The organism is Novosphingobium rhizovicinum (genome assembly GCF_040813635.1).
In the GTDB taxonomy this organism is placed as follows: domain Bacteria; phylum Pseudomonadota; class Alphaproteobacteria; order Sphingomonadales; family Sphingomonadaceae; genus Novosphingobium; species Novosphingobium rhizovicinum.
The window spans coordinates 1-55,228 of the sequence record NZ_JBFNXR010000033.1 but is presented as its reverse complement, the minus strand read 5'-3'; the positions used below and the strand labels follow the sequence as shown (position 1 = coordinate 55,228).

At 62.4% G+C, this 55,228-nt stretch carries 54 protein-coding genes, 2 tRNA genes and 1 pseudogene (1 of these 57 cut by a window edge); 21 read left to right on the top strand and 36 right to left on the bottom strand.

The genetic code is table 11. The annotated features are described in order from the left end of the window. From ABUH87_RS10020 to cofE, 12 genes are all read right to left on the bottom strand, one after another. Positions 1–358: the start of a TauD/TfdA dioxygenase family protein gene (locus ABUH87_RS10020; RefSeq protein WP_367773131.1), read on the bottom strand. Its footprint begins 491 nt before the window's first position; 358 of the gene's 849 nt are visible here — the first part of the coding sequence; it begins with the start codon at positions 356–358; its stop codon lies beyond the left edge, outside the window. Positions 359–509: 151 nt separating this feature from the next. Further along, positions 510–1,361: a TauD/TfdA dioxygenase family protein gene (locus ABUH87_RS10015; protein WP_367773129.1), complete on the bottom strand. Its 852-nt coding sequence runs from the start codon at positions 1,359–1,361 to the stop codon at positions 510–512. 113 nt (positions 1,362–1,474) lie between these two features. Next, positions 1,475–2,098, bottom strand: a complete 624-nt coding sequence (locus ABUH87_RS10010; protein WP_367773127.1) for a TetR/AcrR family transcriptional regulator — start codon at positions 2,096–2,098, stop codon at positions 1,475–1,477. Positions 2,099–2,370: 272 nt separating this feature from the next. Beyond that, positions 2,371–3,234: an alpha/beta fold hydrolase gene (locus ABUH87_RS10005; protein WP_367773125.1), complete on the bottom strand. Its 864-nt coding sequence runs from the start codon at positions 3,232–3,234 to the stop codon at positions 2,371–2,373. Between the two features lie 115 nt (positions 3,235–3,349). After that, the gene (locus ABUH87_RS10000; RefSeq protein ID WP_367773123.1) at positions 3,350–4,507 is read right to left on the bottom strand and encodes an alpha-hydroxy acid oxidase; all 1,158 of its coding nucleotides are present in this window, start codon (positions 4,505–4,507) and stop codon (positions 3,350–3,352) included. Positions 4,508–4,519: 12 nt separating this feature from the next. Beyond that, the gene (locus tag ABUH87_RS09995; RefSeq protein ID WP_367773121.1) at positions 4,520–5,827 is read right to left on the bottom strand and encodes an LLM class flavin-dependent oxidoreductase; all 1,308 of its coding nucleotides are present in this window, start codon (positions 5,825–5,827) and stop codon (positions 4,520–4,522) included. Between the two features lie 120 nt (positions 5,828–5,947). Next, complete coding sequence (locus ABUH87_RS09990; RefSeq protein ID WP_367773119.1) at positions 5,948–6,412, bottom strand: hypothetical protein; 465 nt, start codon at positions 6,410–6,412, stop codon at positions 5,948–5,950. A 95-nt stretch (positions 6,413–6,507) separates the two neighbouring features. Beyond that, positions 6,508–7,068 carry a helix-turn-helix domain-containing protein gene (locus ABUH87_RS09985; RefSeq protein WP_367773117.1) on the bottom strand — a complete coding sequence of 187 codons (561 nt, stop codon included), beginning with the start codon at positions 7,066–7,068 and terminating at the stop codon, positions 6,508–6,510. Positions 7,069–7,275: 207 nt separating this feature from the next. Beyond that, positions 7,276–7,995 (bottom strand): 4-carboxy-4-hydroxy-2-oxoadipate aldolase/oxaloacetate decarboxylase, encoded by a 720-nt coding sequence (locus ABUH87_RS09980; RefSeq protein WP_367773115.1) that lies wholly within the window; start codon positions 7,993–7,995, stop codon positions 7,276–7,278. 109 nt (positions 7,996–8,104) lie between these two features. Beyond that, positions 8,105–10,435, bottom strand: a complete 2,331-nt coding sequence (gene cofH, locus ABUH87_RS09975) for a 5-amino-6-(D-ribitylamino)uracil--L-tyrosine 4-hydroxyphenyl transferase CofH (protein WP_367773113.1) — start codon at positions 10,433–10,435, stop codon at positions 8,105–8,107. Next, positions 10,422–11,387, bottom strand: a complete 966-nt coding sequence (gene cofD, locus ABUH87_RS09970; RefSeq protein ID WP_367773110.1) for a 2-phospho-L-lactate transferase — start codon at positions 11,385–11,387, stop codon at positions 10,422–10,424. Before cofD ends, cofH begins: the two co-directional genes overlap by 14 nt. Then, entirely contained in the window at positions 11,384–12,157 is a 774-nt protein-coding gene (gene cofE / locus ABUH87_RS09965) for a coenzyme F420-0:L-glutamate ligase (RefSeq protein ID WP_367773108.1), read from the bottom strand. The genes cofD and cofE overlap by 4 nt, the downstream gene beginning before the upstream one ends. A 135-nt stretch (positions 12,158–12,292) precedes the next feature. Between cofE and npdG the strand changes: the two genes are divergently transcribed. The 4 genes from npdG to ABUH87_RS09945 are packed head-to-tail and all read left to right on the top strand — an operon-like array spanning position 12,293 to position 15,378. Next, on the top strand, positions 12,293–12,943 hold the full coding sequence (gene npdG / locus ABUH87_RS09960; protein WP_367773106.1) for an NADPH-dependent F420 reductase: 651 nt from the start codon (positions 12,293–12,295) through the stop codon (positions 12,941–12,943). Further along, positions 12,943–13,548: a 2-phospho-L-lactate guanylyltransferase gene (gene cofC, locus ABUH87_RS09955; RefSeq protein WP_367773103.1), complete on the top strand. Its 606-nt coding sequence runs from the start codon at positions 12,943–12,945 to the stop codon at positions 13,546–13,548. The genes npdG and cofC overlap by 1 nt, the downstream gene beginning before the upstream one ends. Positions 13,549–13,565: 17 nt before the next feature. Beyond that, on the top strand, positions 13,566–14,423 hold the full coding sequence (locus ABUH87_RS09950) for an SDR family NAD(P)-dependent oxidoreductase (protein WP_367773100.1): 858 nt from the start codon (positions 13,566–13,568) through the stop codon (positions 14,421–14,423). 34 nt (positions 14,424–14,457) lie between these two features. Beyond that, a complete protein-coding gene (locus ABUH87_RS09945; protein ID WP_367773098.1) occupies positions 14,458–15,378 on the top strand; it encodes an LLM class F420-dependent oxidoreductase in 921 nt (306 codons plus the stop codon). A 121-nt stretch (positions 15,379–15,499) separates the two neighbouring features. Here the strand turns inward: ABUH87_RS09945 and thiE are convergent, their stop codons facing one another. Continuing rightward, positions 15,500–16,141: a thiamine phosphate synthase gene (thiE, locus tag ABUH87_RS09940; protein WP_367773096.1), complete on the bottom strand. Its 642-nt coding sequence runs from the start codon at positions 16,139–16,141 to the stop codon at positions 15,500–15,502. A 77-nt stretch (positions 16,142–16,218) separates the two neighbouring features. On the opposite strand from thiE, the gene ABUH87_RS09935 reads away from it, so the two are divergent. Beyond that, positions 16,219–16,623: a hypothetical protein gene (locus tag ABUH87_RS09935; protein WP_367773092.1), complete on the top strand. Its 405-nt coding sequence runs from the start codon at positions 16,219–16,221 to the stop codon at positions 16,621–16,623. Between the two features lie 67 nt (positions 16,624–16,690). Here the strand turns inward: ABUH87_RS09935 and tsf are convergent, their stop codons facing one another. Both tsf and rpsB read right to left on the bottom strand, forming a co-directional pair. Beyond that, positions 16,691–17,614, bottom strand: coding sequence for a translation elongation factor Ts (gene tsf, locus ABUH87_RS09930; protein ID WP_367773088.1), 924 nt, complete (start codon positions 17,612–17,614; stop codon positions 16,691–16,693). A gap of 95 nt (positions 17,615–17,709) precedes the next feature. After that, positions 17,710–18,468 carry a 30S ribosomal protein S2 gene (gene rpsB, locus ABUH87_RS09925; RefSeq protein WP_367773085.1) on the bottom strand — a complete coding sequence of 253 codons (759 nt, stop codon included), beginning with the start codon at positions 18,466–18,468 and terminating at the stop codon, positions 17,710–17,712. A gap of 374 nt (positions 18,469–18,842) precedes the next feature. Here rpsB and ABUH87_RS09920 point away from each other — a divergent pair, with 374 nt between their 5' ends. Further along, the gene (locus ABUH87_RS09920) at positions 18,843–19,121 is read left to right on the top strand and encodes a hypothetical protein (protein ID WP_367773083.1); all 279 of its coding nucleotides are present in this window, start codon (positions 18,843–18,845) and stop codon (positions 19,119–19,121) included. A gap of 160 nt (positions 19,122–19,281) precedes the next feature. Then, complete coding sequence (locus ABUH87_RS09915; RefSeq protein WP_367773081.1) at positions 19,282–19,548, top strand: hypothetical protein; 267 nt, start codon at positions 19,282–19,284, stop codon at positions 19,546–19,548. Here the strand turns inward: ABUH87_RS09915 and pssA are convergent. The 3 genes from pssA to ABUH87_RS09900 form a co-directional block, all read right to left on the bottom strand. Then, the gene (gene pssA / locus ABUH87_RS09910; protein WP_367773079.1) at positions 19,472–20,299 is read right to left on the bottom strand and encodes a CDP-diacylglycerol--serine O-phosphatidyltransferase; all 828 of its coding nucleotides are present in this window, start codon (positions 20,297–20,299) and stop codon (positions 19,472–19,474) included. The two genes, ABUH87_RS09915 and pssA, sit on opposite strands and share 77 nt — an antisense overlap. Next, complete coding sequence (locus ABUH87_RS09905; RefSeq protein WP_367773076.1) at positions 20,296–21,045, bottom strand: phosphatidylserine decarboxylase; 750 nt, start codon at positions 21,043–21,045, stop codon at positions 20,296–20,298. The genes pssA and ABUH87_RS09905 overlap by 4 nt, the downstream gene beginning before the upstream one ends. A gap of 80 nt (positions 21,046–21,125) precedes the next feature. Next, positions 21,126–21,211: transfer RNA gene (locus ABUH87_RS09900), tRNA-Tyr, on the bottom strand. A gap of 152 nt (positions 21,212–21,363) precedes the next feature. Between ABUH87_RS09900 and ABUH87_RS09895 the strand changes: the two genes are divergently transcribed. From ABUH87_RS09895 to ABUH87_RS09885, 3 genes are all read left to right on the top strand, one after another. Further along, positions 21,364–22,164: a TrmH family RNA methyltransferase gene (locus ABUH87_RS09895; RefSeq protein ID WP_367773287.1), complete on the top strand. Its 801-nt coding sequence runs from the start codon at positions 21,364–21,366 to the stop codon at positions 22,162–22,164. A 380-nt stretch (positions 22,165–22,544) separates the two neighbouring features. After that, positions 22,545–24,347: a hypothetical protein gene (locus ABUH87_RS09890; protein WP_367773074.1), complete on the top strand. Its 1,803-nt coding sequence runs from the start codon at positions 22,545–22,547 to the stop codon at positions 24,345–24,347. Between the two features lie 112 nt (positions 24,348–24,459). After that, the gene (locus ABUH87_RS09885) at positions 24,460–25,056 is read left to right on the top strand and encodes a PAS domain-containing protein (RefSeq protein WP_367773072.1); all 597 of its coding nucleotides are present in this window, start codon (positions 24,460–24,462) and stop codon (positions 25,054–25,056) included. An 86-nt stretch (positions 25,057–25,142) separates the two neighbouring features. Here ABUH87_RS09885 and secA read toward each other — a convergent pair whose 3' ends face one another. The 3 genes and pseudogenes from secA to ABUH87_RS09870 form a co-directional block, all read right to left on the bottom strand. Beyond that, positions 25,143–27,881, bottom strand: a complete 2,739-nt coding sequence (gene secA / locus ABUH87_RS09880; RefSeq protein WP_367773061.1) for a preprotein translocase subunit SecA — start codon at positions 27,879–27,881, stop codon at positions 25,143–25,145. Between the two features lie 475 nt (positions 27,882–28,356). Continuing rightward, positions 28,357–28,554 carry a hypothetical protein gene (locus ABUH87_RS09875; protein WP_367773059.1) on the bottom strand — a complete coding sequence of 66 codons (198 nt, stop codon included), beginning with the start codon at positions 28,552–28,554 and terminating at the stop codon, positions 28,357–28,359. A 72-nt stretch (positions 28,555–28,626) separates the two neighbouring features. Further along, positions 28,627–28,741, bottom strand: a pseudogene (locus ABUH87_RS09870) (IS481 family transposase); the annotation flags it as partial. 169 nt (positions 28,742–28,910) lie between these two features. On the opposite strand from ABUH87_RS09870, the gene ABUH87_RS09865 reads away from it, so the two are divergent. Then, positions 28,911–29,678: a DUF2243 domain-containing protein gene (locus tag ABUH87_RS09865; protein ID WP_367773057.1), complete on the top strand. Its 768-nt coding sequence runs from the start codon at positions 28,911–28,913 to the stop codon at positions 29,676–29,678. 33 nt (positions 29,679–29,711) lie between these two features. Here ABUH87_RS09865 and ABUH87_RS09860 read toward each other — a convergent pair whose 3' ends face one another. The 3 genes from ABUH87_RS09860 to ABUH87_RS09850 all read right to left on the bottom strand — a co-directional run bounded on the left by ABUH87_RS09860 (position 29,712) and on the right by ABUH87_RS09850 (position 33,143). Further along, a complete protein-coding gene (locus tag ABUH87_RS09860; RefSeq protein WP_367773054.1) occupies positions 29,712–31,007 on the bottom strand; it encodes an ATP-binding protein in 1,296 nt (431 codons plus the stop codon). Between the two features lie 199 nt (positions 31,008–31,206). Beyond that, positions 31,207–31,404, bottom strand: coding sequence for a hypothetical protein (locus ABUH87_RS09855; RefSeq protein ID WP_367773051.1), 198 nt, complete (start codon positions 31,402–31,404; stop codon positions 31,207–31,209). A gap of 158 nt (positions 31,405–31,562) precedes the next feature. Continuing rightward, the gene (locus ABUH87_RS09850; protein WP_367773048.1) at positions 31,563–33,143 is read right to left on the bottom strand and encodes an amino acid permease; all 1,581 of its coding nucleotides are present in this window, start codon (positions 33,141–33,143) and stop codon (positions 31,563–31,565) included. Positions 33,144–33,269: 126 nt separating this feature from the next. On the opposite strand from ABUH87_RS09850, the gene panB reads away from it, so the two are divergent. Next, positions 33,270–34,142, top strand: a complete 873-nt coding sequence (panB, locus tag ABUH87_RS09845; protein ID WP_367773046.1) for a 3-methyl-2-oxobutanoate hydroxymethyltransferase — start codon at positions 33,270–33,272, stop codon at positions 34,140–34,142. Between the two features lie 3 nt (positions 34,143–34,145). Here panB and ABUH87_RS09840 read toward each other — a convergent pair whose 3' ends face one another. Genes ABUH87_RS09840 through ABUH87_RS09825 form a run of 4 tightly spaced genes read right to left on the bottom strand, consistent with a single transcriptional unit; the run spans position 34,146 to position 40,834 of the window. Further along, positions 34,146–35,903 (bottom strand): tetratricopeptide repeat protein, encoded by a 1,758-nt coding sequence (locus tag ABUH87_RS09840; protein WP_367773044.1) that lies wholly within the window; start codon positions 35,901–35,903, stop codon positions 34,146–34,148. 40 nt (positions 35,904–35,943) lie between these two features. Beyond that, positions 35,944–37,323, bottom strand: a complete 1,380-nt coding sequence (gene prsR, locus ABUH87_RS09835; protein WP_367773040.1) for a PEP-CTERM-box response regulator transcription factor — start codon at positions 37,321–37,323, stop codon at positions 35,944–35,946. After that, positions 37,320–39,449, bottom strand: coding sequence for an XrtA/PEP-CTERM system histidine kinase PrsK (prsK, locus tag ABUH87_RS09830; protein WP_367773037.1), 2,130 nt, complete (start codon positions 39,447–39,449; stop codon positions 37,320–37,322). Before prsK ends, prsR begins: the two co-directional genes overlap by 4 nt. After that, a complete protein-coding gene (locus tag ABUH87_RS09825) occupies positions 39,449–40,834 on the bottom strand; it encodes a TIGR03013 family XrtA/PEP-CTERM system glycosyltransferase (protein ID WP_367773035.1) in 1,386 nt (461 codons plus the stop codon). The genes prsK and ABUH87_RS09825 overlap by 1 nt, the downstream gene beginning before the upstream one ends. A 243-nt stretch (positions 40,835–41,077) precedes the next feature. Here ABUH87_RS09825 and ABUH87_RS09820 point away from each other — a divergent pair, with 243 nt between their 5' ends. Together ABUH87_RS09820 and pgl are read left to right on the top strand one after the other, a co-directional pair. Further along, positions 41,078–41,449: a hypothetical protein gene (locus tag ABUH87_RS09820; protein ID WP_367773033.1), complete on the top strand. Its 372-nt coding sequence runs from the start codon at positions 41,078–41,080 to the stop codon at positions 41,447–41,449. 241 nt (positions 41,450–41,690) lie between these two features. Beyond that, a complete protein-coding gene (gene pgl, locus ABUH87_RS09815) occupies positions 41,691–42,401 on the top strand; it encodes a 6-phosphogluconolactonase (protein ID WP_367773031.1) in 711 nt (236 codons plus the stop codon). Between the two features lie 567 nt (positions 42,402–42,968). Here pgl and ABUH87_RS09810 read toward each other — a convergent pair. From ABUH87_RS09810 to efp, 4 genes are all read right to left on the bottom strand, one after another. Continuing rightward, a tRNA-Leu gene (locus ABUH87_RS09810) sits at positions 42,969–43,052 on the bottom strand. Positions 43,053–43,127: 75 nt separating this feature from the next. After that, positions 43,128–43,946, bottom strand: coding sequence for an inositol monophosphatase family protein (locus ABUH87_RS09805; RefSeq protein ID WP_367773028.1), 819 nt, complete (start codon positions 43,944–43,946; stop codon positions 43,128–43,130). Positions 43,947–43,988: 42 nt separating this feature from the next. Next, on the bottom strand, positions 43,989–44,378 hold the full coding sequence (locus ABUH87_RS09800; RefSeq protein WP_367773026.1) for a hypothetical protein: 390 nt from the start codon (positions 44,376–44,378) through the stop codon (positions 43,989–43,991). A 4-nt stretch (positions 44,379–44,382) separates the two neighbouring features. Next, the gene (gene efp / locus ABUH87_RS09795) at positions 44,383–44,946 is read right to left on the bottom strand and encodes an elongation factor P (protein WP_367773023.1); all 564 of its coding nucleotides are present in this window, start codon (positions 44,944–44,946) and stop codon (positions 44,383–44,385) included. Between the two features lie 106 nt (positions 44,947–45,052). On the opposite strand from efp, the gene ABUH87_RS09790 reads away from it, so the two are divergent. After that, a complete protein-coding gene (locus ABUH87_RS09790) occupies positions 45,053–45,424 on the top strand; it encodes a hypothetical protein (RefSeq protein WP_367773019.1) in 372 nt (123 codons plus the stop codon). A 256-nt stretch (positions 45,425–45,680) separates the two neighbouring features. Next, complete coding sequence (locus tag ABUH87_RS09785) at positions 45,681–46,208, top strand: nuclear transport factor 2 family protein (RefSeq protein WP_367773017.1); 528 nt, start codon at positions 45,681–45,683, stop codon at positions 46,206–46,208. 117 nt (positions 46,209–46,325) lie between these two features. On the opposite strand, the gene ABUH87_RS09780 is transcribed toward ABUH87_RS09785, so the two are convergent. Further along, on the bottom strand, positions 46,326–47,129 hold the full coding sequence (locus ABUH87_RS09780; RefSeq protein WP_367773015.1) for an SDR family NAD(P)-dependent oxidoreductase: 804 nt from the start codon (positions 47,127–47,129) through the stop codon (positions 46,326–46,328). A gap of 96 nt (positions 47,130–47,225) precedes the next feature. On the opposite strand from ABUH87_RS09780, the gene ABUH87_RS09775 reads away from it, so the two are divergent. Both ABUH87_RS09775 and ABUH87_RS09770 read left to right on the top strand, forming a co-directional pair. Beyond that, a complete protein-coding gene (locus ABUH87_RS09775) occupies positions 47,226–48,407 on the top strand; it encodes a DUF1214 domain-containing protein (RefSeq protein ID WP_367773013.1) in 1,182 nt (393 codons plus the stop codon). Beyond that, positions 48,407–49,195 (top strand): SDR family NAD(P)-dependent oxidoreductase, encoded by a 789-nt coding sequence (locus tag ABUH87_RS09770; RefSeq protein WP_367773010.1) that lies wholly within the window; start codon positions 48,407–48,409, stop codon positions 49,193–49,195. Before ABUH87_RS09775 ends, ABUH87_RS09770 begins: the two co-directional genes overlap by 1 nt. 32 nt (positions 49,196–49,227) lie before the next feature. On the opposite strand, the gene ABUH87_RS09765 is transcribed toward ABUH87_RS09770, so the two are convergent. Both ABUH87_RS09765 and ABUH87_RS09760 read right to left on the bottom strand, forming a co-directional pair. Next, complete coding sequence (locus ABUH87_RS09765) at positions 49,228–50,148, bottom strand: acyl-CoA dehydrogenase family protein (RefSeq protein WP_367773008.1); 921 nt, start codon at positions 50,146–50,148, stop codon at positions 49,228–49,230. After that, entirely contained in the window at positions 50,148–51,293 is a 1,146-nt protein-coding gene (locus tag ABUH87_RS09760; RefSeq protein ID WP_367773005.1) for an acyl-CoA dehydrogenase family protein, read from the bottom strand. Before ABUH87_RS09760 ends, ABUH87_RS09765 begins: the two co-directional genes overlap by 1 nt. Positions 51,294–51,587: 294 nt before the next feature. On the opposite strand from ABUH87_RS09760, the gene ABUH87_RS09755 reads away from it, so the two are divergent. The 3 genes from ABUH87_RS09755 (at position 51,588) to ABUH87_RS09745 (ending at position 54,175) form a co-directional block, all read left to right on the top strand. Beyond that, entirely contained in the window at positions 51,588–51,902 is a 315-nt protein-coding gene (locus tag ABUH87_RS09755; protein ID WP_367773285.1) for a Rieske (2Fe-2S) protein, read from the top strand. Between the two features lie 61 nt (positions 51,903–51,963). After that, complete coding sequence (locus ABUH87_RS09750) at positions 51,964–53,157, top strand: acyl-CoA dehydrogenase family protein (protein ID WP_367773003.1); 1,194 nt, start codon at positions 51,964–51,966, stop codon at positions 53,155–53,157. 1 nt (position 53,158) lies between these two features. Further along, on the top strand, positions 53,159–54,175 hold the full coding sequence (locus ABUH87_RS09745; RefSeq protein WP_367773000.1) for an acyl-CoA dehydrogenase family protein: 1,017 nt from the start codon (positions 53,159–53,161) through the stop codon (positions 54,173–54,175). A gap of 42 nt (positions 54,176–54,217) precedes the next feature. Here ABUH87_RS09745 and ABUH87_RS09740 read toward each other — a convergent pair whose 3' ends face one another. After that, positions 54,218–54,991: an SDR family oxidoreductase gene (locus ABUH87_RS09740; RefSeq protein ID WP_367772998.1), complete on the bottom strand. Its 774-nt coding sequence runs from the start codon at positions 54,989–54,991 to the stop codon at positions 54,218–54,220. Positions 54,992–55,228: the final 237 nt, after the last annotated feature.

The following is a 55,228-nucleotide window of genomic DNA, read 5'->3' as shown; positions in this document are numbered from 1 at the left end:
ACGCGAGGATCGGCTTCTCCGACATGGTGCCGTCGATGTGCCAGAAGAACGCACCCTTCAGATAGCTCGCAATCGGGTTGATGCTCTCATCCATGGTGATGGGATAAACGGCATCCTTGCCGTCCTTACCGCCCTCGCCCTCCTCATGCGCGAAAGTCCCAAGCGTGTGGGTGAAGGCAATCTGCTCATCGTCCGACAAGTTGATCTGCGGGAAAACGACGACTCCCCGTGCTTCCATGATGGCACGAATTTCTTGCGACTTTTCGCCGCTCAGCAGCGTCTGCTTGTCAGTGCGGATGACCGCGCCGATCTTCTCGTTCGCGTCGCTGACTTCCCAGGTGTTTGCTACCGTCGCCATGTCTTATCCTTCCCATACCGGCTTAGCGCCGCGTCGTTGCTGAACGGTTGTACAGCACGGCAGGCCAGGGGGTCAAGAAAACGCCACCTAAACAAAGAGGCCCGCTTGACGGACAAGCGAGCCTCTTGTGCATTCAGGAGTACATGCCGGATCAGGCGTAAGCGAAAGCTTCTTCGCCCTCCAGCTTGGTGCGGTGCATCATACGGCCGCATGAGGGATCGTAGGGCTCCGCACGGTGCATCGTGCCGGTATTGTCCCACATCACGAGATCGCCGACTTCCCACTCATGGCTGTAGGTGAAGTCAGGGCCGGTCGCCCAATCACGCAAGCCATGGATGATCATCGCACTTTCGAGCGCCGACTTGCCGACGACCTGCGCCGCGGTGCAGCCGATCACCAGGCTCTTGCGACCGGACTGATGCTTCCACACCAGCGGCAGTTCCTGTTCGCCGATCTGCGCGTAGCCCTGCAGCTTGGCCAGGCTCGGCTCAGGCTCATAGTAGAACAGCGACGCCCAGGGGCCGTGCACGACGCGATAGCTCTCGTACTCGGCCTTCTTGTCCTCGGGCAGATCCTCAAACGCGCTGTACGTGTTCGCAAAACCCGTATTGCCCGTGCCTTTGGGCGACGGCTTGATGCAGGTCAGCAGCGAGGCAAGAATCGGCACGTCGTTGCGCGTGCCGTCGATGTGCCAGTAAAGCGAACCCTTGAGGTACTCGGCCGCAGCCGGGTTCTCCTTGGCGTCGAGCGTGATCTTCGTGATATCCTCGTCATCACCCGCACGCTCGGGCGCGAACGTGCCCAAGGTCTTCGTGAAGGCGACCTGCTCCTGGCTTGTGAAGCTGACCTTAGGGAACACCAGAACGCCACGCGCTTCCAGCAGCTCACGAATCTCCTTCGCCAGCTCACCCGAAAGCAGTTCTTCCTTCGTGTTGAGCACGCGCGAGCCGATCTTGGACTTGATCGCTTCTGACTTCAGCATGACCTTGGTTGCAACCGACATCGTTTTCTTCTCCCGAACACCGCCTGTGGGAACACTGTTCTTCATATAGGCGTCAAGGCATGGGCTCGTCCAGAGCGTCCCTACGATAACACTGATCGACCAGGCAGACCCGATCAGTCGCCGGGGTTGTCAGCCGGTCCTTCCGGCCTCGTTCCATTGCCGGTCAGCCGTTGAAGCCAGTCGAGGACAAAGGCCATCGCCTCATCATGACCGATCCTCACGCCCAGGTTCTCTTCCATGACGATGGCCCGGCCCACCCCCGCAAGGACCACGCTCAGGCCCGCCGGCGGGCAGCCGTCCGGCCCCAACAGGCGGTCCCCAAGCGCATGGCGAATAATCTCGACCTGCCGACGGCGCATGGCTTCGCTATGCTCCGCCATCTGTACTCTCAGAGCGTCCCGGTGGTTAGCCATCGCCATGAACTCCAAAGCCATGGCGGTGCGACTGGTATCGACGAAGAAGCGCCACAGCGCCTCTAGAGGATTCTCGGAAGCGAGTGCTTCCTCGATCATGCGGTCGCTTTCCTCCGCACCTCTTCGCGACACTTCGATCAGGAGGTCGTCGGTCGTCGGGAAGTAGTAGTGGACCAGCGACGGCTTGAGTCCCGCACGCGCCGCGATCCGGCGCGTACTGACGGCGGCATACCCTTCCTCACGAATGAGGCTTTCAGCCGCCTCCACGATGATGGCACGCGTCGCCGATGTCTCGGCTCCGATCCTGCGCACTGCGCCAGCCATGGCAATTCCCTTCGGGGCCAGCGTTGCTGAAACGTGTCTGGCAAGTCAACCAGCGAAGGACTCCGCATCCCCGGCCCGTCTGCTCGGCATAGACCGACAGATCGTCATTCGGAGTAAAATCGACATCGCCTATCTAGTGAGCTTGCCGGACTCTCCTGGCACAAGCAGGCCAGACTGCCGCCACAGATAACGCCGCGGCGCAGCGCGGACATCGCCGGAGGCTGGAGAACCCTCATCCGCGAGCGACCCCCAGCCTTTGCTTTCGTTACTGATTAGCCGATGAAGTCGAGAATCGACGGCACCAGTTTCGGCCAGGACCGGAAGAGCGTGTGTCCTTCCTGACCTGAATGGGTCTGAGCCGAACGATAGTTCCACTCGTTGTCTTCCCACGGCGGATCCAGCATCACCGACTGCGGCACGAGACGGTGTACCCACTCGCTGGTTGCGCGCGTGTGGGACAGATCGCTTTTTCCGCTGCGGAAGACCAGTACGGGCATCGTCAGGCGTGCAAAGTCGCGAGGAGTCATCCCGGGTACGGGCGAGATATCCGATGGCACATAGGCCGCTGCCCATTTCTGCATGACCTCGATAAACTTATCGGGGTTCTGCGCCTGGATGAACGCCTTCGCCTGTTCACTTTTCGACAGGTTTTCGGCCCACGAGGTCGCCTTGAGGACGGCTTCCATACCGCCGACACTCGCCAGAGTACCTGCTTCGCCGCAATAGTAGGTGGCAAGCTGCATAAGGCCGATGGGATCGCCCGAGATCCACCAAAGCACCAGATGCGAGCAGATCTCCGGGTCGCGCGCGGCAGCCAGCATCGACACGCGCGAGCCGCCAGACCCACCTGCAATCACCGTCGGCCCGAGATCCAGCTTGCGGATAAGCCCGGACAGCGCCTCGGCCTGCATCTCTGACTCGCTCGGCCCGCGCAGACATGCATCCGAGTACCCGCAGTTGGGCCGGTCGTAGATCAGCACGCGGCGCCCGGCCTTCACCAGTTCTTCCGCCATTTCCCGTAGACCGGGAACATCCATCGTGAAGCGACCGCCCGGGGTCAGCGCAACGGCAGGGTCGCCCTCCTTGCCGAGCAGTTCGTATGCAATGCCGATCCCATCAACGTCGATTCTCTTCATAAGCCTCTCCCGTGCGCGGTTGCACCGCATTCGTTCTTCATCGTCTGGACTTGTCTGTCTTATGGCAAGTCCCAATCCGGGGATGGTTCAGCTCTTCCACTTGCCCGGCGCGATGTTACGGGTCGCCGCGTAGGTAGCTTCGGTCCAGCTGGTCGAGACGGGTTACTCCCGTCATGGCCATCGCCACGTCTATTTCGTTCGCGAGCAGCGAAATCGCGTGCGCAGCCCCCACCTGCCCGGCCGCCGCGCAGCCATAAAGAGTGGCCCGCCCGATCAGCACCGCTTGCGCGCCCAGCGCGAGCGCCTTGAGAACATCGGCCCCTCGCCTCACGCCGCTGTCAAAAAGAACCGCAGCATTCTTGCCTACTGCATCCACGACCGAGGGCAGCATAGCAATCGCTGGCGGCGAGGAATCGAAATTGCGCCCTCCGTGGTTGGAAACGACGATGCCATCGACGCCGTGTTCCACCGCGATCTTCGCATCCTCGGCACTCAGGATGCCTTTCACCACCAGCTTGCCCGACCAGCGACGCCGCAGCTCCGCCACGTCATCCCAGCACACTGAGGCGGAGTTCGCCACCCGGCTAACGACCCCGGTCAGCTTGGCTCCAACTTCAGGGGGATAGTTCGCGAACTGAGGCAGACCGCCATTCAGATAGTAGCGAGCGATAACTGAGGCGAACCAGGCCGGTCGCTTGAGAAAATCGCCGACGAGGACTGCGTTGGGCCGGATGGGATTGGACATGCCTGCACGCTTGTTGAACTCGCGCAGGGGCCACATGGGAGTGTCCACCGTTATCACGAGGACCTCCGCCCCATTCTCACCGGCGGCGTCCACCACCCGCCAGGACAAGTCGCGCCGCTCCCACAGGTACATCTGCATCCAGTGCCCGCTGGTTGCGACCTTGGCGATATCCGCAAAGCTGGTGGTCGAACTTGTCGTCTGGGTGAACGGGATTCCCGCTCTGGCTGCCGCTGCAGCGATGGCTCGCTCGCCGCGATAGGAAAGGAGGTCCGACACACCAGTGGGCGCGATGACCAGCGGCAGCGGCTGCTTGCGGCCAAACAGTTCGATCGACGCGTCGCGTTGTGACACATCCCTGAGCACCCGAGGGACCAGGTTGAGCTGCTGGAGCGCGGCAACATTGCGTCCGATCAGCAGATCGTCCTCGGTGCCGCGCTCGATAAATTCAAAGATCGCGCGCGGCAGACGACGGCGTGCCAGTTCCCGCAGTTGCGCAATGTTGTGCGCCTTGTTCCCGACGGAACCCATCGGCTGCTGCGCTTAGTCGAGCCCCAGATTGGCGCGGAAGGTCGTTCCCTCGTACTCGGTGCGGTAGACGCCCTTCTTCTGCAGGATGGGTACCACCTGGTCCACGAAGTCCTCCACGGAGGAGGCCATCACCGTCGGTGTGATATTGTAGCCATAGCAGTCCGTCTCGCGCCAGATCTGCTCCATGCGGTCAGCAACCTGCTCCGGCGTGCCGACGATCTGCGGCTTGCCTACTGCAAGCCCCCACCGGATCGCCACTTCGCGCAGAGTCAGCGGCTTGTCGCCCTCAATATTCGCGAACGCCTTCATAAGCCCCTGTGAAGCTTGCGTCTCGATGTCAGCGAGCGGCTGATCCAGCTCCATTCCGGCAAAGTCCACACCCATGGTCCCCGACAGGCGCGCTAGGCAGCCATCGATGGGAAGCCTCTCCACAAGGTCATCGAGCTTACGCTTCGCCTCTTCCTCTGTTCCGCCAACGATGGGCTGAATACCGAAGCTGACACCCGGCGCCTTCTGCCCGGCAGCGCGCGCCGCATCCTCCAGGTTCGCCTTGAACCGTTTCATGCCGGGCACGTTCGGTTGAATTGAAAACACCACGTCGGCATGGCTGACTGCGAACTGCTGACCGCGGCCAGAACTCCCCGCCTGAAACAACACCGGGCGCCCCTGAGGCGACGGCGGGACCGGCGCTACGGTCTGGCAGGAGAAGAAGTCACCCTGATGGTCGATGAACTCAACCTTGTCCGGATCGGCGAAAACGCCCTTCTCCCTGTCCGCCAGGATCGCACCCGGCTTGATGGAATTCCACAGCTTGTAGCAGACCTCCATGTACTCGTCCGCGCGGTCATAGCGCCGGTCATGGTCGAGCTGCTCAAGCCCGAGCGCACGATGTTCACCCCGCAAGTGACCGGTCACGATGTTCCAACCGGCTCGCCCTCCGGAAAGATAGTCGATCGTCCCGAGTTGCCGCACGATCGTCCAGGGCTGGTACGAGCTCGTCGACATGGTGGTCGCAAGGCCAAGATGAGTGGTGGCGGCTGCAAGTGCGCTCAACAGGACCACCGGGTCGAGCGATGGCCAGCACACCCCGTATTTCACCGCATCGGCATAGCTGTCGCGATAGCGATCGAAAACACCGGGCGTATCCGCAAAGAAGATACCGTCAAAGCGGCCGCGCTCCAGGGTCCGCGCAAGATCCTGCCACAGCTTCAGATCGTGCAGCGCTTCGAGGCGGTTGTCGCCCGGAGCAGCCCAGCTCAGCACCGTGTGGTTGATCGGCGAATTGATCAGGAAGCTGACTAGGTGGATCTGCTTGCTCATATTCTCGCCCCAAACGTTGTGGTTCTCAACGCGGTCATGTCCGCTGAGGAGACCTTGGGCAAGCACTTTCCGAGAAAATGTATCCAATCCTTCGCGAGCATTGCGGCAACGGCGTAACCGTCAACTATTCCAGCTAGGGTATCCGCCCGCCCTCTTCTCCCGGTGTACATGCGCCGCAAGGGCGAGTCCGAGGACCGCCATGTGCATGTAGTTGGGCGCCTGAGTCATCGCTGCATAGGCAGAAGGATTCAGTTTCGGGAGAGTGATACGCGCCAGATGGGAACCAAGTGCGGCAATCTGAACTCCGCCCATCCAGAGCGGGAACATTCTGTTAGCACGCAGAGCTACGCCGACAATCACCACTAGCAGGAGCACGTCCAGGACGAGGTATATCGGATCAACACTTTCAAAAAGATCCGGGCGCGCGAAGAGGCGATTGTAAATAGCCAAGAGCGAAAGGCACGCGAACAGGGCACCGGACAGGAGCCGCTCCGGCGCCGCCCCTCGCCAAAGCGCACCTAGAAAAAGCAGGGCCCCAAGTGGCACCTGCACCAGAGCTCGGAGGAACCAAAGATCTTCAAGCATTGCACATTCCGCCCAAACCGACCCAAGCGATCGGGCGCTCCAGTTTCACGATGCTGCATCTGACGCAGGCGTATTACCTTTTAGCGCAACACGCATCAGGACAAGCCTGACAAGGATAACAGCGTCGAAAGCGCCTGGGCCACACCGAGAGCAACCATCGCGCCGGCAAGCAGTCCGACAGCAATGATGATCATCGCAGCAAGGCGATTGAGGCTACCAATGCTGCCAATGAAAACGTCAGGTACAGCACGCCCGATCTCCTGCGGTTGCAGGGAAAGCAGCGCAACCGAACTATCCCGCTCCTCCGCCAACCCCTCGTGCAGCAGGCTCGCAATTCCAGCAGATGGTGAAGCCCCCTCTCCGATCCCCGACGCACCGCCTCGACCAGTCTCTGATGACCAGCCCGACGATAGATAGTGTCGATAGGCTCGCGCAAGTTGCGCGCGAGGGAGAAAGCCCGTGCGCGCCCGCACTGCCTCTATCCGCTGGTTCACCGCGCTTTCCGAAACGCCGAGCCGCCCGGCGATCTCCTTACTGCTCCGGTTCTCGGCAACAAGCACAAATACTTCGTGCTGCTTTGAAGTAAGACTTGCGAACATGGGCGCAAGACCAGCGACATCGCTGGATGTGTCGCCATTTATTCTTGGCGCAATCATAACCATACTTGCTTCTGACCGCGCTAGACACGCGACCAGAAGCACCCCCAATTACTGACCTTCCTTATCGTTACTGCCTTGTTAATTCTTGGCAACCTAATTTTCAAGAATTCGCACATGCTTACGCGAAGACAGGGCGCGCCCACTTCTCACAAGCGGCACCAGATGTATCCCCAGATCGCTCTGGTGCGCGCGCCGAGAATGGCTTCAGCGGTCATCCCGCCAAGTTGAATCCTTGATCTCGATTCCCATTTCAACAACTGCTGTTCGGAAACCAAAGATGTCGAAGGGACGCTCACCGGCGGCGATGCGCTTACGAATTCCCACTTCAGTGGCGGCTCGCTTCTCCGCGCCCTCAACGGCGTGACGCAACAAGGCCTGTGGAATCACAAGAACGCCGTCCGTGTCCGCACATATGATATCGCCGGGTTCAACTATCACACCGTCGACTGTCAACGGCACGTTGACTGCCGCCGGGCCGCGCTTTTCCGGATGCTCGACAGAGATCGCCGTCGACCAAACCGGGAAATCGAGTTCACGGATCGCATCGATATCGCGCGCCGCACCTTCGACGACGGCGCCGGCAAGCCCCTGCTTCTTGGCGAATCCGCAGGCCACGTCACCCCACAGAGCACCCTGGTGCCCGCCGCCGTTGGTCAGGACCAGAACGTCGCCTGCTTGAGCGACTTCAAGAGCACAGTGTATCGCGAGGTTGTCTCCCGGATAGTTCCAGGCCGTGATGGCCGGACCGATCAGACGTCTACCCTCCTGCCGGGCCTGCATCTTCGGGGTCATCAGGCACATGCGCCCCGCTACGGCACCGAGACCCTCATGAAGATCGGCGACACCGAATTGACTGGCGCGCTCGATCAACGCTGGATCGGGACGGGGAATACGCTTGTAGATGACGGACTTGACCGGACGCATGACTGTCTCCGCTAGACGACCCGCCATAGCGGATCATGGAACAAGCCCCGTCAATCGCATCCGCCGCAACCATGCGCAACGCCGAATATATACATTTTGACGCCTAAGCTCACGCCAGCTGTGCGGACCGCACGCTCGTCCCGGGATCGCCGTACAACGTCGTCCGGCGCTTCAGCGGACGGCCGACCGCCCTGGCCGCTGCGGCAAGATCGTCCACACTGACGTCCTGACCGTGCGTAGCACCGGCAGCCCGGCTGATGCTCTCATTCATGAGCACGCCGCCGAGATCGTTGGCACCGGCTTTCAGAACCGCCGCAGCTCCGCTCACGCCCAACTTCACCCACGAGCACTGGATTGAATCGATGGCGCCATGCAGTGCGAGGCGCGCGACTGCGTGCATCATCACCGCTTCCCTCCAGGTCGGCCCCTTCCGACTCTGGCCACGCCGATAGAATGGCGCTTCCATGTGCACCAGCGGCAGCGGAACGAATTCGGTGAAGCCGCCAGTTTCCAGTTGCTGGCCGCGAAGCGCGAGCAAGTGCCGCGCCCAATGTTCCGGCCGCTCCAGATGCCCGAACATGATGGTAGAGGTGGTGGGCAGCCCTACACGATGCGCGTCCCCTACGACGCTCAGCCACTCTGCAGTGGTCAGCTTGTCAGGGCATATCTGCTCTCGCACATCGTCACACAGGATTTCTGCCGCGGTGCCCGGTAGCGAGCCGAGCCCGGCGTCCTTCAGCATTCGCAGGTAGTCGATCACCGGCATGTTCAGCGTCCGCGCGCCCTGGCTCACCTCAAGGGGTGAAAAGGCGTGGACGTGCAGATCGGGGCATTCGTCCTTCACGGCGCGCAGGATCGATAAGTACGTCTCGCCTGTATAGCTGGGGTGTATGCCTCCTTGCAGGCATACCTCGGTTGCGCCCCGCTCGACCGCTTCGCGTGCCCGCCCGGCGATCTCGGACAGATCGAGGTTGTAGGGCTTGTCCCGGAGTCCGCCCTTGCTGCTCGTCTTGGAAAAGGCGCAGAACGAGCAAGAATGCGTGCAAATGTTGGTATAATTGATGTTGCGGTTGATGACGTACGTCACGTCTTCGCCGCTGACCTTGGCCCGCAACGCATCTGCGGCTTCGACCACAGCCTGCGCAGCCGCGCCTCTGGTCGAGAACAGAGCGACGATCTGCGCTTCTGACAGGCTCTGCCCGGCTTCCGCCTGAGCAAGAATCCGGTGCAGCTGAGATGCGACGGCCCCGTGATGCAGCGCGCCAAGTGGCGCGCGCGGCGTTCCGGGGGCGGCTTCAGCCACTCCAGGACTCCAACGGCTGTCGCGCCCCAGGCCGTCACTATCTGCAAGCTTGAGCACTGCAGGACGGATCGCCGCGTCTAGCCAGCTCCGATCGTCTGTGGCGACGAAGCGAGGATAGACCGTCAGTCGTTCGACCAGCGGCAGCCCCATCGCGTCGCAGACCGCCGCCAGCCGCCCGACTTCCGGCCACGGCGCCTCGGGATTTACGTGATCCGCCGTCACCGGCGAGATCCCGCCCCAGTCGTCGATGCCGCAATCGATCAGCTCGGTCAGGCGCTCATCATTGAGATTGGGCGGCGCCTGAACGGAAACTTCGTCCGGCAGCACGATGCGGGCTGCGGCGATGACGCGCAGGAAATCCGCTTCACTGCTCTCGGGTGCCTGCGCCATCTTGGTGCCGGGCTTCGGGCAGAAGTTCTGCACGATAACTTCCTGCAAATGCCCGTGCTCAAGATGCAGGTCCCGCAACGCGAGGAGCGCCTCGATCCGCTCTTCGGGTGTCTCGCCGATACCGATCAGCACACCGCTGGTCATTGGGACTTTGGCGCGACCGGCAGCAGCCAGCGATTCGAGGCGCACCGCCGGCACCTTGTCCGGAGAGCCGTGGTGAGGCCCGCCCTTGTCCAGCAAGCGCTCCGCGCTGCTTTCCAGCATCAGCCCGCCGGACGCCATGGCGGGGCGCAGCATCCGCCAATCGTCCTCATCCAGCACGCCGGCGTTAACATGCGGCAGCAGTCCGGTTTCCTTGAGCACCAGCTCCGCACAGTGACGTACGTAGTCGATGGTACGCTCGAAGCCGTGATCAGCCAGCCAGTCCCTCGCGGCGGCATAGCGCCGCTCAGGCGCGTCACCCAAGGTGAACAGCGCCTCCTTGCAGCCCGCGGCCGCGCCATCGCGCGCAATCTCGAGAACTTGCTCCGGCGAGAGGTAAGCGGCCTCGACCCGAGACGGCGTGGTGGCGAAAGTGCAGTAATGGCACACGTCCGTGCACAGCCGGGTCAGCGGAATAAAGACCTTCGGCGAATAGGTCATCCGCGCCGGACCACGCCGTGCGCGGCGCTCCCGCGCCTCCGCCTGCAGCTCGGCCAGAGGGGAGGAAAGGAGGCGTGAAATTAGTGCACGGTCAGCGGGTGCCATGGTCTTCCTGTTCGATGCGGGCTGCCGACAGTGCTACGCGCGCAAGCCGCTCCCGATCATCGGCATCGCACATGACTGTTCCCGTTATCGTGACGGAAAGGCCAAGCGCATGCAACCCCTCGGCGTCCGCAGCGTCGGCATCGTCGATCACAAGGTGAGTGGCCAAACCCTTGTAATGCTTTCCGATGGCCAGGTTACTTGCCTCGGCTCCGAGTTCGTCCAGCAGCTTGCTAAGCGGGCCTTTCAGTGACTTGCCACCCACCAGCGGGGAGACCACCACGACGGGCACCGGCAGCGCTGCCAATGCTTGGCGAACGCCATTGACCGCAAGAATAGGGTCCACGCTCAAGTACGGATTCGAGGGGCAGATGATGACACCCGCCAAGTCTGGTCGGGACAGCGCCTCGGCCAGACGCGGCGACGGCTGAGCCTGGGCTGCGCCTTCGAAGCGGATAGCCTGCGCAACCGGTCGACACTGCTCGCGCACAAAGTAGTGCTGAAAGTCGAGCACCTCTTCGTCGCTGACGATCTGCGTGCGCACGGGCGCATCACTCATAGGCACGATGGCGTGGGCGATCCCCAACCCATTGGTCAGCCGCCCGGTGACCTCTGACAGTGTCTCTCCAGCGCGAAGCCGCCAAGAGCGCGCGATGTGCATGCCCAGGTCGCGGTCACCGAGGTTGAACCAGTCGGTCTCGCCCAGTTGGCGCAGCATGGCCATCGCCTGCCAGGTTTCGCCAGCGACCCCCCAGCCCCGCTGCGTGTCGTTCAGCCCGGCCGTCGCGTAAGTCACGGAGTCGATATCGGGGCAGATGGTCAGCCCCAGATGTTCGAAATCGTCCCCGGTGTTGACGGCTATGGTGAGATCGCACGGCGGGAGAACCGCAGCCAGTCCAGCCGCAAGCTTGGCTCCGCCCACGCCGCCGGACAATGCAAGAATGTGCCGCCTCATCGAAACATGTCCTGCTCTACAGGCCGAACTCCGCTCACAGCACCGGCGCCCTCCTCATCGGTGACCCAGCGTCCTGCGCCCCGTATAAGCACCGCCGGAACGCCTTCGTCGCCTTCGCCCATGGCCAGCGCGGCCATGGCAGCAACCGAATCCGCGACAGCGATTTGCGTCGCCTGCAGAACACGGCCAAACAAATCTCGTCCAGTACCGCGCCGGTCCTCGACCACGGTGAGGCCGGCGCATCCAATCGCGGTGCCGACCGTACCGATGCGCCAGGCCCGGCCCATGCTGTCAGCAATCACGACCGCCGGACGGACACCAGCTATCTTCGCGATCCCGGAGCGAATGGACCGCGCGCACGCATCGGGGTCCTGCGGCCACAACAGCACCGCGCCTCGCTCGCCGCCTTCGATATTCGATGCATCGATGCCCGCGTTCGCGAGCACATGACCGGTACGATGGCGGGCGATGATAGCGACCGGTGTCGTACGCAGCAGTTCCCTACTCTCGTCCAAAATGAGCTGAACCATCTCTGGCTCACGCGCAGTTTCAGTCGCGATCCGGTGCGCATTCGAACTCGGCTTCACTGAGGCCAAATCCACCATGCGCCCTTCCTTCTTCGACACGATCTTCTGCGCCAACACGACGACGTCGCCGCTTTGCAGGGCTTCGCCCTCGCGATCAATCGCAGCACAGATCTCGCGGCTCAGATCGCTCTGGGTGTCAACGAGCGGCATGCCCCGCAAGGGAATGGTACGAAGCGCCGTCATCGGCGGGGCTCATCTGATCCGGTTCGCACTTGCATCGCTTATTCCCAAATGTGGACTTTTCGTTGGCGTTGTGGGGGCGCTATCGGCAATGACCACGCAGACGCAACATGCAATTATTCGGGAGTAGCACGAGAGATGGCATCCATCGCGGTGATCGGGGGAACCGGCGCACTGGGCAAAGGCATCGCTCGCAGGCTCGTCAAGGCGGGCCACGAGGTGACCATTGGTTCACGCTCGGCAGAGAAGGCTCAGAGCACGGCAGAAGAGCTTGGCGCAGCGGGTTACGCGGGCAACGCTGACGCAGCAGAGGGCAAGGACATCGTCATCGTGGCCGTGCCCCACGCGTCGCAGGGGGACACTCTTGCTCAGATTAAGGACCGGGTCGGCAGCGCCATCGTCGTTGATACGACCGTCCCGCTCGTGCCGCCGAAAGTCATGCGCGTGCAGCTTCCCGCGGAAGGCAGCTCTGCGCAGCAGGCACAGGCGCACCTCGGCCCTGACGTGCGGCTGGTGACGGCATTCCACAACGTTTCGGCGCATCATCTTGATAGCGACCACCCAATCGACTGCGACGTGCTCGTCTTCTCTGACGACATCGAAGCACGAAAGACGATCGTCGAACTGTGCCCCGGCATGGGCCTTCGAGGATTGGCCGGTGGCGCGCTCGCGAATTCCGCAGCTGCCGAGGCACTGACCTCGATCCTCATCTATATGAATAAGACCTATAAGGCCGATGGCGCCGGTATCCGGTTCACGAACCTGACGGACGCACCTCCAATTCCGTGATGGGAGAGGCGACCACCTGCTGGGCACTCATTCCCATCAAGCCACCCGGACAAGGCAAGAGCCGCCTTTCCGGGGCACTCGATGCGCAGGTACGCAGCAGGTTGGTAGAGGCAATGCTGAAGCGCGTGGCAGACGCCGCGCGCGCCTCCCCGGCGATACAGCGCGTCTGCCTGTTGAGCGATCCTGAGCTTCGGTGCGCAGCGCCCCTGGCAGTCCTGAACGACGCGGGTGGCGGCCTGAATACGGCTCTTGAAGCGGCGATGGCCACACTACCTCAGCCCGCGCCTGATCGCATCGTCGTAATCGCGGCCGACCTTCCGCAATTGTCGCCGCAGGACCTCACCATGCTAGCGACCGTCTCCCCGCGCACGATTGCGATCGCGCCCGATCGGCACGGGATGGGCACCAATGCGATTTCGCTGCCCATCACTGCAGCCCAGCGATTCCGTTTTCAGTTCGGCACCCAAAGCTTCATTGCTCACCGGCATGAAGCGGATCGTTTGGGATACAGCGTCGAGACGATGCTGAGCGACGGCTTGGAGAAAGATATAGACGAACCGGCAGATTTGCCGGATGCGGAGGTATGCCTGCAAGAAGCGCTTTGAAGCGCCGGGGGAGAGAAATGGATACAAGCGATATCAGCCTCGTCGGCCAAGCGGCTTTCATAACCGGCGGAGGAGGCGGCATCGGCCGCGCCTCGGCACTGTGCCTGGCAGACATGGGTGCCGACGTGGCGATCGTAGACGTCATTCCAGAACGCTGCGAGCAGATGGTTGCCGAAATCCAGAAGCGCGGACGCAAGGCATTGGCCTTGCCGGTCAACGTCATGGAGGCGTCTGCCTTGCAGGACGCGGTGAAGGCGGCCGCCGATACCTTCGGCCGGCTCGACGTTCTTGTGAACAACGCGGGTGGCGTGACCCGGCGCGGGTTCCTCGACCTGCAGGAGAAGAACTGGCGCCGCCACATCGATCTCAACCTGGTCAGCAACCTGGCCGCCACTCAGGCAGCGGTGCCAGTGATGATCGAAGGCGGGCGCGGCGGCTCGATCATCAATGTCAGCAGCATCGAAGGCGCGCGCGCGGCGCCGGGCTACGCCGTGTACGCCGCGTGCAAGGCCGGTGTCGACAATCTCACCCGTACGCTGGCGCTGGAGTTTTCGGAGCACGGCATCCGGGTCAACGCGATTGCACCTGACTTCACCCGCACGCCCGGTACGAGTGGCCAATTCACCGGCCCTATCGACGAGAGCAAATGGTATCAGCCCTCGCCCGCGCAACAAGATGTCATCCGCCGCCGAATCCCCTTGGGCCGCGCTGGTCTTGAGGAGGAATGCGGCCGGGTGGTGGTCTTCCTCGCATCCTCGATGGCGAGCTATGTCACCGGTTCTATCATTCCAGTCGACGGTGGCTCCTGGGCATCAAGCGGGTGGGTACGCTCCACCAGCGGCGACTGGATCCTCCCCCCCGAGGCGGCGAACTGATCTGTAAAGCTCCGTCTATTCAGAAAGTTGACCCATGACCTTCACGCTTAGCACAACATTTCCCTTCGACCATGTTCAGCATCCGGATGAGTTCATCTCGATGGACGCTGTTCATGAATGCGCCCGGGCGGTCGAACAGGCTGGCTTCACCGCCGGCACTGTGACGGATCACCCGGTGCCATCCTCTCGCTGGCTGGAGAGCGGGGGCCACTACGCACAGGACCCCTTCGTCATGCTCTCGATGGTTGGAGCGGTGACGACGAAGCTGAAGCTGCAGACGAACATTCTCGTGCTGCCCTATCGCAATCCCTTCATCACCGCCCGGATGGTGTCTTCACTGGACCGATTCACCAATGGACGCGTGATCCTGGGCTTGGGCGCAGGTTATCTGAAAGCCGAATACAAGGCTTTGGGAGTCGAGTTCGACAACCGCAATGACCTGATGGACGAGTACATCCAGGCGATGAAGCTGGCCTGGACTGGCGAGGACTTCGAGTTCGAAGGAACTGGCTACAAGGCTCCTGGGAACCGCATGCTTCCCACGCCGGTCCAGAACCCTCACCCGCCGCTGCTGGTTGGCGGCAATTCGAAGCGCGCGCTACGCCGCGCCGTCGAGCACGGCGATGCGTGGCACCCCTTCTTCGTTCCGAAGATGGTGACCGATACGGCCCGGACCGCCAACCTTTCCGACGATCAGGACATCCTCGACGCCATCGCCTATATGGCGGATCACTGCCAGAAGGTCGGACGCGCAACACCGCCCAAGGTCGTCGCCTCGTCGACTTTCACCCTCAAGGATGACTGGAGCGCCCAGGAAGCCCTGGACCATTACGCACACCTCAAGTCCCTGGGAGTCGACGGCTCAGGTGCAAGCATCTCGACGCAAAGCCGCACCGAGTATTGCGAGCATGCTCTACGCTTTGGCGAGGAAGTGATTGCAAAACTTGCGTTTTGAACAGCGTAGCCGAGCGCTGGAGCATTAACGATGAGGCGGCCGAACACAGTGCAAAGGAAGTGGCAGCTATCGTGGCCGCCCGTCATCGCGGCGATGGTCGCAACAGCCTGGCAGCGTGTAATCAGCCCCGAGCAGCAGAGATCGCTTCACTGAAAGCGCGGACTGCCGCCTCTTCGTCGCCGTTCCACACTGCACCGCTCACCGCGAGGAAGTCCGCGCCGGCTCTAACCAGGGGCGCACAGTTTTCCGGGGTGACGCCGCCGATGGCAACGCAGGGTATTTCGAATAGAGCCTGCCACCAAGCGAGGAGGTCCGGTTCGGCGTGGTGCTTTACCTCTTTGGTCGTGGTGGGGAAGAACGCTCCAAACGCGACGTAGTCCGCGCCTGCTTCCCCCGCTTCCATGGCCAAATGGCGACTGTCATGACAGGTGACGCCGATCTGCGCGCTGCGTCCCAGAATCGTGCGCGCCTCGGCGGGATCGCCGTCTCCTTGCCCCAGGTGTACACCATCGGCCCCGATCCGCTTTGCCAGACTGATGGAATCGTTGACGATGAAAGCGACTTCACGCTCGGAGCAAACCGCCTGCAGCGGCTCGGCAAGCCGCACCGCTTCGTGCTGATCCACGCCCTTCACCCGGAATTGGAAAGCCGCGACCGGCCCCGCGTCCAGCGCTCTGGCGAGCCGCTCCGGAAAAGCGCCCCCCACTTCGAGCGGGGAGATCAGGTATAGACGGCACTCTGGAGGAAGTTCATCATCGGACATCGCCGCGCTCTAGCCGCACGTGCAGCGCTCGCCAAGCGTTCCGCGCGCATTCAGGTTCGAGCCCGCGTAAAGGCGCCATGAAGCTACTCTTAGTTCTCGCCGCTCCAGTGGCCCTCGCCGGCTGCGCCACGCTGCCCTCCCCGGCCCTCATCCCGCAGCAGCAAAGTGATGGGCTTAGCCGGGCGGAGATTGGCGAGACGGTCCTCGTCAATGGACCCAGAGTCACACCGCTCAGCGTGCTGGAAGACAGCCGTTGCCCGATGAACGCGCGGTGCGTCTGGGCTGGTCGTGTGCGCTTGAAAGTCAGGATCGATCTAGGATCCGGCAGCCAGGATCGCGAACTCACGCAGGGGGAGCCGGTACAGGTCGCCGACGGGACTCTCGAACTCGTCGAAGTTCAGCCCGACGCACCCGCAACCAATGAAGCCCCTCTCAAGCCTGGTGATTACCGCTTTGGCTTCCGCTTCATGGGTGGACTGTAGACAAGCAAAGAGGCCGGAAGCTTTCGCCCCGGCCTCCTTTAATCTTTGACCTATGCAGAAGGCGCGATCAGCCCTGCACGGCTGCAGCAACCTCAGCTGCGAAATCGCTGACCTGCTTTTCGATGCCCTCACCGAGCTGAAAGCGCACGAAGTCCTTGAGCACGATCTTGCTGCCCGCTTCCTTGCCGGCCTGATCAACCACCTGCTGGATAGGCGTCTTGTTGTCCATTACGAACAGCTGGCTGAGGAGAGCGTTCTCCTTGGCGTACTTGGCAATTGCCCCGTCCACCATCTTCGCCTGAACGGCCTCGGGCTTGCCGCTCTCTGCTGCCTTCTCGGCCGCAACCTTGCGCTCACGCTCGATCAGTTCGGGATCGAGATCCTCAGCATTGAGCGCCAGAGGGAACGCTGCTGCGATGTGCATGGCGATCTGCTTGCCCAGTCCCTCGAGCGTCTCGGCCGAAGCTTCGGATTCGAGCGCCACGAGCACACCGATCTTGCCGAGGTTCGGAGCAGCCGCGTTATGCATGTAAGGAACGACCAGGCCCTGAGAAACCTCGACCGTCTTCATACGGCGGATCTGCTGATTCTCACCGATCGTGGCGACGTTGTTCGTGAGCGCATCAGCCACGGTCCCACCGCTCGGGTAAGCCGCCGACTTAAGGGCTTCGACGTCGTCACCAGCAACACTCAGAGCCGCCTGCGTGGTGTTACGAACGAAATCCTGGAACTGCTCGTTCTTGGCAACGAAGTCGGTTTCGGAGTTAACCTCAACAGCAACGCCCTTGTTACCGGACACAGCCACTCCGACCAGGCCCTCGGCCGCAGTGCGGCTGGACTTCTTCGCTGCAGCGGCAAGGCCACGTGCACGCAGCGCGTCAACGGCTGCCTCGAAGTCACCGCCCGTCTCGTCGAGTGCCTTCTTGCAGTCCATCATTCCGGCGCCAGTGCGCTCGCGCAGGTTCTTCACGTCAGCGGCGGTGTAAGCCATCGCTCAAATTCCTCTTGCTTGAATGGGCAGACGCGCCGGGCCCATTGGACCCGGCGCGCGACATTTCGATGACGAAGTGTCGATAACACCGGGCCTCAGGCGCCGGCGGTCGCTTCCTCCGCGACGGGCTCGTCCATAGCGCCGATGTCCACGCCAGAGTCGGCGACGCCCTCGCGATGACCCTTCGTCGCGGCACGAGCAACCGCGTCACAGTACAGGCGCACAGCGCGGCTGGCGTCGTCGTTGGCGGGAATCGGGAACGCGATGCCCTGCGGATTCACGTTGGTATCGAGGATCGCAACGACCGGAATACCGAGTACGTTGGCTTCCTTGATCGCGAGATCTTCCTTGTTGGCGTCGATTACGAACATCACGTCCGGAATGCCGCCCATGTCGCGGATGCCGCCGAGCGAGAGCTCAAGCTTGTCACGCTCACGGGTGAGCTGAAGGATTTCCTTCTTGGTCAGGCCGTGCGTGTCGCCCGAGAGCTGCTCTTCCAGCGACTTGAGGCGCTTGATCGAACCCGAAATCGTCTTCCAGTTGGTGAGCATGCCGCCCAGCCAGCGATGATTGACGAAGTGCTGACCGCAAGCCCGCGCGGCCTGAGCAATCGGCTCCTGAGCCTGACGCTTGGTGCCGACGAACAGCACCTTGCCGCCTGCCTGAACAGTCGACGAAATGAAGTCGAGCGCACGAGCCATCAGCGGCACGGTCTGCGACAGGTCGATGATGTGGATGCCGTTGCGGGCGCCGAAGATGTACGGCTTCATCCGCGGGTTCCAGCGATGAGTCTGGTGGCCGAAGTGTGCGCCGGCCTCGATCAATTCCTGCATCGTGACGACTGGAGCCGCCATAAGTATTTCCTTTCCGGTTGCGCCTCTGGGAAGCTGGAACCGTGCGGAAGGCCATCCGACCTTGGACCCGCTGCGGCACCGGTATGTGCTGCTTCCCATGTGGATTCGCCACATCAGCCGCACCTCGAACGACGAAGGGGCCTGTGACGCGCGCCCCTTACCTCAAGCCATCAAGGAAATCCACCCTCATTTCAGCGCAAGGTGAATGTCACTTGTCGCATCCAACGATATCGCTCGGCGAAATCAGGAACTTACACCATTAATGCCGTGTTTGCACGTTGTCGACCTAGGCGGGACGTGCCAAACACCAGTCGAAGCACTTCAACCGACACAGGTCGCTCGGCGCGGGTCAAGCCCGCATCTCGGAGATGCCCATGGTTGTAGTGGCTTCGTTCCTCTTTGTGATTGCCGGCGTAACTTCTCTTGTGGCGGCAGCCCGCGCTTTCCACTTGAGCCTGCCCGCTCTTAGGTATCTCCGCAGGAAGCTGCGCAGCCCCGAATACGGGAGCGAGATTGTCATTTCGCTGCTCGAAGCGCCCGTAGCGACCAGCGCCACGCGCAACCTCAGGCGCCGCCGCCAACAAAGGCATCTCGCAGCCAAGCCGACAACCCATCGCCTGCGTCAGTCCGTCAAACCGCGCACGGCGGCATGAGCATCCTGCCCCTGGTCGCCGCGGCAGCACGCTGAAACTCGTTGACATGCGGAACAGACTGGGAACATAAGGCGCCTGAGAACAAGAGTAGAACGAAGCAACCTGTTCACAAGCTATCCACAGGTTGTCAACGGTCCTGCTCACAGATCAGGAGGTCACCATGTTCATCATTGGCTGTGCCACTCTCTTCGTGCTGGCGGCATGGGCCGCAATTGCGGCCATTTGCGGCGCCTGGCGCTCCTATGAAGCCGACGTGATGTGCTTGTTGAGCGAGCGATCTGGTGAGCACGCGGAGCGGTATCTCACCTGGCGCATCACGCCGACAGGCTCGACCGTTCTGAGTGCTGCGGTCACACAGTCGGCGGCACGCTATCGGCTTGATGACTGGGCGCACTCGGATCTGGCGGAGCAGCGCCTCGCCGCTTGAGCCGCATGTAGCGGGCAATGCCGTAGGGGACGAATGCCAGATAGATAATGGTCAGGCCGGCAAGCGACCACCAAGGCTCGATCAGCAGAGCGGCCATCATGATGCCTATCAGGGCCAGAAGGCCGATCCGTAGCTGGCTAGGCGGACGAACCCGTGACCAACTGAGGGTGGGCAGGCTGGAGATCATGAGGAAAGCGATGAGCAGCATCCAAACGCTCACAGCCACGGCATTGCTGAACTCGACCATTCCGCTGGCAATCCACAGGTAGATTGGGAGGAATGCCAGGCCGGCACCGACCGGCGCAGGCACTCCGGTCAGAAACCCGGCTTGCTTGTGAGGCTGATCGACGAGATCGATGCGGGCATTGAACCGCGCGAGCCGCAGGACGCAGCAGATTGCAAAGGCAAGCGCGGCTATCCACCCCAGACTTGGCAGATCACGCAGGGCCCACAAGTAGACGATAAGCGCTGGCGCCACACCGAAGGAAATCGAATCAGCCAGGCTGTCCAACTCGGCACCGAAGCGCGACTGCGCCTTGAGCAGGCGTGCCGCACGGCCGTCGATGCCATCAAGCAGGCCCGCGAGGATGATAGCTTGGACCGCCTTTTCAAAATCTCCGGCAATGGCGAAGCGGATCCCCGTCAGGCCGGAGCATAGCGCAGCCGCCGTGATCGCGTTGGGGACAAGTGCTCGCAAGCTCAGGCTGCGCGCCAAGCGACGCTCGGCCCTTCGGTCGTCCGACAGACTCACTGTGCAATACCTTCGATTATCTGGGCGTCACCCAACTCTGCCAGCACAGTCTCTCCTGCGATGACCCTCTGGCCAATCAGAACCTTCGGCTCTGTGCCCTGCGGAAGATAAACATCAACGCGGCTGCCGAAGCGGATCAATCCCACGCGCTGGCCCGCCGCGATGAAGTCTCCGGTCTTGACGAACGGCACAATGCGCCGCGCGACCAAGCCCGCGATTTGCGTCATACAAAGCACCAGACCATCCGTGCGTTCGATCAGCAGGTGCTGGCGCTCGTTCTCTTCACTCGCCTTGTCGAGTTCGGCATTGATGAAGCGTCCTGGGATGTAGATGACTTTTCGCACCGTGCCGCCAATCGGCGCACGATTGATGTGGACGTCAAAAACGCTCAAAAAAATGGATACGCGTGTAACTGGTTCCGCACTCATCGGCGGGACCCCGCTGCCGTCATCAAGCGTCAGTTCCCGGGGCGGCGAAATCTTCTGAATCAGAGTCACGAGCCCATCAGCGGGCGCGACAATGCCCCGCTCGCTCTGCGGCACTACCCGGTCCGGGTCCCGAAAGAACGCCAGCACGCCGATGGCCAGCAAGCCAAGCGGCCATGCCAGCCATGACCAGCCCAGAATGAAAGCCAGCAGGCATAGCCCGGCAGCGACCGCACCGAACTTGCGGCCTTCCGGATGGATCGTCGGCCAATTCCACGAGGCTTCGCCGCGCCCTCTATTATCGAAAATTTCCCCGGCCATGAGGTCCATCTAGGCCCTGCATCCTCGCTCCGCAATGCAGAGAGGTCCGAATATGGAAAGCCTTTGCTGCGGAGGAAGGGTGGTGGACAGGGCTGGATTCGAACCAGCGTACGCTTGCACGGGCAGATTTACAGTCTGCTGCCTTTAACCACTCGGCCACCTGTCCACACCGTTCCGCGTGTGGCGGGAAACCCCGCCGATGCGGCACCCGAAGGAGCCGCGCTGCCGAGAGGTGGCGCTCATGGCGAACGGAGCCTTGCCTGTCAATGGGGTGACTGGCAGGGAGCGACACAATTGATCGATCAAAAGGACGAAAAGATGGCAAAAGGCGATGCCAAAGCTGGCAGCGGCCGGGCTCTACGCGGACGCGCCGGGCGAATGAAGAACGGCCGCGGCTCTGGTCGCGCCTCCACCGGCATGGTTCGGCTGTGGGGCCGACACGCCGTGGAAGCCGCGCTTATGAACCCTGATCGCCGCCACACGAAGCTGTGGGCGACGCGCGAAGGCGTTGATTCGCTATCGGGTGAATTGCCCAGCGATTTCCCGGTTGAGTGGGCACAGGCCGCCGACCTTGCGCGCCTCGTGGCGCGGGATGCACCGCACCAAGGCCTCGTGCTGGAGTGCGAGCCGTTGGAAGACGTTTATCTTTCCGATGTGCTCGATGCCGACCCTGCCCGGCCGGTCCTGGTGCTCGACCAGGTCACCGACCCACATAACGTCGGCGCACTGATGCGCACTGCGGCGGCGTTCAATGCTGCTGCCGTCGTGACGCAGGACCGGCATGCTCCACCCGAATCGGGAACACTGGCGAAGTCCGCCTCGGGCGCACTTGAAGTCGTGCCCTGGGTGCGCGTCGTGAACCTTGCGCGCGCGTTGGAGGAGCTCGCCGAAGCCGGGTACTGGCGCATCGGACTTGCTGGAGAGGCAGAGATGACCCTTGCCGAAGCTCTTCCCGCAGGACCGGTCGCTCTGGTCCTTGGGGCGGAGGGCGAAGGCATGCGGCACAACATCATGCAACACTGCGACGCCATCGCCCGCCTGCCCATCAGCGATGCCATGGAGAGCCTGAACGTGAGCAATGCGGGCGCTGTCGCACTTTATGCGGTCGCAATGCGCTAAGTCATCCGCCGTAGGCAGCGTCAACCACCGCGGAGCAGCTATACAGGCTGCTCCGTAGGGCGTGTGGGACATCGTTTGCATTAACACTTTCTGCCGCAGAGCGCCCTCATGGTCGGCGCTCCTGCTCGATACCTGTGCCCGAAACACCCGTTATCGTGCGGCTTTCGCGACATGCCCCGTCCTTCTGTTGCTGGTTATGGTTAACCGCTTCAGAATTGCTCCATGATTCACCTGATCTTGGCTTGAGGCCCAAATTAGCACCGAAGCCCGAATAGCGTCGCGTCAGCACATCACTGACACATCAACGACAATCTCGGGAGCAGCGGGGAGCATCGATCGCTTCGCTTGCTGTCAAACCCGATCAGAAAACGGGCGCAACGATGAAGTTTGCTGTTAGATCAAAGTCCATGATCCTGCTCTTGCCACTGCTGGCGGCATGCTCGGGTGGCGATGGTGAGAACACCGCCGCCATGCCACAGGCGACGCCTGCAGGCACGATGGAGCTGGATACGCTAGCGACCACGCAGGGCGTGGCGCCCAAAACCAGCACCACGAAGCTGACCGATTTCGATATATGGGCGCGGCGCCTCATGGCTGATCGGATCAGCCCGGTTGTAGCCGCTGCCGGCGATCTCTCCCATGCGTGGGTGGGAGCGGACGGTAAAGTCGCCAATGTCGTCGTGCGAACGCCCCGCACCGCAGGCAAACCGACTATTTCGATCTCCCCTCCTGCGTCGGGAGCCGATGCAACGCCCGCATTTCAGGCAGCCATCAGCCAGCTACGCAAGGCGGGCGGCGGCGTCCTCAATGTTACGGCAGGGGAGTATCGTTTCAAGTCCGCCAATACAGAGCAACCGAGCGCGGGCCACATTCTGCTCGCGAATCTCCAGGACGTAGACATCCAGGCGACCGGTGCGCACTTCCTTTTCGAGAAGGATGTCGATGGGATCGGCATACGCGACAGTCAGCGGATACGGATTTTTGGCGCAAGGATGCGCGACGCTCGCGTGCTCTCGGGCATGGGCCGCATGCGGCTCGTGGACGGAGCGACGCGACTCGTGCTGGACAAGCTACTTCCGCCAGGCACGACGATCAACTGGATCAGGCCGATGAACGAGGGCAGCCACACCTGGCCGCAAACGCGAACACGCGCGATCATCTCCCCGTCGACGGCCCAGCCCTCGCGGATCGACGAGCGAACCTTCACCGCGCCCGAGTTCAAGCCCTTCGAGGACGGTCAACTGGTGGGCGTGAAGTTCACCTATTACGGCACCCGAATGGTCTATGTGCGAGACAGCTACAAAGGGACGAACGAGGATATCGTCCTTGACGGCATCCGCATCGGCTCGACCGGCGGAATAGGCATTCTGGCCAAGACGCGTGGACGGGGTCTGGCCATCCAGAACTCAGCCATAGCCGCGGAGGAAGGCCGTCCTTACAGCACCAACTACGACGGCGTGCACGTGATCGCGAGCGGTGGCGACATTCTGATCCGCGGTAACTCTTTCGCGCATACAGGCGATGACCAGATCAATCTCCGCTCCATGATCCACAAAGTCAGCGTGCTCGGCACCAACCGGGCAACGCTGACGAATGACGCCAGGCTCATCCGCGGGGGCGATGAGGTGGCCTTCTTTAACAAGGATGGTGAGTACCTGGGACGGCGCTTCGTGTCCGCTGCGCCTCCGATCGGCAACAGCGACGTAATCACCTTCGACTTCAAGCCGGGTGAGCCGTTCACGGAAGCCAAGTTCGCGCGAGTGCTGACGATGACGCCGCGGCGATTTGCGATCGTCGCTAACACTCTGGCCGATAGCATCGGTCGGGGAATGCTGGTCCAGATCCCCAACGGAGTCATCCAGAGCAACGTAATCCGGCGCCTCCCCCGCACCGCGATCCGGCTGCTGACCAGCTTTGACCCATGGCTGGAAGGCGCGGGGGCGATCAACGTCCGCATCATCGGAAACACCATCGAGAGCGGGGGCGCAGAACTCGGATACAATCACCCCACAGGGATCATCATGGCGCAAGCCGAGGTGCTTCCTTACAAGATTGCCGGAAACATGCACAACGGGCCGCTGAGAATCGAAGCGAACCGGTTCAAAGCGCCGCGCGCCGCCTGCGTGGTCGTTTACAACACCAAGAACTTTGTCGAGCAGGGCAATGTCTGCGGAGGCGGCTGAAAACACGGGAGCCGGCGTAGGAGGAGCGCCGGCTCCACATTTCGGACGATCCATTGTGCAGATCGCGCAATCCCAACTTTCCACACAGCTTGATCTTTATTAACGTCCGACCATGTCCGTCCGTTCGATGATCGAGAATAGCCCGCTGGCCGCAGTCGTCAGCGATCCGCGCCTCCCCGACAACCCCATTATCGAGTGCAACGCGCCGTTCCTCGAACTCACCGGTTATGAGCGGCATGAAGTGATCGGGCGCAATTGCCGCTTTCTGGCGGGGGCCGACACCGAGCCCTGGCTTAGTGAAAAAATGCGAGAGGGGATCCGCAATCAGAAGCCCGTACTGGTGGAGATTCTGAATTATCGCAAGAATGGCACCTGCTTCCGCAATGCCGTGATGATCGTACCCCTTTTCGACGAAAACGGCGAACTGCAGTACTACTTGGGATCGCAAGTCGAAGTGCCGAAGGGCGATGGCTACCTCAACGGTTCAAGCCAAGGTCTCTCCTCCTCAAAAGGCAAAGTCGCGGCGCTGACCTCCCGCCAACGGGAGATCCTGATCCAGATGGCGGAAGGCAAGCTCAACAAGCAGATCGCATTTGATCTGGGCCTGAGCGAGCGCACCGTAAAAATGCATCGCGCCGCGCTGTTCCGGGCACTCGGCGTCAAGACAAGTGCGGACGCCATCCGCATCGCCGTCGAGGCAGGGCACTGACGCCGGCGCTGCAACGCCCCTCCGCACTCGCCTCGCAAGCTTAGACGGCGGCTCTCGCAATCAGGAGCGAGGGCCGCCGTTTTGCATCAGGTCAAGGCGCCGTGACAGTGCTTGTACTTGTTGCCCGAGCCGCAGGGGCAAGGCGCATTTCGGCTGATCTGCATGTCCGCGTACGGGTTCTCTCCCGAAGCACCGGGGCCGACAGCTGCTTGCGGACTGCCAGCCAGAGCGCCGAACAGAGCCGCCCGTGCTGCCGAGCCATCTCCGTCTCCAGAGTTCTCGAATCCCGTCAACGGGTCGATGTGGCCTGTCAGAAAGTCCGGCAGGTCCGGTAGGTCGACCGGCTCGGGCATGCGCAGTTCGCTAACCGAGAGAATTCGCGTCACATCCTCGCGGATCGTCTCCAGCATGCGCTCGAACAGACCGAACGCTTCCTGCTTGTACTCGTTGATGGGCGTCTTTTGCGCATAGGCACGCAGGAAAACCACCTGGCGGAGCGCGTCGAGCGTTGCCAGGTGCTCCTTCCAGTAATGATCGATGCGATCGAGCAGGATGCTCTTCTCGACCTGGCGCCAGATAGCCGGATCGTCGCGCCCCATCTTCGCGCTCATGTGCGCGTCGGCGAGCCCCGTGACACGCTCCTCGATACCTTCGGGATCGATGCCATCCTCTTCCATCCACGCCTCGAGCGGAACGTCGATGCCGAGCACATCGCGTGCGCGCTCCTTCAGCTCCTCAACCTTCCAGTGCTCGGGGTAGGAGCCCGGTGGGCACGCATCGGCGACCAGCGCATTGATCGTGTCGTGGCGCATGTCGACAACGACATCGTCCACCGTTTCCGCATCCATGATGTCCGCGCGCTGCTCGTAGATGACCTTGCGCTGATCGTTCATCACGTTGTCGTACTCGACGACTTGCTTGCGCACCTCGTAGTTGCGCGCCTCAACCTTCTTTTGCGCTGTTTCGATGGCCTTGGAGAGCCACTTCGATCCGATCGCCTCGCCATCCGCGAGGTTTGAGTTCATCATCTTGGAGAACAGTGTGTCCGGCCCAAAGATGCGCAGCAGGTCGTCTTCAAGGCAGAGATAGAACTTCGACAGACCGGGATCGCCCTGACGGCCTGAACGACCGCGCAACTGGTTGTCGATACGCCGGCTTTCATGACGTTCGGTGCCGATCACGCAAAGCCCACCGGCTGCAAGCACCCTGGCCTTTTCCTCGGCGACTTCGGCCTTGATGCGTTCCATAGCCGCGTCACGCTCCGGCCCTTCAGGCATGTCCCGTAGTTCATCCTCAGCGCGGAACTCCACGTTGCCGCCGAGCTGGATGTCGGTTCCGCGACCGGCCATGTTAGTGGCGATCGTCACGGCATTCAGGCGCCCTGCCTGAGCCACGATATGCGCTTCCATCTCGTGGAAACGCGCGTTCAGGACGTTATGCTGCACGCCCTCCTTCTTGAGGAAGTCGGACAGCAGCTCGGATTTCTCAATCGATACCGTGCCCACCAGCACAGGCTGGCCGGTCTCGTTCTTCTCGCGGATCAGCTTTGCGATGGCCGCGAACTTGTCGAGCGTGTTCTTGTAGAACTCGTCCTCCTCGTCGATCCGCTGCACCGGCACATTGGTCGGGATCGTCACGACGTTCATCTTGTAGATGTCGTAAAATTCGGCAGCCTCAGTCGCCGCCGTACCCGTCATGCCGGACAGCTTGGGGTACATGCGGAAGTAGTTCTGGAACGTGATCGAGGCCATTGTCTGGTTCTCAGGTTCGATCTGGACGCCCTCCTTCGCCTCGACAGCCTGGTGCAAGCCGTTCGACCAGCGCCGGCCTTCCATCATGCGTCCGGTGAACTCGTCGATGATGACGACCTTGCCGTCCTTGACGATATAGTCGGTGTCCCGCTTGAACATGACCACGGCTTTCAACGCTTGGTCCAGGTGGTGAACCACCTGCGTGTTCTCGACGTCGTAGAGGTTCGAGCCTTCGAGGAGACCAGCTGCCTCCAAGATGCGCTCTGCCTTCTCCACTCCGTCTTCTGTCAGGACGACGCTCTTCGCTTTCTCGTCGGTATCGTAATCCTCCGGCGAAAGCTGCTTAACGATCGCGTCGACCTTGACGTAAAGCTCGGATTTGTCGTCGGTCGGTCCAGAGATGATCAGCGGCGTCCGAGCCTCGTCGATCAGGATGGAGTCCACCTCGTCAACGATCGCGTAGTTGAAGGCACGCTGCACCATCTGGCTGCGCTCGTGCTTCATGTTGTCGCGCAAGTAGTCGAAGCCAAACTCGTTGTTGGTGCCGTAGGTGATGTCGGCAGCGTAGGCCTCGCGGCGCTGGTACTCATTGAGGTTCGGCACGATCACGCCGACGGTCAGGCCCAGGAACTGGTGTAGCTGTCCCATCCACTCCGCGTCGCGCCGAGCCAGGTAATCGTTCACGGTCACGACGTGGACGCCCTTGCCCTCAAGAGCGTTCAGGTAAGTGGCAACGGTCGCCACCAAGGTCTTGCCCTCGCCGGTGCGCATCTCGGCGATTTCGCCGCGGTGCAGAACGATGCCGCCGATCATCTGGACGTCGAAGTGGCGCATCCCCAAGACACGCTTTGCCGCCTCACGTACCGTCGCAAAGGCTTCAGGCAGAATGTCGTCCAGGGTGCTGCCGGCCGAGAGCTGCTGACGGAACTTGGTTGTCTGGGCAGACAGCTCGTCGTCGCTCATCGCCTCCAGGGTTGGCTCATAGGCGGCGATCTGGCGGACGATCTTGTCCAGGGATTTGACGTAGCGTTCGTTGGACGAACCGAAGATGGACTTGACGATGGCCCCAAGCATGGCGGGTTTCCTGTTTTTGGAATGGGCGCAGCAAGTGCGCGGGTGCGCCCGCGCAAGGCAGGCGTCTCTGGCATGATGTAATCTGTGCCCGCGCTATTCGCGCGTACGATCGATCCCGATGCGGACGCTGCAGATCCTGCAAAGCGGGAGCTGTTTGCCGCCCTCTACACGAGACACGAGACGCGCATGCCGGCGGCCCGCCTCCGGCAGCTGCGCAAGCTCCACGGGTGCTGCCGGTGCACGCAACGCCACCGCAGCCGATATCGTAACGGCGGCCGCCTGCGTCCTACTGGCGCATGCTTCCGCCGGCGCAATCTGCGTGGCGAGGCCTGTCAGCAGGGCCAAAAGGGTCAAGAGCAGGCGGTTTGCCATGGCGGAGGAGATAGGCGCGGTGCGTCCGGCTGTCCACTACGTGAGACAAGATCGCGGCTGACTTCCTTGACGCGGCGTCCTCCCGGAAGCCTTCACTATCGTATTATTGAACAGGTACGCCGCTCACCAGGCTGGTTCCGGTCTGAGTTGGAACGGTCCAAATGGCAATGTTCAGGCCCATGATCAAAGCGAGTGCTAGCATCAGCCACGCCTGCGTGCGCAGCCCTTTGCGCAGCAGCACGATACCGCCGCCAAGCAGCGCGAGAGTCGCCAGGACCATGAGCGAAAGCGCAATTGCCATGCGCCCCCTTATCCTACCCGGAAACTCTGCGCGAGTCCGGTCAGCGTTGACTGCAGTTTGAGGGGTGTTCATCGTCAGGCACTGAAGGGTCTTCAATCTGCGATCAAGGTTGTATGCGGCAACAGGTGAGGTGCTGCCGCCGTTGATCGTGGCTGTCGTAATGGTGACGTTTTACCGTCGCGTCTTTGTGGTCTGGTTCATGCTCTCGCCCTGCCGGAACGCGGCTCGTCCAGACTCAGGAAGCTGGCGCGTTTGTGAGCAGGATTTCGTCGGCATCGCCTTCACCTGCTTCCCCCGTGATGGGAACGCTACCGATCCTTCGTCGTTGCTCGCGTAGCCATCACAAGGGATGTGCCATGCCGAAGACCGCACGAGGCTCCCGCCGACTAAGCCGTTCAGGCTACCTCCTGGGCTTTGGCCTCGGCGGCTTCTTCGATGCCATACTCCTTCACCAGATCTTACAGTGGCATCACCTCTTGAGCCTTGTCGAAGGGGTCGGCGACATCAGGAACCAGGTTCTTTTCGACGGGCTTTTTCACGCTCTTATGTACCTGATCGCTGCTGCGGGTCTCGTGACCCTCGTGCGCGGCAGACATGAGCTCGCGAGAGAGGGTGCCGCAAGACTGCTGGTGAGCAACGCCCTTATAGGTTTCGGCACTTGGCACGTACTCGACAGCATCCTCTCTCATTGGTTGCTCGGCATCCACCGTATCCGCGTCGACAGCTCCGCGCCTCTCATGTGGGATCTGATCTGGTTTGCCGCATTCGGCGTGGGCCCGGTGCTGCTCGGGCTGCTCCTCAGGCGCCGAGGACGAATCTTGCACAGTGGACAAGTCGCCGCTGCACTCCTTGTGTTTGCCGTTCTGGGGGGTGGCGTGTGGGCGGCTCAGTCTCCGTCAGATGCACGCTCCGCCATCGCCGTATTCCAGCCCGGAATGTCAGACGGGCACATCCTCACCGCCATTCGCAATTCAGGCGGGTCGGTGGTGTGGACTTCAAGCGGCATCTGGGCTGTCCAGTGGAGCGATGCGGGAGGCGGCGTGAGCGACCTCTATCGCGATGGCGCCCTGCTGGTGAGCAACTCCTATTTGGCGGCAGGCTGCCTTGCCTGGACAAGAATTTAGCGGGTCGGCCACCTACCGAAAGCCACCGCTCGGTCAGATGGGCTGGGGCACCCTCACCCGCACGATCAGCCCTCCCTCCGGCGCTGCCGACAGCGACAGCTTGCCACCGAACCGCGTGAGCAGGCGATGCGCTGTCGGGATGCCGAGGCCAAAACCCTTGGTCGTTCGCCCCCTCGCCTCGTCAAGCCGGAAGAACGGCGTAAGGACATCCTCGACGTGCTCGGCCGGGATCCCAGGGCCATCATCCGCGATTACGACGAACCAGTCGCTGCCTTCCTGCTCTAGCCGCACCTCGACCTTCTCTCCATAGCGCAAGGCATTCTCGATCACCGCCTCGAGAGACAGGAGCAGCGGCTCGCGATAGGTCTCGACCCATGCCTCACCTTCTGACCGGAGCCGCGCGCCTGAGTTGCCGTCTGCGATCATGTCCTGAAGCAGCGCCACCAAATCCACCTGCTCGGGTGCGGCCTGCAGGTGCTGCGCACGCAGGAACTGCTGCAGAGAACCGAGCATCGCATCCATCTCGTCGACGCTCTGGAGCAGCAAGTCGCTTATCTCCTGATCGCTGAGCAGCTCCGCAAGCACCTTCTGCCGCGAAAGCGGAGTGCGCAGATCGTGGCTGATCGCCTCGAACGATTTCGCCTGGTCCTCCAGAAGCCGGGCGATCCGATCCTGCATCTCATTCATGGCGTGAGAGAGGTTGCGCAGGTCTGTTGGCCCTTCTTCCCGGATGGCCACACGCTGCCCCTGCCCGATGGCATTCGCGGCTTCGGACATGCGGCGCAGGGGACGGGTCAGAGCGCGGATCGCTAGCAATCCCGCCGCGACGCAGACCAGCGCGGTCACCACCGTCATCCAGGCGGCCCGCAGCGCGATGGGCCACATCGACGAGATGTCTCTTGATTCGAAGTTCAGCCAACGCCCACCGCCCAGCGGCATGGAGCCGACCAGGTCCCGGCGGCCATTGGCAGCACGTCGTGTCGCAAGGTGTAGAGGCGCTCCTGCGAGCGTCGGCTCCCACCGCACAATCTGCCGGGCCATCCCTTGCAACAACTCGCCGGAGGCGGGACGCGCCACAAGCGGCGTCTCCGCCACCGAAACGCGCAAGTGCTCCGAAGTCATCACCGCGGGTGTGAGGCGCGGTTCCAGCCGGTAGACCCGGTTGCTGACGACCAGCATCTCGGCGACGCGACGCGCGTGATCCTCGCGCAGCGTGTTTGCATCAATCTCACGATAAAACAGCAGACTCGCGACGAGTTCCACCACACCGATGGCGATGAAGAGCAAGGCCGCATATGCGGACAGGCGCAGAGACTTCGTACCCGCCAACGGCCCAGGCTCTCCTTTTTGGCCGCACGCCTGAAGCGTGCCAGCACCTTTCGGCTCCTGCAGAAACGCAGGAACATCACAGCTCCCCTGTTCTCAGGACGCTAACAGCCGGATGAGGAGGAAACAACAAGCGGAAATGATAGGCTTGCCCCTGCGATCTGTGGCCGCTGCCTCGTGTATGGTGCCCATGAGGGCTCCTTCAGCCGAAAGCTCTGCGCCCGCCGTCCGCTCGCTCATAGCGAGGGAGAGTGTCGTAGGCCGGTTCGAAGCCCAGAATGGAGTACATCTCGCGATCGAGATAAGGGGCTGCGTCGCCCGCTCGCATGTCGACACGGGCGCATTCGCCGATACCGGGAACATGGGTTCGGAACAGTCCCTTGCGCACCGACCGCATCATGATTCTAGCAGCACCCTGTAGTTGGCTTCGGCGCGCCTGTGGCTGGAGGACTGGGCGAGAGCAAGCCAGCCGGCGCCTTGTCATATAAGGAGCACATAAGTGACACACTCTTCGCCGGTCGCGTTGCGCCCGGCGAAGAGTGTGCTGGAGGAGTCAACTCAGTCGATGCTTGCACCCGGCATGGGCGGCACGGCCGAGTGCGGCGTGTCGGCGTCCTCCTCGTGCACTTCGAGCCGGCCAAGGCCCACGTGGCTCTTGCGGTAGCCATAGGCGAAGTAGAACACCAAGCCGATGACACCCCACAGAGGTAGCACCAGCATCGCCTCAGGCGGCAGGTTGAAATAAAGCAGCACGCAACCGATCGCAGCAATTGGGGCGACGACCCAGACAAGCGGTGTCCGGAACGGGCGCACTCGCTTGGGATCGCGAACACGCAGGATCAGAACAGCGATCGACACCATGAAGAATGCGAACAGCGTGCCGGAGTTGGAAATGTCCGCGAGCTGACCCACCGGAAGCAGAGCGGCGGCAATCGCCACGAAAACACCGGTAATCAGCGTCACGATATACGGCGTCTTCCACTTCGGATGCACGGTCGCCAGCTTCTCGGGCAGGAGGCCGTCGCGCGCCATCACGAAGAAGATCCGCGTCTGGCCAAAGAGCATCATGAGGATCACGGAGGGAAGCGCAAGGTTGGCCGCAAGGCCGATCAGGTCACCCGCCCAGGTGTAGTTGATGGCGCGCAACACATGCGCCAGCGCCTCGTTGGAGCAGACCAGCGGAACCTCGCCCTGCTGCGCAAAGGCTGCACACTCTGTCGCGAACTGCGGCGAGCCAGGCTGCACACCCAGCGAGGTAGGCTGCGCCCCGACTGCTCCGATCGCACCAGCAGCGACGAGAAGGTAGAAAATCGTACAGATCGCCAGACTTCCGATCAGCCCGATCGGCACGTTGCGCTGCGGGTTCTTTGTCTCCTCGGCAGCCGTCGAGACCGCGTCGAAACCGACATAAGCGAAGAAGATCGACGCAGCAGCGCCGACAACCCCAAGACCGCTCGTCCCAGCCGGGCCGAACCAGCCGTTCGGCGTGAAGGGAGCGAAGTGCTCGCCCCTGATCGCCGGAATGGTCAGGATGACGAACATCGACAGCGCTGCCACTTTGATGGCGACGAGCACGGCGTTGAACGTGGCACTTTCCTTTGTGCCGCGCATCAGCAACAGCGTCACCGAAAGCGCGACGACGATTGCCGGCACGTTGATCACACCCGTGCTGAAGTCGACCCCGTCGAGCGACCAACTTGGCCCCGCCGACAAGGCAGGTGGTAATTCAAAGCCGGTCAGGCTTCTCAAGAGGCCCATGAAATAGCCAGACCACCCCACCGACACGGCAGAGGCGGCAACGGCGTATTCAAGGATCAGCGCCCAGCCCACCATCCACGCGAGTACTTCGCCCATAACGGCGTAGGAATATGTGTAGGCCGAGCCCGAGACCGGAACCATCGAGGCAAGCTCTGAATAGCATAGAGCCGCGACCGCGCAGACGAATCCTGCGATGACGAAGCTCCACATCATGCCCGGCCCCGCCTTCTGCGCCGCTGCCGCGGTCAGCACGAAGATGCCGGTTCCGATGATGGCCCCCACCCCCAGCAGCGTCAGCTGCACCGGGCCAAGGGAACGATGGAGAGATTTCTTTTCCGCTGTCGCCAAAATGGCGTCGAGCGGCTTAACGCGACCAAACATGCGGGAACCCCCGGTAAAAAGCGCATGGATGGCCGGGACGCTAGCGGCAACCGGTCACATGGCAAGGGTAATCGCACGCCATTCCCCGGCTTTGCGTGCGCCTGACAAGATCGCTACAAGCCCGGCATGTCTACCACTTTCCAGCTCGACACCGCGACCAGCCGCGCAAATCCCACTCCGCAGCCGATGAAGCGCCTTACCGTTCCGGCTATTCAGCGCCGCAAGGTCAATGGGAAGACCGCTGAACCCCTCGTCATGCTGACGGCCTACACGGCACGTCAGGCGCAGCTTCTCGACCCTCATTGCGACATCCTGCTGGTCGGAGATTCGCTGGGTCAGGTGATATACGGTCTGCCATCGACGCTTGGCGTGACGCTGGACATGATGATCGCGCATGGCGCGGCCGTCGTACGTGGAAGTTATCGTTCCGTCGTCGTCGTCGACATGCCTTTCGGCACCTACGAAGCGAGCCCGCAAGCCGCCTTCATCGCCGCGAGCAGGATCATGGCAGAGACGGGCGCCGCTGCGGTGAAGCTGGAGGGCGGTCAGGCCATGGCCGAGACGATCGCGTTTCTGAGCCAGAGAGGCATTCCGGTGATGGCCCACGTCGGCCTGACCCCACAGGCAGTCAATGCCCTGGGCGGGTATGCCGCACGCGGGCGCAGCGATACCGAACATGAGAAGATCCTCGCGGACGGAAAGGCCGTCGCGGACGCAGGCGCCTTCGCTGTCGTGATCGAGGGCGTGATCGAACCGATCGCCGTGGCCCTGACGCACTCGCTTGGAATCCCCACAATCGGCATCGGAGCTTCGGCCCAGTGCGACGGGCAAGTGCTCGTGACAGAAGACATGCTCGGCATGTTCGAGCGCGTGCCCCGCTTCGTCAAACGGTATGGCGACATCGCGGGGATGATCGGAGAGACTGCGGCGAAATATGCTGAGGAAGTTCGCGCGAGAAGCTTTCCGGGCCCGGAGCAGACATATCAGCCAAAGTCCTGAGAGTCAGCTCCTTCCCGCTTGCGAGAGTCGCGCCCGGGCTTGTGCCAGCAAGGGGGTATCGCCCAGCATCAGCCCTGCTTTCTCAAGGAGTGCGGCTGCTTGTGGGCGGTTGGTACCGCTTGCGGCGTAACTAAGCGCGAGCACTTGCGCGGCTACCGGGTTGGCGCGTTGGAGGCGGTATGCCTCGGCAGCGTAGCGTGGCGCTTTCTGCGCATCCCCGGCGCGCAGTTGCACAAGCGCCAGATCCAGTAGCAGCTGCGCGTCCTGAGTACCGCCAGCCCGGTGAAGATGGGTCAGGATCGCCTCCGCGCGCGTAGTGTCGCCGCTGCCGAGCGCGAGGCCCGCCTCCAGCCGCAACGCGCCGCGGCTCTCCGGATGCCCGGACAGGTAGGTGCGCACCATGCGGCTCGCGGCGGACAGCTCGCCAGCGGCTGCATAGGCACGAAACCGTCGAAGTAGCAGGCTCTCGGACATGCGAATGCTACCGGCTCGTGCATATCGCTCCTGCGCCGCCACTGACCGGCCGAGTGCGAGTTGCACGTCACCCGCGATCGATTGGCTCGCATAGGAACCAGGCGCCGCCATCCGAGCCCGCTCAGCCGTTTGCTCGGCTTCAAGGGAATGGCCCTGTGCCATCAACGAGCCAACCTCCCCCGCCGTGCCGACAATGCGCAGGCTCACACTCTGCGGACTTGCGGCTCTGTCCAGCAGTTCACCCGCACGGACCCGGTCGCTCAGCGCTTCATACCCGCGGGCGACAATCGTCAGCACATAAGGAGACGCGTCCGGGCGGGCGACCTCGTCGCGGAACCGCAGCGCGAGATAGCGGTATTGCCCCGAAAGGAAAATGGCCCGCGCCAGTATCCGCTGGGCATGTACGTTGGAGGGCTGCTGGTGCAGCAACCGCTCGCACAGGTCCGACGCAGAACGGGTGTTTCCGGCTGCGAGTTCAAGTACGCTACGCAGGAGAAGGAGACCGGGGCTTTCGGCAAGCTTTCCCTCGGTCCGCGCCAGCAGCGAACGCGAAAGCTCGTATCTTCCCGCGCGTGCCGCGAGTACCGCCTGCAGGTAGTACGCTCTCGCATTTCCCGGGTCGAGCTTGAGGACCTGACGAGTCGCTTCCAGCATCTCTTTTCCGCGGCCAAGCTCACCCAGTGTTGCTGCGTATTCGAGCAGCAGCGGCACATCGTCCGGCGCCTGTTGCAAGCCGCGCTCGAACCATGGAAGCGCTGCCGTCAGCCCCTCCCGCTCTCGAATCAGTTCGCCTTGGAAGCCTTGAGCTCGCACATTGCCGCCGTCGAGGCTGAGAGCATGTTCGGCGGCTTGACGAGCGAGTTCATCCTCACCACCCCGGTGCCGCAGCCGGCCGATCTCCACCCACAGCTCCGCGTCACGTGGAGTGAGTGCCAGCGCTCGGTCGTAGGCCGCACCAGCTGCTGGCAGGTTGCCCTCGGTCTGCTCGAGCCTGGCCAGCAGGCGAAACCCCTCGGCCGCAGTTTCCGGCGAGAACATGCCGGGAGCGAGCCACCCGCGCGCCCGCGTCAGGTCTCCTTGTTGCAGGTATGCTGCACCCAGCGGCGCTGCGACCCGCTCCTTGGGCACACCCTGGTCGAGTGCCGCGCGCAACTTGGCCTCGGCAGCGATGCCGTCTGCGCGCGCCAGTGCCTCCCTGCCATCCACGAGCAACGCCGCGGCCGAGTCCTCCTCGGCATGTCCGGCGAACGGCATGACGGCACACACGAGCGCAGCGGCCAGTGGCACTGCCGCAAACCGACGCGCCAGCCGCCGTCCCCCACCCTGATCAGGTCTGGAGATCGTATTGCTTGAGCAGGTCATAAAGCGTCGGACGACTGATCCCGAGGATCTTGGCAGTGCTGGAAATATTGCCCTCGCTGCGGGCAAGCGCATGGCGGATGACCTTTCGGTCCGTCTGCTCCCGCGCACTCTTGAGGTTCAGCGCAATTGATGCATCCTCTCCGGGCGCAGCAAGATCGAGGTCGGCCGCGTGGACGAGCTTCTCGTCGGCCATGATCACGGCCCGCTTCACGCGGTTCTCCAACTCTCGCACATTGCCGGGCCAGGGCCAGCTGTCGATTGCGGCCAGCGCATCTGCGGCAAAGCCGCGCACGGCAGGGTTCATCTCCTTGGCGAAGCGATGCAGGAACGACTTGGCGAGAAGCGTAGCGTCGCCGGGGCGTTCGGCCAGACTGGGGATGCGGATCACAATCTCCGCCAGCCGATAGTAAAGGTCTTCGCGGAACCTGCCGTCGGCGATCATCGCTTCCAGGTTCTGGTGCGTGGCGCAGACGATGCGCGTGTCCACCGCAATGGACGTACGCGAGCCGATCCGCTCGATCACGCGTTCCTGAAGGAAGCGCAGGAGCTTCACCTGAAGCGGAAGTGGGATATCTCCTACCTCATCGAGGAACAGGGTGCCACCTGCGGCCTGCTCGATCTTTCCCTGGGTCGTCTTCACAGCGCCCGTGAACGCCCCGCGCTCGTGTCCGAAGAGTTCGCTCTCCAACAGGGTCTCGGGAATGGCCGCACAGTTGATGGCGACGAAAGCGCCTTTCGTCCGGTCGCTTGCATCATGCAGTCCACGCGCCAGCAACTCCTTGCCGGTGCCGCTTGCCCCTAGCAGCATGACGGAGACGTTGGTGTTCGCGACCCGTTCGATAGTGCGCGCGACCTTTACCATCTCGGGCGCAGCGGTGATGAGCCGGCCCAGCACTTTCTCACCGCTCTCCACCTTGGCGGCGAGCTGGCGGTTCTCCTGCTCCAGGCGGTGCAGGTGCAACGCACGACGCACAATGAGGCCGAGCGTATCGATGTCGACAGGCTTCTGGTAGAAGTCATACGTCCCGCGTGCGATCGCCTGCAGCGCGCTCTCCCGCGCGCCATGACCGGAAGCGACGACTACCTTGGTGTCAGGCTTGAGGGCCATGATCTCGTCCAGAACGGCAAAGCCTTCGCTCACCCCGTCGGGATCGGGCGGCAAGCCCAGATCAAGCGTCACAATATCCGGCGCCTCGGACCGAAGCAGCGCAAGCGCCGAAACGCGATCACCCGCCACCAGAACCTCGAAATCCTCGTAAGACCACTTGAGCTGCGCCTGCAGTCCCGCATCGTCCTCCACGACAAGAAGCTTGGGCAGCGGCTTGTCCCTGGTATCTTTGGTCATGCCGCCTTCTCGCTTCTCGTGGGCTGCTGATAGTGGAGGTTGGCCCGCTCCTCCTGATGCGCCGCAAGCGGGATCCGCACGACAAAGCGCGTGCCGAGCCCTTCGCGCGATTCCACGTCCAACCGTCCTCGCATCGCCCGCACAAGTTCCCGAGCCTCAAAGGCTCCAATGCCGAACCCGCCGCTTTTCGTGGACACAAACGGCTTAAACAGGCGCGTCCGAACGAACTCTGGCGACATACCCGAACCGGAATCGACCACATCGAAGCGCGCCTGCCCACCCTCCCTTACGGCAGAGAGCAGTACCGGATTGCCAGAGGGGCTCGCGTCCAAGCCGTTCTGGACCAGATGAACGAGGACCTGCTCAAGAGAGTGACGGCTGGCGGTGACGCACAGCGGTTCGCACTCGGCAAGGAGCACCTGTCCAGTGTCTCCGAAGCGCCCGACAGCGGTGCGTGCAACCTCGTCAGCCCACAGCGGCTCGAGCTTTTCGATGCTGCCGCTGCCGTAGCGCGAGAGGCGAGTCATCAACGCGTTCAGCTTCTCTGACGAACTGCGAAGAGTTACGATCATGTCGTCGCGGAAGGCCTTCTTCTCCGCATGCAGCTCAGCGTTGCGAGCCAGAAGGCTGAACTGGCTAGCGAGGTTCTTGATGTCGTGCATCACGAAAGCGATGCGTCGATTGAACTCGTCGAACTGGGACGCCTCCGCCAAGGCTTCCTGAGTAGCGTTCTCGGCAAGATAGCTGGCGAGTTGCTGCCCTATCACCCGCAAGAGGTCGAAGTCCTCCCAATCCAGCTTGCGGGCCTGCGGAGGACGAGCCAGGACGACGGCGCCAACCAGCCGGTCGTAGTGAATCAGTGGCACGACCGCCCAGGCGCGCTGATCTGCCAGCAACCATTCGGGCGCGGGCACGCCACCGGGCGGTGTCGCGGCACCTGCCCGCCAGCTATCCAACTCGGCAATGAAGCACTCCCGTTCGATGAAAGAGGCAAAAGACGTGTTGAGCGTCGCCTCGCTGCTGGCGGGGATCCAGTTCCAACGCGCGGCAAGCACGGGGGACTCACCTTCGTCACAGACCAGCAGCGCTCCTCCGGGGCTTCCCATCGTATCCGCAAGAGCTTGCACCACCCGCTCGCCCAAGGGCGGGGCGTCCGGCCCGGTAGCCCCGATCGTCCGGGTCAGCCGCAGCCACTCCTCGCGATAATCATAGCGGTGCTGGAACAGGTGCTTGGTCAACGTCACGCGCAACCAGCCGCGCAGGCGACGAGAGGGAAGGACCAGCAGCGCGACTGCAGTCGTAACTGTCAGGAACGCGAGATTGATCAGCCTTTCGAAGTCACCCCCGAAGAACGACAGCCATTGCGCCAGCAGGACCATCGCCACCAGGTAACTGCCGATCAGCAGCAGCGAGAACGTCTGGAACGTCGCCTCTCGCGAGGGCCGCAGGCGAAGAACATCGCGCCCTTGGCTTGCGCCGATCGCAAGAAAGCTGACCAGCGCGACAGTGGCCAATCCTCTCAGGGCGGCGATCTCGCGCGGCCAGTCCGCAGTCAGGTACGCGATGGTGTAGAGATTGAGATCGAAGATCCAGATGGCCGCCAGACCTGCCGTAGGCCAGCGAAGCGCCAGGCGAGTCTCGGGCGGCGCACCGCCATAAAGATTATGCACCAGCACCAGCGCGCCGACCGTGACCAGCAAGCGCAGCATCACGCCCAGGCCAAACACCGCGGCGTCGAACGCAGGACTCGACACCGCCTGCGCGTGCGCAAGATCGAGCCCCAGCAGAAGCAGTTCGACGAAGGTGAGAGCGTAGAGCACGGCGCGGACCGGGCCCAGCCTTGCATCGCGGGCGTCTCCGGCGAAAAGCTTGTAGACAACAAACAGCCAGATTAGGTTGCGGCCCGTTTCCAGCAGTGGTCCCGCAATGATGCCCCGCAGTTCGATAGCTTCGGCAAGAGACCAGACTGCAGTAAACGCAAGTGCGAACATGCAAGCGCCACCTGCGGCGCCGAGCCGGGACGCGCGGGGCCAAAGCCAAATAGCCAGCGTCGCGGCCCCGATAGCGGCGGTCATGTGCAGCAAGAGCGCAATCACGCTCCAGAAGTCGGCTGGCAAACCCTCCATCAGCGGGCGCCTTCGCTCCAAAGCACGACGCGCAGCGTCTGCAAGAGAATTAGCAGGTCGAGGAAGGGCGTGTAGTTTTTCGCGTAGTAGAGATCGTATTCCAGTTTGTGACGAGAGTCTTCGATCGACGCCCCGTAAGGATAGTTGATCTGCGCCCAGCCAGTGATGCCCGGCTTCACCATGTGCCGCTCAGCGTAGTACGGCAGGTGCTCCTCAAGGTCGGCGACGAACTCAGGACGCTCGGGACGCGGCCCGACGAAGCTCATCTCCCCTTTGAGCACGCTCCAGGTCTGCGGCAGTTCGTCGATGCGGACCTTGCGGATGAACCGCCCTACCCGAGTGACGCGTGGATCGTCCTTGGAGGCCCACTTCGCACCATCCGCTTCCGCATCAGTGCGCATCGAGCGCAGCTTGATGACGCTGAACGATTGGCCGAACAATCCGACGCGGGTCTGCTTGAAGAACGCGGGTCCCTTGCTGTCGAGCTTCACCAGTACCGCGAAGATCAGGATCACCGGTGCAGTAACCAGCAGGAGCAGTGCGCTCGCGCCGATGTCGAACAATCGCTTGGCAGCGCTCGATATCGCGCGTCCCGAAGAGAACCCGTCAGAGAAGATCAGCCAGCTCGGGCTGACAGTATCAAGGTCGACGCGGCCAGTCTCTCGCTCCAGAAAGCTGGAGAACTCATTGACATGAACCCCTGCGGTCTTGATCCGAAGAAGATCCTTCAGCGGAAGAGAATTGCGCCGCTCTTCAAGGGCAAGCACCACCTCGCTGACACCCAGATTCTCGACATAGCGGGTGAGATTGTGGATCGCTGCGCGCGGGATTGCCTCCTCGATCACCGGCGCTGCTTCGCTCATGCCGATGTAGCCGACGATCGCGAAGCCGCTCTCGGGGCGCTCCCCCAGCTGGCGCAGCCGCTGGGCGCGGTTGCCTGCACCAAGCACCAGCACGCGCCGCCGAAAGGCCGATGTGCCGAGAAACCCGCCAAGAACAAGACGGTTCGCAATGAGCAGGCAGAACGCCAGCGCCATCGAGTATGCGAGCGTCGAGCGCCAGAACGTCTCCGTACCGATCACGAAATCCAGAAAGGATAACGCGATCACGCCCAGCGAAATCGCCACGAGCAGTCTGGCCGCCGCAAAGCGCATGGAGCGCAGCGCGTCCGAACCGTAGACGCCCACGGCAATCATCGCCGTCACAACCATGGTCGCAAAGCCGATGTGCGGCCAAACCCGGGCCGTCACGGGGCCGACCTCGATGCCGATCTGCCCGGCCCTCACGCGCCATGAGAGCTCGTTGGCACCGACCAGCGCCACCAGGTCAACCAGCCAGAGCAGGACAACCGCGTGGGGTATGTAGTGCTTGAACAATCGGATCATGAGGTGTGCCGGATTCCCTGTCTCGTGACGAGACCGGCCTCTTAACTAAGGCGAAGGCGTAAAATGTCGGTTACCCGGTCTCAACCAAAGCAGATGGCACTTGCGGCCGATCAAGCGGCTCGCCCGGATGGGAGCCGGCCAACACCAAGACACGCTCGCATTAACTTCTCTCTCCCCCGGTTGCGTTACAATGGTCGAAGGAATCCACACCAATTTCATGTATTTGCCAGGGAACGCATTCTCATGAAGGGCTATCGCAACTTCGCTTTGGCTACGATCGTCGTGGCCCTGATCGTTGCGATGATCGCTGACGAGGATCAGCCCAGTTCTTCACCCGAACACCCCGACAACGCGATCATGGCATCCGTTGAGTCCCAGAAGGCGAGTTCCCCTCATGGGGAGTCGCCCGAATTCCCGCCGGAAGCAGTGCCGCCGCGCTCTGCCGCTCCTTGGCGAAAGCGGGCCTACGAAACCGCGGCAGCGCAAACGGGTATTTACGAGAGCCGCACGTCTGCCGCGCTGGAAGGCCGCGCACCACGACAGATCGCAACGGCTGAAGAGATGCGACGCCTGATCGACGAGTCACGCAAACGCAGCGGTGACGCCTCTCCGTGACGCTCGTCAGGATCGAGCAGTATGAGATGCCACGTGTGTCTGGTTTCCATAGAGGCTAACGCACACTCAAGTCATTCGAGGACCTTGGCGTACTGACTGGGGAGTCCCAGCCATTCCCGAGTCTACCTCCAGATAATGCCCTTTCAACGGACAGTCGGCATTGGCGGGCCAATCAGGTTCAGCTAGGTCTATGAAATGCTGGCTGGCCAGCGGCTTGAGCCAGGCCACGAGAGGAGACCAAGTGAGCGACGAGATCGAATGGTGGGAATATGATGACGCTGCCGAGATGGCGGCAGCAGTAGCTGACGACATCGGCTTCATCATCGAAAGCGCAATTGATGCGCGCGGCGCTGCGGTGATCGCGCTTCCCGGCGGGAAGACGCCGTTGCCGATCTACGATAAGCTCTCGTCAGCTAAGCTAGAGTGGAAGCGCGTTACGATCATCCCAGGCGATGAGCGCATCGTGCCTCTAGGTGATCCGCTCAGCAATGTGACTGCTCTCGCCAAGTTCTTTTTGCCCAAAGGTGCCCGGGTCATGCCGATCGTCCCCCACGCGATCGAGGACTACAAGGCGGCAGGCCGATCAGCCGATGCCTTGATGCAGGACCTTCATTGGCCGCTCGATCTATGCCTGCTTGGGGTGGGTAGCGACGGGCATACGGCTTCTATTTTCCCCGGCCCTGATTACGACGAAGCACTGACAGGTCCGAAGGAACGTCGCGCGCTCGGCGTGATGCCGGATCCCATGCCTGCCGATGCACCAGTGCCACGCGTCACGCTCAGCATGGCTGCAATCACCGCAGCGCGAGCTCTCATGATAGCCGTGGCGGGCAAGGAGAAGCGAGCCGTAGTCGAAGCCGCTATCAAGGAGGGGAAGTCCTCGAAGTCCCCAATCGGCCAAGCGTTGGCACGGACTGAATTGCCGGTCGATATCCATTGGGCGCCCAACTAGCGACCTGCCTGCGAGTACCCGACAATGCAGAACTCCGGCTTGGCATGTGCAAGATGATAGATGCGGCAGCAGTGTTCTGCCTGGAGGCGCCATGACTTTCGCTTCGTTCGTCGAGAGCTGGTGATAGCGCCTCCCCACGGTCACGACGGGGATCGGCGTTAGAAGGCGATAGCGACGTTGCCTCCGCCTCGTGACGGCCGAGACTGTCGCCGAATGCCCAAGGACTTCCAGCGATCGCCTGCGTATTGTGCCCCTGGGGCAGGTACGAATCCGGCATGAGTTGCCAGTCCGCGCGGAAAGCCTTGACTCGTCTACGGATCAAAGCGCCTCTGCCTCGACGAGTGCTAGCTCTGGGAGGATTTCGAGAAGGCTCGCGCCATCGGTCACGTGACCCGCATGGTTTCACCGCAAGTGAGTTCACGCGTGAGAGTCAAATACCAGAGCGGCCGCCCGAAGTTCGCCTGCGCATTCGTCGAAGGCGCCGCTTAGGTGGACTCCTGCCACCTGCCCCGCGTCCATCCATAACAAGGATGCCCGCCGCGAGCAGGTCCTAACTTGGACCATTAGTGGTGCCCCTGGCCCGACTCGAACGGGCACGTCTTGCGACAATCGATTTTGAGTCGATCGCGTCTACCATTCCGCCACAGGGGCAAACCTGCGCGCGCCGTGCTTAGCGGCGCTGCGTGCGCGGTTCAAGCAGATCCGCACACGCTGGACAAAGGAATGCTAATCCTTGAGGCTTCCCGCAAGGAGTTTGTGCAGACGCGAGTGAAGCGCGTCGTTGCCGGCCAGAACTTCTGCATCACAGATCGGAAGGGAGCGTCCACGAAAATCGGACACGAATCCACCCGCCTCACGCACGAGCAGGCAACCGGCAGCGCTGTCCCAAGGCTTCAGGCCCTGTTCCCAGAACCCTTCGTATCGACCGGCCGCGACCCAGGCGAGGTCGAGCGCAGCCGATCCGAAACGGCGAATGCCAGCCACGTTCGGCCCGATCGCCTGGTATATCCTGGTCCAGGTGCGCGTGTCGCCATGACCCGCGAAGGGCATTCCCGTGGCGATCAGCGCCTCATCCAAGTGGCGCCGGGCAGACACGCGCAAGCGGCGGTCATGCAACCACGCGCCCCTGCTCTTTTCCGCCCAGAAGGTCTCGTCGGTGACCGGCTGATAAATCACACCTGCAACGATATCACCCCAGCCGGATCCATCCAGCTTTGGCTCCTGCACTGCGATCGAGACAGCAAAGTGCGGGATGCTGTGCAGGAAGTTGCTGGTGCCATCCAGCGGGTCGATGATGAAGCGCGGCTTGTCCGGATCGCCCTCGATCTCGCCGCCTTCTTCCATGAGAAAGCCCCACTCGGGCCGCGCTGCGCGAAGCTCGTCCCAGATCGTGCGTTCGGCCATCTTGTCGGCTTTGGACACGAAATCCGCCGGTCCCTTGCGTGAGACTTGCAGATGTTCGACTTCGCCGAAGTCACGGCGCAGCCGCTGGCCAGCTTTGCGGGCTGCCTTTTCCATGACACGGATGAGACCGGAGAGGGCCATGAGATTCCTTGTACTATTGATGCGACCGGAGTGGCCGCTGCATTATCTGCCGGCGGGTTTCCCGTCGGACTTCGAGGAAGACGCTTCGGGTTGATAACCGCAAACCGCCGCAAGGCCTTGGAGAAGCTGGTTAGGATTGTCCCTACTGATCTTGTCGGGATTCTCCGCGATCAGCTTGTCCATGGACTGCGTGATCGTGCCGAGCGTGTTGTTGTAGAGGCATCCGACCAAGGCGCCCTTGACGCCTTGGTTCAACTCTTCTGCCTGAAGTGCACTGATCAGGACCTTGAGGTACAGCATTGCGTTCTGCACCTCTTCCGAGCCTGCCTTCTGCACCTCTGCCGGGGCTGCGGTGCCAGCTTTGGGAGCGGCGGCAAACGCGGGTACTGCCAAGAGCGACGCTCCGGCGCAGAGGATCGGTAGGATACGCATCAATTCAGTCAGCCTTTCGTACGTAGGCCTTCTCGTAGACGTCGACGATGATGCGCGTTCCACTCTCGATATGAGGCGGCACCATCACTCGCACGCCGTTGTCGAGAACGGCCGGCTTGTAGCTCGATGACGCCGTTTGGCCCTTTACCACAGCGTCGGCCTCAACGATGGTCGCCTCCACCTGCTCGGGCAACTGCACCGAGATGGGGCGTTCCTCCCACAGCTCGAGCAGAACCTGCATGCCATCCTGCAGGAACGCGGCAGCGTCACCCAGGAGGTCTGCGGGCAAGGTGATCTGCTCGTAGCTCTCGGTGTCCATGAACACGAGATCGTCACCTTCGGCGTAAAGGAACTGGAAGTCCTTGGTGTCGAGGCGGACCTTCTCCACGGTGTCGGCGCTGCGAAAACGCACATTAGTCTTACGCCCGTCGATCAGGTTCTTCATCTCGACCTGCATGAACGCACCGCCTTTGCCGGGTTGCGTATGCTGGGTCTTGGCGACCTTCCAGATGCCTTTTTCGTATTCGAGAATGTTGCCGGGGCGAATGTCGACGCCGCTGATCTTCATGGGATAAGCCTTACGCTGGAAAGAGCCGTGCTGTCGGAAAGTACGCGCCCTTAGCGCCTGTGGGACGCTGTGGCAATTCCCCGGAGCAAGTGCTATCTCAGCCGACATGCGACGCGTTCTTCCCGCTGCCGCGGCAGCCCTCACCCTGATTGCCGCCGCGCCGCCCCCTCCGGTGCCGGGAGGACTGATCGACACCCTGCCTTTGGGTAAATACACCTGCGAACTGCCAGGTGACGCCGGCGGCCCCGTGCGAGTGCCGGCAGAGGAGTTCGACTTCACCGTAATCCACGGCTCCAGCTATCGCACGGCGGGCATGCGCGGAAGCTATCTGCTCACCGGCGACCTCGTGACGATGACCAGCGGAAAGTTGAAGGGAATGAAGCTCCATCGGATCTCGAGCGGTTTTCTCCGGCGCGTCGATGCCGCTGGACGAGACGACGAACTGCGCTGCGTCCTGGCAACACCCGCCAACAGTTGATCGCCACAGCGGATTGCGCGCGCTGCATCTCTCGTTAATCTGCCAACCGGGAGGACGAGAGCATGGGCCTGAAAGTCGAATACGAAGTCGCAATCGCGCTCTTCGGCAGTGGCGAACGTTCCTCAGAAACCCATTTGCCGCGCCCGAAGAATTCTCAGGAACAGTAGCGTCCCTGGCGCCGTCGCGGGCGGGCTTTAGCGTCAGGCAAGTCTATCCGATCGATGGCAGATCACTGCATCAGAAAAAACAGGAGAAGATGATGATGGATGAACAGGCGCTGCGCGTGTTGCTCGACAAGGAGGCAATCCGCCAACTGGTTCTGCTCTATTCGCGTGCGGTCGATCGCAAGGATGTTGAGCTTCTACGCGACCTCTACACCGAGGACGCGACCGACAGCCATGGGGACAGCTACGACGGACCGGCCAAGGGCTACTGCGATTTCATCGAGCAGTCCCTTCCCTATATGCCTTACAGCGGCCACCACGTCTGCAATCACCTGATCAGCGTTGAAGGCGATGAGGGCAACGGTGAGGTCTATGCGCTCGCCTATCACCTCATTCCCAACCGCGACGGCAGCCAGGAAGAAGACTTCATGGCCGTGCGCTACATCGACAACTACCGGCGCTGCTCAGACGGGAGGTGGCGTTTCTCCAAGCGAGTCGTGACATACGATTTCAAGATCCGCCGTCCGTTCGATGGTGGCGGCACTTTGGGTCAAGGTCCTGCGGATCCTAGCTATGAAACGTGCCGGCAGCGGCTGTTTCAGCGAGGCGCCCGAGCTTAAAGACAGAACACCGTGGGGCTGGCACACACGTGCAGCCCCACGGACAATGCAGAGGGCTGCGGACCGATCGGAGCGTCCACAGCCCCCCACACCATCCTTCGCCTACATTGCTGGCGCCTACATCGAGGGCGCATAGCCTCCGTTGAGCGGGTAAGTCTGCCCCGTGATCCACTCGGCGGACTGCGAGCAAAGGAACGTGACCAGCGCGGCCACGTCCGACGACTTGCCGTAGCGCCGGATCGTATAGCGCGAGAGTTGCGCCTTCGCCTGATCGCTGCGCATGATCTCAGCCAGCTGCTCAGCGGGCATGTCCGGCATGAGAGACGACAGCGAGACGGCGTTGCAAGTCACGTTATAGCGGCCCAGTTCCTTGGCGATGGACTTCACGAAGCCTTGCGCACCGGCCTTTGCCGAGGCGTAGACCGCCATCTTCGGCTCACCCACGCGGCCCGAGTCCGAGACGATCGTGACAATCCGGCCGCGTCTGGCCTCCACCATGTTAGGGATGAACCCGAAGCAGCAGTTGTAAACGCCGTAGAGGTTGGTTCGTAGATAACGGTCCCAATTGGCGGGGTCCTCCTCCCAGAAGTTCTGCGTCGGGCGAAGCGAGCCTCCCGGACCTGCCATCCCCGCGTTGTTCACCAGGATCGTTGCCGCACCGAGCTTGTCCTTGATGGCGGCATCCGCAGCCTTGATGGCATCCAGATCGCCCACGTCGAACGGCACCGCCATCGCGGGCACCCCCAGAGCAGAGATTTCTGCCGCCACGGCTTCGGCGCGCTCCGCGACGAAATCGTTGATCGCAATGCCTCCGGCGTTGTGACGCGCCAGCTCCATCGCGATCGCGCGCCCGGCATTCTGGCCCGCTCCAGTGACGACCGCCACTTGCCCTCCGAGATCGAGAAGATCGTTACTGTCCATAGCTTGCTCTCCCATCCTTGCCGTGCTCTTAGATAGTGAGCACAATCTAAATACAACCACGATCCCTGCTGAAAGGGGCGCCGAGAGGAGGATATCATGATGCCCAGCCCCATCGGCCCGCTCAGCGAGTATCTGGCTGACCTTGAAAAGGGGGTGGCCGGGCTTGCCAATACCTGGCGCCCCGATTCACCCGAATATCGCGCAGACGTTTACCGGCAGATCATGATGCAGCTGAGCTCCAGCTACTTCACCTTCTTCCACGCCGATGCCGCTCATCCTGATTGGGCGCCTCTGTGGAATCCCGTCTACACGCTGCAGCCCAATCCGGATGACATCTATCTGCAGTCGCCGATCTCGTCGGCGTATCGCTACCGGGTCAGCGGTCAGCGCGGCACGGTGAAGATGATCACTTTCAACACCCAGCGGAACAACGCGGGGTATCCCGGCGCCGTCGACATGACCGGCAAACACTACTCCGACCTCGATGACCGCCAACTGCAGATCGATGCCGACGGCAACTTCGAGATCCTTGTCAGCCAGGAGCGACCGGCAGGACACACAGGCAACTGGCTCCCGATCAGGCCCGAAGCCAACGTCCTCATGATCCGCAAGCGGAGCTACGACTGGGCAGGCGAAGTCGATCCCGTCCTCTCCATCGAATGCCTCGATCCGGCACCTCCCAAGGCGCGCCTCAGCCCCGAAGAGATCCTCGAGCGGATCGGACATATGGCCGCGATGCCCGCCCGCGCCACTGAACTCTTCTACTGGATGCAGAACCAGGTGCGCGAGGCTGTAGGCGTCAACGTCTTTCAGCCCGCTCCCATCGGAGGAGCGCTTACCCGGCAAGTCTATCTACCGGCAGTGTATGAGTACGCGCCGGATGAGGCGCTGATACTGGAGACGGAGCTGCCAAGCGTGCGGCCCTACTGGAATTTCCAGATCAACGACCCGTACTACAACGCCATCGAGTACGTTTACCGGCTCAGCAGCACCAACGGACACTGCGCGAAAGTGAGCTCCGACGGAAAGTTTCGCGCCGTGCTCTCGCTTGTCGATCCGGGCGTGCCCAACTGGCTTGATACGGCAGGCTTCACCGAAGGCACGATCTACGGCCGCTGGTATGATTGCGACTCGCGCCCGACGCCGACACTGACGCGCGTGAAGTTCGCAGAACTGCGCGATCACCTGCCGCCGGAGACGCCTCAGGTTTCTCCAGAGGAACGGGCTGAAGAACTGAGAACACGAGTGCGCGGCTGCCAGCGCAGGAGGAGGTGGTAATGCTTGAAGGGTTCGACCTTGCGGGACGTGTTGCGCTGGTGACCGGCGGCGGAACAGGGATCGGGAAGGCAATTGCAACGCTGCTTGCGGAGCGCGGCGCCGATCTGGCGCTGGCTGCCAGACGGGCCGACCGCCTGGAAACGGCAGCCGCAGAGATCGGCGAGGCGACCGGGCGCAGGGTTGTTACGTTCGCCGCGGACGTCACCGATTCCGAGGCTGTCGAACGGATGATCGCCGCTGTCGTGGACACCTTCGGCCGCTTAGACATCCTCATCAACAATGCGGGGAAGTCGAGCTATTCGGGCTTTTCGAAGATGCCGCCCGCGATGTGGGACAAGGATGTGGCGCTGAACCTCAACGCCGCCTTCTACTGTTCGCACGCGGCCATTCCTCACCTGAAGGCGAGTGGGCGCGGAGCCATCGTCAACATCTCCTCACAGGCGGGGATCAGCGGCACCGCCGGCTGTGGCGCTTACTCCGCTGCCAAAGCCGGGCTCCAGATGTTCACCCGCGTGGCCGCAATGGAGTGGGGCGGGTCGAACGTGCGCGTAAACTGCGTCGCGCCCGGCATGACCGCGACCGAGCTGGCACAAGCAGGCTGGGCCAAGACCGGGTTCGATGCGCCCGGCGCGGCAAAGACCGCCTTCGCGCTCAAGCGTCCTGGCACGCCCGAGGAAGTGGCGCAGGCGGTCGTGTTTCTGGCCTGCGATGCGGCAAGCTATATCACCGGGGAGACTTTGGCCGTCAGCGGAGGCCCCGGCCAGAAAGGCATGATCGACGTCGACTGACGGCGATCCGGAGCACCCTTACGCAGAGGCTCCTATTCGCCCCAGAGCGCCTCGGCCGCGGCAAGAGCCTGAGCTCCCCTGCCCCCCAGCTCGGCTGTCAGCAGCTTGAGCCGGTAAGTCCACAAGTGAAGCGGATGCTCCAGCGTCATGCCCATGCCGCCCAGGAACTGATGGTAGTCGTAAGTGACTCGCTTCGCCGCCTCCTGCGCGTGAAGCACGGCCATCGCGGCATCTGCCGGATCGCCGGACGCCGCAGCGCGGATCGCGAGCCAGTAGACTCCGTTCGTGACGACCTGGTCCTCGGCCAGCCTGTGGCGGATCGCCTGGAACGTCGCAAGCGGACGCCCGAACTGCTTGCGCTCCGAGACATAGGTGACCACGCTCTGCAGGGCAGCCGCGAGCAGGCCCGCCGCCTCAGCAGCGACCGCCACGCGCCAGGCACGGGTAATCTCTGCAACGTCTGCATCATGCGACGTAAGCGCATCAGGGAGGCGCGTCAGAAAGGCGACCGGATAGGCGTAGAGCGTGTCTTCCTGCGGGGCGCGGATCATCTCGGCGCTCGCTGTGAAGCTTCGGACACCGGATGGCCCGACAACTACGACCGTCGCGCCATCTTTCAGGAATCGCACCGGCTTGCGCAGTTGCCCTTCTTCCACAAGGCACAGCGGCCTCGGCAAGTCGGGATCGATCAGCGGTCGCACCAGCGCCGACGCCGCAGCTTCCACAGCAAAGGGCAGGCGTGCCAGCTTCTCGACGACCAGCGCGGCGGTCGCGGGGCCAAGCTCCTCCTCCGCCATGACGTCAAGGAAACCGCCCTCGACCAAGGCCTCATCCAGCTCGGCGCTGGTCAGGGCAAGCGAGTGGTCGTGCATCGGAACGGTGGCGTAAGGCTTTGCCAGAGTGTCGATGAAATCGAGGATCTGGCTCTGGTCTTCGCTGAGCGAAAGCTGCATCAGCGGGGCTCCCTGGGCAATTCGAGCACATCGCTCGCGATAATGTTGAGCTGGATCTCGGCCGCGCCAGAGGCGATGCCGGCAACGATTCCGCGCTGGTGGTGCATCTTGAGATAGGGAGAGGAACCGGCGAGTGCCTCTGGCACGAATTCGACCACGAACTCGCACACCGCGCGCTCGGCCATGACGGTGGCAAAGCGTGCCGAACTCGACTCGGGACCGACGCCGAGACCGTCCACCCGCTTCTGAACGATTGCGTAGTTCGCCGTCGCCGCAGCCTCGCACAGTGCCGCACACCGCGCGGCCTCTATCCTGACGTACTCGCGACCGAAATCGCCAGCATCCTTGAGCATCGCCACCGCACGATCAAGCGCGGCGCGCGCAAGAGTGAAGCGCGGAATGCCCAGGCGTTCGTTGCGCAGCGAATAGGCGATGATCTCCCACGCCTGCCCTTCTTCTCCGAAGCGGGCGCCTTCGGGCACGGTAACATCGTCGAAGAAGACCTCGTGAATGTCGCCCTCACCGATCAGCGACGGGATCTGACGCACGGTGATGCCCGGCGTATCCATCGGCACGAGCAGGATAGTGATGCCGCGCTTCCGGTCGTCGCTGGTGCGCGTGAGGAGAAAGCAAGTGTCGGCCAGCCCCGCGTAAGAGGTCCAGATCTTCTGGCCGTTGATGACGTAGTTGCCGTCCGTCAGCACCGCGCGGGTGCGCAGGCTCGCCAGGTCCGATCCGGCATCCGGCTCCGAAAAGCCCTGGCACCAGAGCGACTTGCCCTCGGTAATAGGCTCGAGGTAGCGCGCCTTCTGCTCCTCGGTCCCGTACTTCGTCAGGGTCGGGCCGATCCAGTTGACGTTCATGTACTGACCGCCGCGCGGCTCACCCGCGATCCACATCTCCTCGGCGAGGATCTGCTGCTCCCAGGGACCGAGGCCCTCCCCGCCCATTTCCTTGGGCCAGTGCGGAAACAGAAGCCCGACGTCGGCCAGCTTCTTGCAGAATTCGCGCGCAAATGCGGTCAGCGCCGGCGACGCGGGCCCGTGCTCGGAGAACTTCTCCCAGTCACCCGGCAGGTTGGCCGCGAGAAAATCGCGCAACGTCTGCCGGAATGAATCCTGCTCCTCAGTCCATTCGAAGTTCATGAGTTCCCCGGTCTTGAACGATTGCCGATCGCGTTAGCCAGCACCTGATGCCGGTACAAGAGGCCGCCGGGAACAAGCACCCGCAGACACAACGCGGGAGCGATCACCGAACCATCCGCCAACTGGCACCCGCCCTTGCGCGCTGTTTGCCCGTCACGGTAGTGGCAATGGCACGGCACACTGCGGGCGCGCAAGCCGCGCTTGCGCCAGAACCTCAGGAAATGCAGGGCAGCAAATGCCACCAGAAGAAAAGACGACCACGCAACTGCAAGCACGAGAGAGATGATCGACAAGATGAGCGAGAAGACATTCGTTGCCGTGGCAACGCTCGATGAAGTGCCCCCGGGCAGCAAGAAAGTCGTTAGCGCGAATGGGAACGACATCCTGCTATGCAACTCCAATGACCGGATCTTCGCTGTCCGCAACCTTTGCAGCCATGCATACGAATCGCTCGATTGCGGTCGGCTTCGCAATGGCTGGATCTCGTGCCCGGTGCACGGGGCCCGTTTCGACCTGGAAACCGGCGCGCCGATAAATCCGCCCGCCTCCATGCCGATCGACACGTTCGAAGTGCGCATCAACGGAGAGACCATCGAAGTCGCCGCCTGAGCGATAAGATTGCACCTCCGGGGGTCTGGACGAGCGCACAGCCGCCGTGCATGGAGCCGCCATGACCGACCAACCCGAACTCGAGAGCCTGCGCGCCCAAGTCCGTGAGTGGATGGAGGCGAACGCACCGCGTGACTGGCGCGACGCCAGTCGCACGCAGGAAGACTTTGTCGCGACCCAGCGCAGCTGGTTCGCCAAGCTTGTGGAAGGCGGCTTCGCCATCCCGCACTGGCCAGCCGAATGGCCCGGCGGCGGGCGGAGCCTCGCCGAGCAGAAGGTCATCTACGAGGAACTGGCCCGCGTGGATGCGCCGCGCCTCCTTTTGTCCTTCGTATCCACCTATCACGCCTACGCCACGCTTCACGAGTGCGCCTCGCCCGAGCAGAAGGCGAAGTACCTGCCCCGCATCCTTGAAGGCGAGACATGGTGCCAGGGCTTCTCCGAGCCCGGTGCCGGTTCCGATCTTGCCGCGCTGAAGTGCAAGGCCGTGCGCGAGGTGCGCGATGGCAAGGAAGTGTATGTTATCAATGGCCAGAAGGTCTGGTCGACGATGGCGCAGTTCGCGGACATGTGCCTGCTGCTGGTGCGCACCTCCAGCGACGGCCCCAAGCAGGCGGGCATCACCTACCTGTTGATGGACATGAAGACTCCTGGCGTATCGGTCAGCCCGATCCACCAGATCCAGGGCGACGAGGAGTTCGCCGAGATCTTCCTCGATAACGTTGTGATCCCCGTGGAGCAGCGCGTGGGGGAGGAGGGCAAAGGCTGGGCCGTGGCGCAAGCCACCCTTGCTTCCGAGCGCGGCCTGACGCTGATGGAACTGGCGTACCGCATGCGCGGCGCCCTCTCTCGCGTAGCCGAGCTGATCCGTGACAATGGGCTGGAGAACGATGCCGGCGTCCTGCGCGACTTCGGCGCGCTTGTGACGCAAGTTGACGCAACGTGCGCCATCGCCGATCGCTTCCTCGACAACCGCATCAAGGGCGTCGAGCGGATGGGCGACGCCTCGATTGTCAAGAACAGCTACAGCCGTGCACTGCGCGCCTACTCGCTGCTGGGCGTGCGTCTTGGCGGCATGGCCGAGCAATACGTGAAGCCGATCACCTTCGGCGACCTCAACACCGGCAACTGGATGGCCGACTTCATGAACTCCTACGCCTGGACCATCGCCGGCGGCAGTGAGGAAGTGCAGCGCAACATCATCGCCGAGCGCATGCTCGAGATGCCGCGCGAACCCAAGGGATGGGTGCTCTGACATGATCGAACTGAACGAACTGCAGGATGCCGTGCAAAAGGCGTTCCCCGCCGATAAGGTGATCCCCGAGCGCGATGCCAGCTGGGCACTGGCCGCCGAAATGGGCTGGCTGATGATCCGGCTGCCCGAGGAACTGGGCGGCCTCGGCCTCGGCCGCGAAGCATCGACGATGATCCACTTCGAGCTGGGACGCGTGCTTTCCAGCGCGCCGCTTATCCCGGCGCAGCTTGGGCTTCATGCGATCCTCGAAAGCAAGGCTCTAGAGGGCCGCGAGGACTGGCTGGAGCGGATCGCCGGGGGCGAATATGTACCGCTGCACATGTTGCCGACTAACCTGGAGACCGGCTCGGACGGCGCGGTGGCTGGAACCGTCTCTGGCGTATTCGAAGGCGACATGGCAGCAGCGGTCATCGCCTACCTGCCGACCGGCTATACGCTGGTTCCGACCGACGCTCCCGGTGTGAGCCTGGTCGAGCGGCCGATCTGGGACAAGAGCCGCCGCCTGTTCGATCTCACGCTTGAGAACTTCCGCCCCGATCCTGCACTGAGTCTTGCCGATGCGGCAGGCTCGCGCGCCATTCACGACGCAATTTCGCCCGAGGCGCACCTTGCCGTCGCGGCGGACTGCCTCGGCGGCGCCAATGCCGCGCTCGACGCGTCAGTCGAATACATGAAGGTGCGCAAGCAGTTCGACCGCCCGATCGCGATGTTTCAGGCGCTCAAGCATCGCGCCGCGGACTGCAAGATCAAGATCGTGCCTGCCGAGGCCCTGCTCTGGAGCCGCGCCGCTGCAGATGGGACGACGGCTGAGCAGATGGGGGCGCTCAAGACCTACGCCGCCGAAGTCTACCAATGGGTTACGGAAGAGGCGATCCAGTTCCACGGCGGTATCGGCCTCACCGAAGAGCACCAGATCCACCTCTTCATGAACCGTGCCATGCTTAACCTGCAGCTCTGCGGGTCTTCGGACCTGTGGAACGAGCGCGTAGGCCGCGCCGCTCTGGCCTCCGCAGCCTGATCACACGCGGGGCCGCACTGCTCGGGCGCTCTCTGCGCCCGTTCAGTTCGGCTGCGCCGCTCGGGCGCTTTCGGCAAATGCATTGATTTGGTCGAGCGCCTCCTCGAAGCGTCCTTCCGCCTCGGCGTTGCGGAGCATTTTCACGCGTTCGACGAGGATCTCCGGTGGCGTCGGCACTTGTGAGAAAAGCGCAAGGACTTCATCGGCAAAGTCGTTGAGCGGCTGGTAACCCGGCCGCCGCTCCTGACCGGGGGTCAGGCCAGTCTGAACTGCCGGGGGCGCCAGTTCGATGACCTCGACCTTGCCAGCCAGGGCCTTTCGCAAGGCCACAGTGTAAGCATGCAGCGCCGCTTTCGTCGCCGAGTAAGTCGGTGCCGCGACAAGAGGCACAAAGGCGAGGCCTGAAGTGACGTTGACGATCACGCCATCGTTTCTGGCGACGAGATGATCGATCAAGGCGTCCGTCATACGGATCGGACCGAGCAGGTTGGTTTCCACCGTCTGCTCCGCGTCATTCAGATTACGAGCAGTCTCCAGCGCCTCTAGCCGCATGATGCCTGCATTATTGATCAGTACGTTGAGCTCCGGGAAGTCCGCGATAAGCGCACGGACAAAGTTCTGCGTGCTCGCAGCGTCGCCCACATCGAGCACTCGGGCATGCATGTGCTCTCGACCGGCAACCGTTTCATTCAATGCCTGCTGACGGCGCCCCGCCACGATGACCGTATTCCCGGCGTCGTGAAATCGCTGGGCCAGCGCGGCGCCAATTCCGGAGCCGCCGCCAGTCATGAGGATAGTGTTTCCGCTCGGTTTCACCTCAAGAGCCTCCTGTATTCGGGCGATCCTTGGGATGAACTCGCCCGTCGACGCTTGGTTCGCTCGACAGTTCCCGGACACTGCGTGAGGCACCTGCCAAAGCGCCTTGACACAATGAACCATATAGGTTATATGCCGCAGTCGCCGGACATAGCTCCGGCGTACGGCGGGTGCGGGTGAGCGGGGCCACGCTCAACCAGCCCGCGCCATGCGGCCGGCGCTCCAGACGGGCGCCTG

Excerpts from the sequence above, each read along its gene's own strand:
- ABUH87_RS10015 (WP_367773129.1), bottom strand. The coding sequence starts at position 1,361 with ATGTCGGTTGCAACCAAGGTCATGCTGAAGTCAGAAGCGATCAAGTCC.
- ABUH87_RS10010 (WP_367773127.1), bottom strand. The coding sequence starts at position 2,098 with ATGGCTGGCGCAGTGCGCAGGATCGGAGCCGAGACATCGGCGACGCGT.
- ABUH87_RS10005 (WP_367773125.1), bottom strand. The coding sequence starts at position 3,234 with ATGAAGAGAATCGACGTTGATGGGATCGGCATTGCATACGAACTGCTC.
- ABUH87_RS10000 (WP_367773123.1), bottom strand. The coding sequence starts at position 4,507 with ATGGGTTCCGTCGGGAACAAGGCGCACAACATTGCGCAACTGCGGGAA.
- ABUH87_RS09995 (WP_367773121.1), bottom strand. The coding sequence starts at position 5,827 with ATGAGCAAGCAGATCCACCTAGTCAGCTTCCTGATCAATTCGCCGATC.
- ABUH87_RS09990 (WP_367773119.1), bottom strand. The coding sequence starts at position 6,412 with ATGCTTGAAGATCTTTGGTTCCTCCGAGCTCTGGTGCAGGTGCCACTT.
- ABUH87_RS09985 (WP_367773117.1), bottom strand. The coding sequence starts at position 7,068 with ATGATTGCGCCAAGAATAAATGGCGACACATCCAGCGATGTCGCTGGT.
- ABUH87_RS09980 (WP_367773115.1), bottom strand. The coding sequence starts at position 7,995 with ATGCGTCCGGTCAAGTCCGTCATCTACAAGCGTATTCCCCGTCCCGAT.
- cofH (WP_367773113.1), bottom strand. The coding sequence starts at position 10,435 with ATGGCACCCGCTGACCGTGCACTAATTTCACGCCTCCTTTCCTCCCCT.
- cofD (WP_367773110.1), bottom strand. The coding sequence starts at position 11,387 with ATGAGGCGGCACATTCTTGCATTGTCCGGCGGCGTGGGCGGAGCCAAG.
- cofE (WP_367773108.1), bottom strand. The coding sequence starts at position 12,157 with ATGACGGCGCTTCGTACCATTCCCTTGCGGGGCATGCCGCTCGTTGAC.
- npdG (WP_367773106.1), top strand. The coding sequence starts at position 12,293 with ATGGCATCCATCGCGGTGATCGGGGGAACCGGCGCACTGGGCAAAGGC.
- cofC (WP_367773103.1), top strand. The coding sequence starts at position 12,943 with ATGGGAGAGGCGACCACCTGCTGGGCACTCATTCCCATCAAGCCACCC.
- ABUH87_RS09950 (WP_367773100.1), top strand. The coding sequence starts at position 13,566 with ATGGATACAAGCGATATCAGCCTCGTCGGCCAAGCGGCTTTCATAACC.
- ABUH87_RS09945 (WP_367773098.1), top strand. The coding sequence starts at position 14,458 with ATGACCTTCACGCTTAGCACAACATTTCCCTTCGACCATGTTCAGCAT.
- thiE (WP_367773096.1), bottom strand. The coding sequence starts at position 16,141 with ATGTCCGATGATGAACTTCCTCCAGAGTGCCGTCTATACCTGATCTCC.
- ABUH87_RS09935 (WP_367773092.1), top strand. The coding sequence starts at position 16,219 with ATGAAGCTACTCTTAGTTCTCGCCGCTCCAGTGGCCCTCGCCGGCTGC.
- tsf (WP_367773088.1), bottom strand. The coding sequence starts at position 17,614 with ATGGCTTACACCGCCGCTGACGTGAAGAACCTGCGCGAGCGCACTGGC.
- rpsB (WP_367773085.1), bottom strand. The coding sequence starts at position 18,468 with ATGGCGGCTCCAGTCGTCACGATGCAGGAATTGATCGAGGCCGGCGCA.
- ABUH87_RS09920 (WP_367773083.1), top strand. The coding sequence starts at position 18,843 with ATGGTTGTAGTGGCTTCGTTCCTCTTTGTGATTGCCGGCGTAACTTCT.
- ABUH87_RS09915 (WP_367773081.1), top strand. The coding sequence starts at position 19,282 with ATGTTCATCATTGGCTGTGCCACTCTCTTCGTGCTGGCGGCATGGGCC.
- ABUH87_RS09905 (WP_367773076.1), bottom strand. The coding sequence starts at position 21,045 with ATGGCCGGGGAAATTTTCGATAATAGAGGGCGCGGCGAAGCCTCGTGG.
- ABUH87_RS09895 (WP_367773287.1), top strand. The coding sequence starts at position 21,364 with ATGGCAAAAGGCGATGCCAAAGCTGGCAGCGGCCGGGCTCTACGCGGA.
- ABUH87_RS09890 (WP_367773074.1), top strand. The coding sequence starts at position 22,545 with ATGAAGTTTGCTGTTAGATCAAAGTCCATGATCCTGCTCTTGCCACTG.
- ABUH87_RS09885 (WP_367773072.1), top strand. The coding sequence starts at position 24,460 with ATGTCCGTCCGTTCGATGATCGAGAATAGCCCGCTGGCCGCAGTCGTC.
- secA (WP_367773061.1), bottom strand. The coding sequence starts at position 27,881 with ATGCTTGGGGCCATCGTCAAGTCCATCTTCGGTTCGTCCAACGAACGC.
- ABUH87_RS09875 (WP_367773059.1), bottom strand. The coding sequence starts at position 28,554 with ATGGCAATTGCGCTTTCGCTCATGGTCCTGGCGACTCTCGCGCTGCTT.
- ABUH87_RS09865 (WP_367773057.1), top strand. The coding sequence starts at position 28,911 with ATGCCGAAGACCGCACGAGGCTCCCGCCGACTAAGCCGTTCAGGCTAC.
- ABUH87_RS09855 (WP_367773051.1), bottom strand. The coding sequence starts at position 31,404 with ATGATGCGGTCGGTGCGCAAGGGACTGTTCCGAACCCATGTTCCCGGT.
- ABUH87_RS09850 (WP_367773048.1), bottom strand. The coding sequence starts at position 33,143 with ATGTTTGGTCGCGTTAAGCCGCTCGACGCCATTTTGGCGACAGCGGAA.
- panB (WP_367773046.1), top strand. The coding sequence starts at position 33,270 with ATGTCTACCACTTTCCAGCTCGACACCGCGACCAGCCGCGCAAATCCC.
- prsR (WP_367773040.1), bottom strand. The coding sequence starts at position 37,323 with ATGACCAAAGATACCAGGGACAAGCCGCTGCCCAAGCTTCTTGTCGTG.
- prsK (WP_367773037.1), bottom strand. The coding sequence starts at position 39,449 with ATGGAGGGTTTGCCAGCCGACTTCTGGAGCGTGATTGCGCTCTTGCTG.
- ABUH87_RS09825 (WP_367773035.1), bottom strand. The coding sequence starts at position 40,834 with ATGATCCGATTGTTCAAGCACTACATACCCCACGCGGTTGTCCTGCTC.
- ABUH87_RS09820 (WP_367773033.1), top strand. The coding sequence starts at position 41,078 with ATGAAGGGCTATCGCAACTTCGCTTTGGCTACGATCGTCGTGGCCCTG.
- ABUH87_RS09805 (WP_367773028.1), bottom strand. The coding sequence starts at position 43,946 with ATGGCCCTCTCCGGTCTCATCCGTGTCATGGAAAAGGCAGCCCGCAAA.
- ABUH87_RS09800 (WP_367773026.1), bottom strand. The coding sequence starts at position 44,378 with ATGCGTATCCTACCGATCCTCTGCGCCGGAGCGTCGCTCTTGGCAGTA.
- efp (WP_367773023.1), bottom strand. The coding sequence starts at position 44,946 with ATGAAGATCAGCGGCGTCGACATTCGCCCCGGCAACATTCTCGAATAC.
- ABUH87_RS09790 (WP_367773019.1), top strand. The coding sequence starts at position 45,053 with ATGCGACGCGTTCTTCCCGCTGCCGCGGCAGCCCTCACCCTGATTGCC.
- ABUH87_RS09785 (WP_367773017.1), top strand. The coding sequence starts at position 45,681 with ATGATGATGGATGAACAGGCGCTGCGCGTGTTGCTCGACAAGGAGGCA.
- ABUH87_RS09780 (WP_367773015.1), bottom strand. The coding sequence starts at position 47,129 with ATGGACAGTAACGATCTTCTCGATCTCGGAGGGCAAGTGGCGGTCGTC.
- ABUH87_RS09775 (WP_367773013.1), top strand. The coding sequence starts at position 47,226 with ATGATGCCCAGCCCCATCGGCCCGCTCAGCGAGTATCTGGCTGACCTT.
- ABUH87_RS09770 (WP_367773010.1), top strand. The coding sequence starts at position 48,407 with ATGCTTGAAGGGTTCGACCTTGCGGGACGTGTTGCGCTGGTGACCGGC.
- ABUH87_RS09765 (WP_367773008.1), bottom strand. The coding sequence starts at position 50,148 with ATGCAGCTTTCGCTCAGCGAAGACCAGAGCCAGATCCTCGATTTCATC.
- ABUH87_RS09760 (WP_367773005.1), bottom strand. The coding sequence starts at position 51,293 with ATGAACTTCGAATGGACTGAGGAGCAGGATTCATTCCGGCAGACGTTG.
- ABUH87_RS09755 (WP_367773285.1), top strand. The coding sequence starts at position 51,588 with ATGAGCGAGAAGACATTCGTTGCCGTGGCAACGCTCGATGAAGTGCCC.
- ABUH87_RS09750 (WP_367773003.1), top strand. The coding sequence starts at position 51,964 with ATGACCGACCAACCCGAACTCGAGAGCCTGCGCGCCCAAGTCCGTGAG.
- ABUH87_RS09745 (WP_367773000.1), top strand. The coding sequence starts at position 53,159 with ATGATCGAACTGAACGAACTGCAGGATGCCGTGCAAAAGGCGTTCCCC.